The 57,671-nt window shown below is 74.2% G+C and carries 29 protein-coding genes (2 of these 29 only partly in view); 22 read left to right on the forward strand and 7 right to left on the reverse strand.

The window, feature by feature from the left end; all coding sequences use genetic code 11:
• The 8 genes in view from AW270_RS24575 to AW270_RS24610 are tightly spaced (at most 12 nt apart) and all read left to right on the forward strand, a layout consistent with a single transcriptional unit that may run on beyond the window.
• Positions 1 to 266 carry the final stretch of a hypothetical protein gene (locus tag AW270_RS24575; RefSeq protein ID WP_061297828.1) on the forward strand. 574 nt of this gene lie to the left of the window's left edge, so only the last 266 of its 840 coding nucleotides appear in the window; the start codon falls outside the window, past its left edge; the stop codon is at positions 264 to 266.
• Between the two features lie 11 nt (positions 267 to 277).
• The gene (locus tag AW270_RS24580) at positions 278 to 1,063 is read left to right on the forward strand and encodes an alpha/beta fold hydrolase (protein ID WP_061297830.1); all 786 of its coding nucleotides are present in this window, start codon (positions 278 to 280) and stop codon (positions 1,061 to 1,063) included.
• Positions 1,060 to 1,533 carry a holo-ACP synthase gene (locus AW270_RS24585; protein WP_061297834.1) on the forward strand — a complete coding sequence of 158 codons (474 nt, stop codon included), beginning with the start codon at positions 1,060 to 1,062 and terminating at the stop codon, positions 1,531 to 1,533. Before AW270_RS24580 ends, AW270_RS24585 begins: the two co-directional genes overlap by 4 nt.
• The gene (locus AW270_RS24590) at positions 1,530 to 2,528 is read left to right on the forward strand and encodes a right-handed parallel beta-helix repeat-containing protein (protein WP_245674842.1); all 999 of its coding nucleotides are present in this window, start codon (positions 1,530 to 1,532) and stop codon (positions 2,526 to 2,528) included. Before AW270_RS24585 ends, AW270_RS24590 begins: the two co-directional genes overlap by 4 nt.
• Positions 2,525 to 3,463 (forward strand): ABC transporter ATP-binding protein, encoded by a 939-nt coding sequence (locus AW270_RS24595; RefSeq protein WP_061297957.1) that lies wholly within the window; start codon positions 2,525 to 2,527, stop codon positions 3,461 to 3,463. Before AW270_RS24590 ends, AW270_RS24595 begins: the two co-directional genes overlap by 4 nt.
• Before the next feature lies 1 nt (position 3,464).
• Positions 3,465 to 4,643 carry an ABC transporter permease gene (locus tag AW270_RS24600; RefSeq protein ID WP_061297838.1) on the forward strand — a complete coding sequence of 393 codons (1,179 nt, stop codon included), beginning with the start codon at positions 3,465 to 3,467 and terminating at the stop codon, positions 4,641 to 4,643.
• Entirely contained in the window at positions 4,640 to 5,803 is a 1,164-nt protein-coding gene (locus AW270_RS24605; protein ID WP_082801806.1) for an ABC transporter permease, read from the forward strand. The genes AW270_RS24600 and AW270_RS24605 overlap by 4 nt, the downstream gene beginning before the upstream one ends.
• Before the next feature lie 12 nt (positions 5,804 to 5,815).
• Positions 5,816 to 6,763 (forward strand): hypothetical protein, encoded by a 948-nt coding sequence (locus AW270_RS24610; protein ID WP_061297840.1) that lies wholly within the window; start codon positions 5,816 to 5,818, stop codon positions 6,761 to 6,763.
• A gap of 50 nt (positions 6,764 to 6,813) precedes the next feature.
• On the opposite strand, the gene AW270_RS24615 is transcribed toward AW270_RS24610, so the two are convergent.
• Genes AW270_RS24615 through AW270_RS24625 form a run of 3 tightly spaced genes read right to left on the reverse strand, consistent with a single transcriptional unit; the run spans position 6,814 to position 10,471 of the window.
• On the reverse strand, positions 6,814 to 7,968 hold the full coding sequence (locus tag AW270_RS24615) for a cysteine desulfurase family protein (RefSeq protein ID WP_061297842.1): 1,155 nt from the start codon (positions 7,966 to 7,968) through the stop codon (positions 6,814 to 6,816).
• Positions 7,969 to 7,976: 8 nt separating this feature from the next.
• Positions 7,977 to 8,867, reverse strand: coding sequence for an LPD16 domain-containing protein (locus AW270_RS24620; RefSeq protein WP_061297844.1), 891 nt, complete (start codon positions 8,865 to 8,867; stop codon positions 7,977 to 7,979).
• Positions 8,864 to 10,471, reverse strand: coding sequence for a condensation domain-containing protein (locus AW270_RS24625; RefSeq protein WP_061297846.1), 1,608 nt, complete (start codon positions 10,469 to 10,471; stop codon positions 8,864 to 8,866). The genes AW270_RS24620 and AW270_RS24625 overlap by 4 nt, the downstream gene beginning before the upstream one ends.
• 190 nt (positions 10,472 to 10,661) lie before the next feature.
• Here AW270_RS24625 and AW270_RS24630 point away from each other — a divergent pair, with 190 nt between their 5' ends.
• From AW270_RS24630 to AW270_RS24640, 3 genes are read left to right on the forward strand one after another with little or no spacing between them, the layout of a single operon-like run.
• Entirely contained in the window at positions 10,662 to 10,919 is a 258-nt protein-coding gene (locus AW270_RS24630; RefSeq protein ID WP_061297848.1) for a phosphopantetheine-binding protein, read from the forward strand.
• Between the two features lie 3 nt (positions 10,920 to 10,922).
• The gene (locus AW270_RS24635; protein ID WP_061297851.1) at positions 10,923 to 12,410 is read left to right on the forward strand and encodes an acyl-CoA ligase (AMP-forming), exosortase A system-associated; all 1,488 of its coding nucleotides are present in this window, start codon (positions 10,923 to 10,925) and stop codon (positions 12,408 to 12,410) included.
• Entirely contained in the window at positions 12,407 to 13,609 is a 1,203-nt protein-coding gene (locus AW270_RS24640; RefSeq protein ID WP_061297853.1) for a pyridoxal-dependent decarboxylase, exosortase A system-associated, read from the forward strand. Before AW270_RS24635 ends, AW270_RS24640 begins: the two co-directional genes overlap by 4 nt.
• 31 nt (positions 13,610 to 13,640) lie before the next feature.
• Here the strand turns inward: AW270_RS24640 and AW270_RS24645 are convergent, their stop codons facing one another.
• Together AW270_RS24645 and AW270_RS24650 are read right to left on the reverse strand one after the other, a co-directional pair.
• Positions 13,641 to 15,011: a condensation domain-containing protein gene (locus AW270_RS24645; RefSeq protein ID WP_061297855.1), complete on the reverse strand. Its 1,371-nt coding sequence runs from the start codon at positions 15,009 to 15,011 to the stop codon at positions 13,641 to 13,643.
• A 9-nt stretch (positions 15,012 to 15,020) separates the two neighbouring features.
• Positions 15,021 to 15,578 (reverse strand): hypothetical protein, encoded by a 558-nt coding sequence (locus tag AW270_RS24650; RefSeq protein ID WP_061297856.1) that lies wholly within the window; start codon positions 15,576 to 15,578, stop codon positions 15,021 to 15,023.
• 282 nt (positions 15,579 to 15,860) lie between these two features.
• On the opposite strand from AW270_RS24650, the gene AW270_RS24655 reads away from it, so the two are divergent.
• From AW270_RS24655 to AW270_RS24705, 11 genes are read left to right on the forward strand one after another with little or no spacing between them, the layout of a single operon-like run.
• A complete protein-coding gene (locus tag AW270_RS24655; RefSeq protein ID WP_063819321.1) occupies positions 15,861 to 24,227 on the forward strand; it encodes a type I polyketide synthase in 8,367 nt (2,788 codons plus the stop codon).
• Positions 24,217 to 29,640: a type I polyketide synthase gene (locus AW270_RS24660; protein ID WP_061297858.1), complete on the forward strand. Its 5,424-nt coding sequence runs from the start codon at positions 24,217 to 24,219 to the stop codon at positions 29,638 to 29,640. The genes AW270_RS24655 and AW270_RS24660 overlap by 11 nt, the downstream gene beginning before the upstream one ends.
• A gap of 3 nt (positions 29,641 to 29,643) precedes the next feature.
• Positions 29,644 to 35,046: a type I polyketide synthase gene (locus AW270_RS24665; protein WP_061297859.1), complete on the forward strand. Its 5,403-nt coding sequence runs from the start codon at positions 29,644 to 29,646 to the stop codon at positions 35,044 to 35,046.
• A 43-nt stretch (positions 35,047 to 35,089) separates the two neighbouring features.
• Positions 35,090 to 39,793 carry a type I polyketide synthase gene (locus tag AW270_RS24670; protein ID WP_061297861.1) on the forward strand — a complete coding sequence of 1,568 codons (4,704 nt, stop codon included), beginning with the start codon at positions 35,090 to 35,092 and terminating at the stop codon, positions 39,791 to 39,793.
• 11 nt (positions 39,794 to 39,804) lie between these two features.
• Complete coding sequence (locus AW270_RS24675; RefSeq protein WP_061297863.1) at positions 39,805 to 48,978, forward strand: type I polyketide synthase; 9,174 nt, start codon at positions 39,805 to 39,807, stop codon at positions 48,976 to 48,978.
• A gap of 41 nt (positions 48,979 to 49,019) precedes the next feature.
• Positions 49,020 to 49,865, forward strand: coding sequence for a 3-hydroxyacyl-CoA dehydrogenase family protein (locus tag AW270_RS24680; RefSeq protein WP_061297961.1), 846 nt, complete (start codon positions 49,020 to 49,022; stop codon positions 49,863 to 49,865).
• 10 nt (positions 49,866 to 49,875) lie between these two features.
• Entirely contained in the window at positions 49,876 to 50,124 is a 249-nt protein-coding gene (locus AW270_RS24685; RefSeq protein WP_061297865.1) for an acyl carrier protein, read from the forward strand.
• Position 50,125: 1 nt separating this feature from the next.
• Positions 50,126 to 51,274, forward strand: coding sequence for an acyl-CoA dehydrogenase family protein (locus AW270_RS24690; RefSeq protein WP_061297868.1), 1,149 nt, complete (start codon positions 50,126 to 50,128; stop codon positions 51,272 to 51,274).
• Positions 51,274 to 52,353: an HAD-IIIC family phosphatase gene (locus AW270_RS24695; RefSeq protein WP_061297870.1), complete on the forward strand. Its 1,080-nt coding sequence runs from the start codon at positions 51,274 to 51,276 to the stop codon at positions 52,351 to 52,353. The genes AW270_RS24690 and AW270_RS24695 overlap by 1 nt, the downstream gene beginning before the upstream one ends.
• Positions 52,343 to 53,122, forward strand: a complete 780-nt coding sequence (locus tag AW270_RS24700) for a thioesterase II family protein (protein ID WP_061297872.1) — start codon at positions 52,343 to 52,345, stop codon at positions 53,120 to 53,122. The genes AW270_RS24695 and AW270_RS24700 overlap by 11 nt, the downstream gene beginning before the upstream one ends.
• A 44-nt stretch (positions 53,123 to 53,166) precedes the next feature.
• A complete protein-coding gene (locus AW270_RS24705; protein WP_169807372.1) occupies positions 53,167 to 53,724 on the forward strand; it encodes a 4'-phosphopantetheinyl transferase family protein in 558 nt (185 codons plus the stop codon).
• A 6-nt stretch (positions 53,725 to 53,730) separates the two neighbouring features.
• Here AW270_RS24705 and AW270_RS24710 read toward each other — a convergent pair whose 3' ends face one another.
• Both AW270_RS24710 and AW270_RS24715 read right to left on the reverse strand, forming a co-directional pair.
• Positions 53,731 to 54,891, reverse strand: coding sequence for an acyl-CoA dehydrogenase family protein (locus AW270_RS24710; RefSeq protein WP_061297876.1), 1,161 nt, complete (start codon positions 54,889 to 54,891; stop codon positions 53,731 to 53,733).
• A protein-coding gene (locus AW270_RS24715) for an SDR family NAD(P)-dependent oxidoreductase (protein ID WP_061297877.1) crosses the window boundary here: on the reverse strand, positions 54,888 to 57,671 show its 3' portion. Its footprint extends 1,014 nt past the window's final position; only the last 2,784 of its 3,798 coding nucleotides appear in the window; its start codon lies beyond the right edge, outside the window; its stop codon occupies positions 54,888 to 54,890. Before AW270_RS24715 ends, AW270_RS24710 begins: the two co-directional genes overlap by 4 nt.

Consider the following 57,671-nt stretch of genomic DNA (forward strand, 5'->3'; position numbering starts at 1 on the left):
CCACGTTCGACGTCGGCGACCGCAAGTACACCCTCGCCGCCTTCGACCGGCCGGAGTCGGTGCGCGCCGTGCACGCCCGGCCGCACCAGCGGGCGGTGCGCAGGTTCTTCAAGGCCGGGCTCAGCGCCCGCGCCCTCACCAGCGTCCTGATCCCCGAGGTCATCCGCGAGTACGCCCGCTGCGCCGGCTGCGGCGTCGTGGTCAGGCTCGGCGACGGCGCGGCCTGCGGCTGCGGGTGGACCCCCGTGGACGTCCCCCTACTGTGACGGGAGCAACGATGACCGACTTCACCTTCGAGCACGCGCCGGGGGACGGCGACCGGCCGACCGTGGTGTTCATGTCCGCGCTGTTCGCCGGGGGCTGGATCTGGGAGCACCCCTACCGGCGCCTGGCGGCGGCGGGGGTGCCGGTGCTCCGCACCCACGAGGCGATCTGCGCCCTCGACCGGCGGGTGGCCGGGTCGATCGAACGGCTCGGCGACGCTCTCCTGTCGGCCTGCGACGAGGCCGGCGCGCAGGACGTGGTCGTGTGCGCCAACTCGCTCGGCGGGCTGGTCGCGATCGACCTCGCCGGGCGGCACCCCGACAGGGTGCGCGGCATCGTGGTCAGCGGCGCGCCCGGTCTCACCCCCGACCCCGACGTCGGCCTCAGCTTCGACCGGCGGGCCAGCGTGCGGCCGGTCGGCGCGGAGTTCGGCGACCGGATGATGGCCGCGCTCTTCCACGGCGAGGAGCGGTTCTTCACCCAGGAGCAGATGGACGGCGTCGGCGCGATGCTGCTGCGGCCCGAGTCGATGGTCAGCATGGCCCGCAGCATCAAGGCCACCCGCCGCTACCAGGTCAGGCCCGCGCTGGACGAGGTGCGCTGCCCGTCCGCGTACGTGTGGGGCCGGCACGACCGGATGACCCCCGTCGGCCCCTGGCTGGAGCTGCTCGCCGAGTACCCCGAAGCCGAGGTCGTCGTCGTCGCCGACAGCGGCCACATCCCGATGATCGAGCGGGCCGGCGAGTACACCGCGATCCTGGAGTCGTTCCTCGACCGGCACGGCCGGGTGCCCGCATGACCGCCCGCACGACCACGCCCGCCGTCCTGATCGGGGTGGACATCGTCTCGGCCGACCGGCTGACCCGGGCCGCCGCGCGCGGCGGCGCGACCTTCGCCCGCCAGCTCACCACCCCCGCCGAACGCGACCGGGGGCCGGGCACGGCGGCGTTCCCGGTCAAGGAGAGCTTCATCAAGGCCGTCGGGGGTCGCCCGCCCGGCTTCAGCTGGCACGACTTCGAGGCCGCCTCCGAGCCGCCGCCGCCGTGGGCCGGGGAGCTGCTCGACGAGGCGGCCGCCGACCTCACCGCCGCCACCGGCCTGGCCCTGACCGAAGGCGCGGCGTACATCCTGCGCGGCGCCTGCCGGGAGGCGGCCCGGCTCCGCCTGGGCGGCCCGGTGGCGGGCGCGGCCCGCTGGGGGAGCGGCGCGGGGCTGCTCGTCTCCGTCGCCGTCGTCCACGTCGACAGGAAGGACGCCCGATGTCCATGACCAGAACCGTCCGGCCCGGCGGGTCGGTCCAGGCAGCCCTGGACGAGGCGGGCCCCGGCGCGACGATCCTGCTCGACGCGGGGGAGCACCCCGGCAACGTCTGGATCAGGCACGACGGGGTCACCCTGCGCGGAGAGGGGGCCGTGCTGGTCCCCGGACCGGGGCCGCGCTCCGACGTCCCGAAGCTGCACGACGCGAGCGAGGACGTGGTCTCCGGCGTCGTGGCCCACGGCGTCCGCGACCTCACGGTCGAGGGGCTGACCGTGCGCGGCTTCTCCGGCGCGGGGGTCTACGCCCACTCCGTCACCGGCCTCGCCGTCAGGGACGTGACCGCCGTGGACAACGCCGTCTGGGGTGTCTACGTGCGGGAGAGCTCTGGGTGTGAAGTGCTCCGGTGCCGGGCCTCGGGCAGCCAGTACGGCGGTGTCGCGGTGAGCTTCTGCGGGAGCGGCGAGGCGCTCGTCGAGGGCAACGAGACCTTCGCCAACGCGTTCGGCGTGTTCGTCGACAACTCCAGCGGGGTCCGGGTGCTGCGCAACGTCAGCCACGGCAACGCGATCGGGCTGATGCTGCTCAACCAGACCTACGAGGGCGAGCCGGACGGCGGGGTGCGCGACTGCCTGGTCGCCGGCAACGTCGTCCACGGCAACGACCTGGCCTCCGGCGGCGACGACCCCGGCGCGCTGGGCGCGGCGGGCCCGCCGATCTCGGGGGTGGGGATCGCGCTGATCGGCACCGAGCGGGTCTGCGTGGTCGACAACGACGTCCGCGACAACCACCCCAGCGGCGCGTCGGTGATGGGCGCGGCGTTCGTGATGGGCTCGTCCAAGGGCTGGGGCGGCGACGACGCGGTCGCCAACCACGTCCTGTGGAACAGGGTCACCGGCAACACGCCGCTGGACTACCAGCTCGGCGTCGACCTCGGGCTCCAGACCTTCGCCGGCAACGTGGCCGCCAAGGGCGAGCCCGCCGAAGCCCTGGGGTGGCGGCCATGAATGACACGCTGACCTGCGAGAACCTCAGCAAGAGCTACGGCGGCGTGGCCGCGGTGCGCGACGTCGGGTTCACCGTCGCACCGGGGGAGGCCTATGGGCTGCTCGGCCCGAACGGCGCGGGCAAGACCACCACGATCTCCATGCTGGTCGGCCTGCTCAAGCCCGACACGGGCACGGTCGTGGTCGGCGGCGCCGACCTCGCGGCCGACCCGATGGCGGCCAAGGCGAAGATCGGCTACGTCCCGCAGGAGATCGCCCTCTACCCCGATCTGACCGGCCGGGAGAACCTACGCTTCTTCTGCCGCCTGTTCGGCCTCCCGCGCCGGGAGGTGCGCGGGCGGGTGGAGGAGGTGCTCGACCTGGTCGGCCTCGCCGACCGCGCCGACGCCAAGCTCGACACCTACTCCGGCGGCATGAAGCGGCGCATCAACATCGGCGCGGCCCTGCTGCACCGCCCCGAACTGCTGATCCTGGACGAGCCCACGGTCGGCGTCGACCCGCAGAGCCGCAAGTCCATCCTGGACGGCCTCGAACGCCTGGTCGCCGACGGCATGGCCCTGCTCTACACCTCCCACTACATGGAGGAGGTCGAGCGCGTCTGCGACCGGATCGCCATCGTCGACCACGGCTCGATCGTCGCCGAGGGCACCCGCCACGAGCTGGTCGAACTGGTCGGCGGGGCCGACCGGATCGAGCTCACCCTGGACGGCGACGTCGACACCGCCGTCGACAAGCTGCGCGGCCTGGGCGGCGTCACCGAGGCGGTCCGCACTGCGGCCGGGTCGGTCCGGCTGATCGCCGAAGGCGGCCGGTACCTGCTGCCCTCGGTCATCTCCACCGTCGACGGCATCGCCGCCGTCACCGCCGTCGAGGTCGTCGAACCCGACCTCGAGGCCACCTTCCTGCACCTCACCGGCAGCACGCTCAGGGACTGACATGTTGCGACCGCTTCTCACGGTGAGCGCCCTGGAGCTCCGGACCCGGGTGCGGGACCGGACCGCCCTGATCATCGCGATCATCGTGCCGGTGGCCATGGCCACCCTGTTCGGGGTGGCGCTCGGCGGCGACGACCCGCCGCTGCGGGCCACCGTCGGCATGGTCGACCTGGACGGCGGCGAGTTCCCCGCCGGGGTCCGCCGCGAGGTCATGGCGTCCACGGAGCTGGACGGCGTGCTGACCCTGCGCGACCTGCCCAGCCGTGAGCAGGCCCAGAGCGCCCTCGACGCGGGCGACATCGGGGCCGCGATCGTCTTCCCCGCCGGGTTCAGCGCGAGCGTCGGCGCGGGCGAGGGCGGCCGGGTCGGTGTGCTGACCTCGGCCGACACACCGCTGGCGGGGGTGGTCGCCAATGCCGTGGTCGACCGGATCTCCAGCCTGGTGCGGGCCCGCACGCTCGCGGTCCGCGCCTCCCTGGACGCGGGCGTCCCCGCCGCCGAGGTCAAGGAGTTCGTGGAGCGCAACGGCGCGGCCGGCCCGGCCCTGACCCTGGAGAACGACCCGATGGCCGGCGGCAGGGTCGACCTGTCGGTCTACTACGGCGCCGGCATGGCCGCGCTGTTCGCCTTCTTCGTGGTCGGCGCGTCCTTCCGCGGCCTGCTGATCGAACGCAAGCAGGGCACCCTGGACCGGATGCGGGCCGGGCCGATCCACGGCTGGGTCCCGATCGCCGGCAAGGCCGTCGTCGGGTTCGCCCTCGCCATGGTCAGCGTCTGCGTCACCTGGGTCTCCTCGGTGCTGATCTTCGGCTCGACCTGGGGCGACCCGGTGGCCGTGTTCGCCCTCCTGCTCGCCCACGTGCTGGCCGCGACCGCGATCACCATGCTGGTCGCCAGCCGGGCCAGGACCGACGCCCAGGCCGACGGAGTGATCATGGTGATCTCCTTCGTGGCCGCGTTCTTCGGCGGCAGCCTGGTCCCGCTCTACACGCTGCCGGACGTGCTCCAGAAGATCGCCCTGTTCACCCCGAACGCCTGGACGACCACCGGGCTCACCGGCCTGGCCGGATCGGGCGCGGGCCTGGCCTCGGTGGCCGTGCCGATCGGCGTGCTGTGCGCGATCGCCGTGGCCGCCTTCGGGCTCGCCGCGGCGGGCTTCAGGAAGGGACTGCTCGGATGAGACCGCACCTGACACCGCACCTGAGACCGCACCCTGTACTCGCGCTGGTCGCCGCCAACCTGCGCCGCCACTCCCGCGACCGGGTGGGCCTGTTCTTCATCGTGGTGATGCCCTTCGTCAGCATCATCTTCGTCGGCATGGCGTTCGGCGGCGGCGCCGCCTCGCGGCTGCCGGTCGGCGTGGTGGCCCAGGACTCCGATCCCGTGGCCGCCGCCGTCCTGGCGGAACTGCGCGCGCACCCCGACCTGGAGGTCACCGCCGTCGGCGGCGAGGAGGAGCTGCGGGCCGGCGTCCGGGGCGGCGCGCTGGCCGCCGGAGTCGTCATCCCGCCGGGGTCGGCCAGATTCGAGCTGGTCATGACGGAGTCCAGCGGCAGCGGCATGGCCGCCCGCAGCGCGGTCGACGCCTCCGTCGGCCGGGTCGCCGGCGTCATCGAGGCCACCCGCGCCGCCACCGCGGCCGGCGCGACCCCGGCCCAGGCCGCCGAACTGGTGCGCAGGGCGCAGGCCGCCTCGGCTGACGTCGAGGTGGTCGGCTCGGATATGGCGTCCGGCACCCCCCGGGGGTTCGCCTACACCGCCCCGGCCAACCTGCTGCTGTTCACGTTCATCAACTCCATGGCCGTCGCCGCCGCGCTCGTCGAGAGCCGCCGCATCGGCATGCTGCCCCGGGCCTTCACCGCCCCGGTGCGGCGCGGGGCCGTGCTGTTCGGCGAGGCGCTCAGCCGCTTCATCGTGGCCGCCGCCCAGGCGGTGCTGATCATGGTGGTGAGCTCGCTGCTGTTCGGCGTCTCCTGGGGCGAGCCGCTCGGCGTCGCCGCCGTCGTGGGCGTCTTCGCCCTGGTCGCCACCGGCGCCGCGATCCTCATGGGCAGCCTGGTCCGCTCGTCGGCGCAGCCGTCCGCGATCGGGCCGCCGCTCGGCATCGTGCTCGGCATGCTCGGCGGCTGCCTGTGGCCCGCCGAGGCCGCCGGCGAGACGCTCGCCGCCATCGGCCATCTCTTCCCGCACGCCTGGGGGATGGACGCACTCCTGACTCTTTCCCGGCCGGGGACCGGGCTCGGCGACGTGCTGCTGGAGGTCGCCGTTCTGGGCCTCATGGCCGCCGTGCTGCTGAGCCTGTCCCTTGTCCTGTTCAGCCGACGAACGAGAACCCTCTGAGGAGGCAGCACAATGATGAATTCGACCACCAAATGGCCCGCCGACATCGCGGGTGTCTACCGATACGCGACCAAAAAGGGTGCCATCGACGCTCTCGACGTGGCGGCCGGCGAGCTCGGCATCGGCATGCGCGAGATGAGCGAGGCGGTGAACCAGCTCGTCGAGAGCCGCCTGTTACGCGCCGTGGACGGCGCGGCCCACCGGTTCATCCCGGTGGACCCGCAGGTCGCGGCCAACGCGCTGGTCGCCTCGGTCGAGCGGGAGATCTACCAGCGGCGGGAGCTGATCGACCAGATCCGCGACTTCGTCGGTCCCGCGCCGTCGCCGATCGAGTACCTTGCCGGGTCGCTGGAGGTGCGCGGCTTCCTCAAGATGGCCGGGGACGCCTGCCGCACCGAGGTGCTGGTCCTGCAGTCCGGCGAGGACGACGCCGAGGAGCTGGCGCGGGCGTACCTGCCGCTGCTCTCGCGCGGCGTCACCGTCCGGATCGTCTGCCAGCACCGCAACCGGGCCGACCTGGCCACCCGGATGAAGCTGAAGCAGCTCATCGACGCGGGCGCGGCCATCGGCACGGTCAGCCACGTCCCGCGCTCCGCGGTCGTCTTCGACCGCACGCTGGTCGTGCTGTTCGGCCTGTCGGACGGCGAGACCAACGTGGCGCGGGTCCACAACGACGGCATCAACGGGTTCCTGCTCGACCTGTTCGACCACCTGTGGGACACCGCGACGCCGCTGGAGGGGGCCGAGTCCGGCTACGCGAACGTCGCCGACGACCTGCGGCAGGCCATCGCGGGCCTGATGGCGAAGGGCTACACCGACGAGGTGGTGGCCCGCAAGCTCGGCATGTCGGTGCGGAGCTGCCGCCGGCACATCGCCACCCTGATGCGTGACCTGGAGGCCACCAGCAGGTTCCAGGCGGGGGTGCAGGCGGCGCGCACGTTCCTGGCCAGCGGCGCGTGAGGGGGGTCCGCCGCACCGGCGGCGGACCCGTGTTCTCAGCACGTCCGTTCTCAGCGCATCGCCGCCACGACTCCGGCCAGGCTCAGGGCCCGGTCGCAGACCAGGTTCAGTCCTCTGACCAGTTCCTCGACGGTCATGCGCGGGCTCAGGCACATCCTGACGGAGCTGTTGGCGTCCTCGGCGCTCACCCCGATCGCGGTGAGCACGGGTGAGGGTTCCTGGGAGTCGGAGTTGCACGCCGACCCGGTGGACAGCGCCACCGACGGCAGGCTCGCGACCAGGCTCTCGCCGCGCACCCCCGGCAGCACCACGTTCAGCACGTGCGGGACGCCGGCCTCGGGGCAGCCGTTGAGGCGCAGGCCGGGGATGCGGCGGGTGAGCAGTTCCAGCGCGGTCGCGCGCAGCAGGGCGACCTTCCGGCCGTCCTCCTCCATCCGGGCCGCGGCCAGCTCGCAGGCCTTGCCGAGGCCGACCGTCAGGTGGGTGGGGATGGTGCCGCTGCGCAGGTCGTACTGGCCGCCGCCGTAGGTGATGGGGCGGATCCGGCGGCGGATCTCCGGGCGGACGTACAGGACGCCGATGCCCTTCGGGCCGCCGATCTTGTGGGCGGACATGGCCAGGGTGTCGACGGCAGCGCCGGCCACGTCGATCGGGATCCGGCCCGCGGCCGGGGCGGCGTCGGCGTGCAGCAGGGCGCCGCCCTCATGGCAGAGCGCGGCCATCTCCCGGACCGGCTGGACGGTGCCGATCTCGCTGTTCACCCAGGCCACCGTGGCGATCCGGGTGTCGAAGTCGAGCTGGCCGGCGAACCGGGTCAGGTCAACCACGCCGTCGGCCCGGACCGCCATGGTGCGGATGTCGACGCCGCGCCCGCGCAGCGCGCGGGCGACCGACAGCGACGACTTGTGGTCGGTGGGGCAGAACACCGCGTTGACCGGGGCGCGCTCGTCGTGGCCGAACGCGCCGAGCAGCGCGATGTTGTTGCTCTCGGTCGCGCCGGAGGTGAACACGACGCCGGCCGGGTCGCCGCCGATGAGCCGCGCGACCGAGCCGGTGGCCCCGTCCACCGCCCTGCGGGCACGCTTGCCCAGCAGGTGAGGGGAGGACGGGTTGCCGAACTCTTCCCGCAGATACGGCAGCATCGCGTCGAGCACTTCTTCGTCCACCCGCGTGGTGGCGCAGTTGTCCAGGTATATGACGTCCATGTCCGTCCTCAACTCCGGAAGGTGCTGACCGTCACCAGCTTTGAGTAGATCTCGTCGGCGGACATCTCGCCGCTGCCGCCGGGGTCGGCGATCACGACGGTCATGCCGGTGAGCCCGTAGAGGCTGAGCGCGATCTCGACCCCGGTCCGCACCGGCGACAGGCACTCGCCCGGGGCGAAGATCACGATGGTCCGGTATCCGGCCCGGTGGACCTCCGAGATCATCTCGGTGATCTCGCCCGCGCAGCCGGTGACGCCGCAGCTGATGAGGGTGCGGTAGTTGCCCGACTCGTCGAGGAAGGAGACCTCGGTGTCCTTCGCGCCGGACTCCAGCACCCGCTTCTCGAGCTTGCCCTGCTTGACGAACTTGTCGGCGGCCTTCTGGAAGCGGTATTTGAGCCACGTCTCCGGGAACGCCAGCGGGTGTTTCCGGCTGGGCAGCACGCTCCCCGCGTCGAGCCCGGCCTCGCGCAGGATCCGCTCGTAGCCGCCGGGCAGGCCGGTGAAGCCTTCGAGGAACTCGGCGCGGAGCTCACTGGCCGGACGGCCGCCGGTGGGGACGTACTGCCAGTCGTTGATCAGCAGCAGCAGCCGGGCGTCCTTGACGATCCCGGCGTACGACGTGATCAGGTCGACCGAGAGCTGCCAGGTGTACTGGGGGAAGATCCCGACCCGGCCGGCGATCCGGTCGCGCATCGGGGCGGAGGACTGCTCCTCCAGGACGCCGGGGACGAGCCGGCCGGTGCCCTCCTCCTCGAACAGCATGAAGTGGCCGCCCATGACGACGAGTTCGTCCAGGTTCGTGCCGGCGAGCTCGCGGTCGATGGCGGTGCGGAGCTCCTGCTCCGAGGCCACGAGCTGGTCGGACTTGCTGATGGTCTCCGCGAACAGCTCAGTCATGATCGAACTCCGGGTTGTAGTAATTCTGGAGACGGAGCGAGGTCCGGCACGGGGGCGAGCAGGCCCGCCAGGGCGCTCAGCGGCGTGACGCCGGTGAGCTGGTGGAGGGTGATCCCCGCCCACCCGAGGTCCCGGAGCAGGGCGAGCACCCGCGGGATCCGCAGGACCCTGCCCCCCGTGTCGGCGTAGTTCTGGGAAAGGTCGACGCCGGCGATTCCGTTCGCCCGGCCCACGGCGGCCGCGAGCGCCTCCGCCGCCCCCGGCTCGGGGACCTCGCGCGGGTCGTGCCGCCGGGTGGGCGGCGGCGCCGGGGCGAAGCCGGCCAGCGCGGCGATGTCGCTGATCCGCAGGCCCTCCCGCGTCGCGTCGTAGGTGAGGATCGTGGTCTCCACGGCGCGCAGGAAACGCTCGACGGCGTCGGTGTCCATGACCGAGGAGGCGGCGTTCAGCGCGACCACGACGGAGTCCTGCCACTGGTCGACCCGGACGTAGGTGTCGGTGCCGTGGGCGTCGGCCGCCGGCTGCCAGGTGACCCTGCTGCGCCGCGCGCGGGACTCCAGGGTGGGCTGCTTGATGAAGTTGAACTCCGAGGCCAGCCGGGTGCCCTTCCTGGCCAGCAGCTCGACCACCGCGTCGTAGGGGACGTGGGCGTGCTCCCGCGCCTGCTCGAACCGATCGGCGACGCGGGTGAGCAGCTCCGCGAAGGGCGGGTCGTCCCGCACGTCGACCCGCATGAGCAGCGGGGAGAACATGCAGGTCCACACGTTCGCGTACGGGCCGCTCTCGCGGTTGCCGGTGAACGTCAGATGGTCGAAGGACGGGCCGCCGGTGTAGGCGGCCATCAGCGCCGTGTACGCCGCCAGGTGCACCTGCGACGGCCACACCCGGTGGCGGGCGGCGATCCGCTGCGAGGCGCCCAGCAGCGCCGGCGAGACCAGCGAGGCCCGCAGCGTCTCCACGGGCCGGCCGGGCTGAGCGGGCCGGCGGCGGTCGCCGAACCCGTCGGCCGGCATGGCCTCGATGTCCTTCTCCCAGTAGGCCAGCGCCGGCGCCGGGTCCAGGGACGCCTCGTGCCGGACGTGGTCGGAGGGGCGCTGGCGGACCGGTTCGATCGCGCTGGGCCGCCGGGCCGCCACGCCCGCGCAGGCCGCCCACATCTCGCGCTTGAGCTCGGTGACCGTCCACATGTCCACCGCGAGATGGTTGAGCACCACGACCGCCTTCCGGGGCACCCCCTCGTCGGTGATGATGACGACCCGGATCGGCCACTCCTCGGCGATGTCGAACTCGGCCGTGCCGAGCCCGTCCACGACCTCGGCGGGCATGGCCGTGCCGTCCCTCTCGGCGGACAGCACGATGAGGGGGCACGGGCCGGGCGGGCGGACGACCCGGTAGGGGTCGCCGTCGTGGTCGAAGTGGTAGGTGGTGCGCAGCGTCTCGTGCCTGCGGACGGTCTGATTGAGAATAGCCCTGCAGTTCTGGACCGTGACGCCCGCTGGAATCTCTAGATTCAGAATGATATGTGTATTGTGACGAGCGTTCGGCGGCAGTTCGTGGTAACGGAGCCAGATGTAATGCTGGCCCCAGCCGAGATTCATGTTCATCGGCGACCCGGCCTCCTGCGGTTGAACGGTTCAGCCTACTCAGGCTAAATGAGAAGACGTCCCCCGTCCTGGGCCGCCGCTGGCATCTTCTCTGAGGCAAAAAGCTGCCAGAGCCCTTCGTTGACAGTCGTCGCGGAATTCAACGACCCTGAACGAGGTAATTCAGCGCAGGGATTGTGAGGAGACCGTGATGGAAATACCTCACGAGTTCCAGACCATTCTTCGCCGGCATCTGCCCTATGCGGGGCCCGGTGATCTGGCCCCCGGCGACGAGCTCACCGCGCTCGGGCTGGATTCGATGGGGGTGGTGCAGTTGCTGGTCGATCTGGAGGACAGCTACGACCAGGAGCTGCCCGACGACATCCTCGACGAGGAGACGTTCGCGACGGTGGGGTCGCTGTGGGCGCGCCTGTCGGCGCTGCTGGACTCCGCGACGGCCGGGCTCTGAGCCGTGCCGACGCGCGTGGACGACCTGCTGCGGCCCGGCGCCGACGATCATGCGGCGGTCACCTACAAGGACGTGACGCTCACCTATCGCGAGCTGCGGAGCCGGGTCGCGCGGGCGGCCGAGAGGCTGCGCGGCCTGGAGCCAGGCGCCCGGGTCGCCGTATACGCGGAGAAGCGGCTCGAAACAGTCGTGGCCATTTTCGCGGTGGCGGCGGCCGGAGGGGTCTTCGTCCCGATCAATCCGCTCTTCAAGGCGCGGCAGGTCGAGTACGTGATCGAGGACTGCGGCGCGGCGCTCCTGCTCACGACAGCCGAACGGGCCCGCACGCTGAACGCCGCGGTGCCCACGTCGCTGATCGAGGAGCTGGGCGTCGAGGATCAGGGCTTCGAGGATCAGGGCTTCGAGAATCAGAGCGGAGCGACCGCTCCCGCCGGGCCGATCGCGGCCATCCTCTACACGTCCGGCAGCACCGGACGGCCGAAGGGCGTCGTGCTGAGCCACGGCAACCTGCTCGCGGGCGCGCGGAGCGTCGCCGGTTACCTCGGCCACACCGCCGACGACGTGGTCCTCGCGGCGCTGCCGCTGAGCTTCGACGCCGGGCTGAGCCAGCTCACCACCGCGTTCCTGGCCGGAGCGCATGTGGTGCTGGTCAACTACCTGCTGCCCCGCGACGTCGTCCGGCTCTGCGCCCGGCACGGGGTGACGGCGCTGACCTGCGTGCCGCCGCTGTGGACCCAGCTCGCCACCCAGCGATGGCCGGAAGAGGCGACCCGGGGCCTGCGCTATTTCGCGAACACCGGCGGCCGCCTGCCCGCGACCACCCTGGCCTGGCTGCGCGAGACGTTCCCCCAGGCCACCCCCTTCCTGATGTACGGCCTGACCGAGGCCTTCCGCTCCACCTACCTGGACCCCGCCGAGATCGACCGCAGGCCCGGATCGATCGGCAAGGCGATCCCCGAGGCGGAGGTCCTGGTCGTCCGGGCGGACGGTTCGGTCTGTGACCCCGGCGAGGAGGGGGAGATCGTGCACCGGGGACCGCTGGTGTCCCTCGGCTACTGGAACGACCCCGCCCGCACCGCCGCGCGGTTCCGGTCCTTCCCGCCCGGCGCCGAGGAGATCGCCGTCTGGTCGGGCGACGTCGCCTACCGGGACCAGGACGGCTTCATCTACTTCGTCGGACGCACCGACGACATGATCAAGACCTCCGGATACCGGCTGAGCCCGACCGAGGTGGAGGAGGCGGCCTACGCCACCGGCCTGGTCACCGAGGCGGTCGCGGTCGGCGTGCCGGACGAGGACCTGGGCGAGCAGGTGGCGCTGCACGCCGTGCTCACCGCCGCCACCACGACCCCCGACGAGCTGCGCCGGGCGATGGAACGCGACCTGCCCCGGTACATGGTGCCGCGCCGGTTCATCCTCGCCGACGCGCTGCCCCGCTCGGGGAACGGCAAGTTCGACCGGGCCGAACTGCGCCGTCAGGCGGTCCGGTGACCTGGGAGGGGAACCGCGACGGGTGGCTGACCGTCGGCGGGATCCCTCTCGGCAGGCTCGCCGCCCGTGTCGGGAGCACGCCGTTCTTCGCCTACGACCGCGACCGCGTCACCCGCAGGGTCGCCTCCCTCCGCGCCGCCCTGCCCGCCGGGGTCCAGCTGAGCTACGCGGTCAAGGCCAACCCGATGCCCGCCCTGCTCCAGCATCTCGCCGGGCTGGTCGACGGCTTCGACGTGGCCTCGGCGGGGGAGCTGCGGCACGCGCTCGACACGCCCGTGCCCGCCGATCGGATCAGCTTCGCCGGGCCGGGCAAGACCGCCGGGGAACTGACGCAGGCGGTCGCGGCCGGTGTGACGGTGGAACTGGAGTCGGAGACGGAACTGGCCAGGGTGCGCGCGATCGGCGCCGGCCTCGGCATCCCCGCCCGGATCGCGATCCGCGTCAATCCCGACTTCACGGTGAAGGGCTCCGGGATGCGCCTGGGCGGCGGGCCGCAGCAGTTCGGGGTCGACGCCGAACGGGTGCCCGGCATGCTCGCCGGGCTGGGCGACGACGTCGACTTCCAGGGCTTCCACGTCTTCGCGGGCTCGCAGAACCTGCGCGCCGACCACATCTGCGAGGCGCAGCGGCGCACCGTGGACCTGGTCCTCGGGCTCGCCGAGGTGTCGCCGCCCATCCGCTACCTCAACCTCGGCGGCGGGTTCGGCATCCCGTACTCGCGCCGCGACCAGCCCCTCGACCTGGAGCCGATCGGCGGCAACCTGGCGCGGCTGCTGCGCGAGCGGATCACCCCGCGGCTGCCGGACGCCCGCGTCGTCGTCGAACTGGGGCGCTACCTGGTCGGCGAGGCCGGCGTGTACGTCACCCGGGTCGTCGACCGGAAGGAATCGCGGGGGACGACCTTCGTGGTCGTGGACGGCGGGATGCACCACTACCTGGCGGCCTCGGGCAACCTCGGGCAGGTCATCCGGCGCAACTACCCGATGGCCGTGGCCGACGGCATGGGCCGGCCCGCCGACGGGCCGGTCACCGTGGTCGGCCGCCTGTGCACCCCGCTCGACCTGCTCGGCGACCGGGTGGAACTCCCCAGAGCCGAGATCGGCGACCTGGTCGTGGTGTTCCAGGCCGGCGCATACGGCCTCACGGCGAGCCCCACGGCCTTCCTCGGCCACCCGGCGCCGGCCGAGATCCTCGTGTGAGAAAGGGGTGCCGGGCCGGGCCCGGCACCGCTCACTCCGGCAGCGGCACGGTCGCGGGGAACAGCGACGGCGCGACGGTCTGGTGGCCGACGTCCCACAGGTCCTTGAGGCTGGTCTCCGGGGCCGTCGCGGCGACCTGGACGCCGAGCGCGATCGTGCGCAGCAGACCGGCCATGCTCTCGGCCGGGATGATCGCCGGGTCGGCGAGCATGAAGACGCTGGTCCGGCCGTTGGCCACGGTCACCCTGACCCGGAACGGCTGGCCGTACTGCTGCGCCAGCGGCGTCCACGACAGCTCGGCCGGGGTGTCGGCGGTGGCGTCGGACGGCCGGCGGTCGAGCTGCACGTAGTTGAACCAGCAGCGGAACAGCTGGTTCACCCAGCAGTCGTGCGCCAGGTCGTCGCCGCGCCGCTCGGCGACCTCCGCGGCCAGGGCGGCGATCCGGTCGAAGTCGTAGGCGGAGTAGCGGTAGGCCCTCGCCCCGGCCCAGTGGAGACGCTTGACGTGCTCGCCCAGCGGCGCCCCGGGGTCGACCGTCGCGACGACCGGGACGAGCTGGTTCATCGTGCCGATCACATGGTGGTGTTCCGGCGAGAACCGGTTGGAGGCCATCAGGCTCATCGTCACCGTGTCGGTGTCGAGGTGCCGGGCCAGCCCGGCGGTGACCAGCGCCATCACCAGCGCGGGCGCGGTGACGCCGAGCCTCTGGGCGGCCAGCGCGGCCAGCCCGCCGAGGCGGTGCGAGTGGAGGGTGGCCTCGATGCGGTCGCGCTTCTCCTTGGCCGGCAGCGTCGGCAGCGGGTCGGCCAGGACGTCGCCGAGGGTGCGCCGCCAGTACCGTTCGGAGGCCTCCTGCCGGTCCCGCCACCGCTCGGTGCGCTGCTCGCGGGCCAGTTCCCTCGGGGTCGGGCCGAGTTCGGCGACCGCCCCCGGGTCGGCGATCAGGGCGCTGAACTGGTCGGTCAGGTGGTTGATCGACCAGATGTCCATGATCAGGTGGGAGAAGGACAGCGCCAGGAACACCGCCGACCCGTTGGTGGTGATCATGCGCCCGCGCCAGAGCAGGCCGCCCTCCATCGCGAACGGCTCCGCGCAGAGTTCGTCCTTGGTGTCCTCGGGGTCCTCCCAGTCGCGGACCACCCGGTCGATCCGCTCGATCGGCAGGTCGGCCGACTCGTGGACGCGCTGCACCGGCTGCCCGTCGACGACGTGGTAGGTGGTGCGCAGCGGCTCGTGCCGGTCCATCAGCACGCGCAGCGCGTTCTCGACCCGGGCCATCGGCAGTCCCCGCAGGTCGCAGACGATGGGGAGGTTCGCGTCCTGCATCCAGTCGTCGGGATAGCGCTCGATCTCGCGCCAGCTGAAGAGCTGGCCGTGGCTGAGGGGGGCGTCGTCGGGCATCGGTGTCTCCTAGCGGTTCGTGACGTGCTGCCGTCCGTGCCAGAGCACGGCGATGGCGACGGCGACGGCGATCTCGGCCATGGTCCCCAGCGTGACCAGGCTGGCCACGTCGGGATGGATCAACGGCAGCCCCCGCAGATCCTGCATCAGGCCGAAGGCGGCCAGGCCGGCGTAGGATCCCGCGACGGTCCACGTGAGCCGCACCCTGACCGGCGCGGACCGCACCCAGCCGGTGCGGCGGGCCAGCGGCCGCAGCACCGCGGCGGACAGCACGACGACCGGCAGCGCGTGCGCCGCCAGGAACGGCGTGATCTCTCCGCCGACGGCGAGCCCGGCCGCGCCTCCGGCCAGGGTGAGCGCGGAACCCCACCGCAGCGCCGACACCGGTTCGGGCTCGGTCCGCCGCGCCACCACCAGGAGCACGCAGGCCACCAGACCCGCCGCCCAGACGGCGGACGCGAGCGGATCGACCCCCCGGAGCAGGAGCAGCACGCCGCCGGCGACCACGCAGACCCCGGCCGAGGCGGCCCAGAGCAGCGCCGGGTCGAATGGCGCCTCTTCTGCCAAAAGAGTTCTCCCTGGAGATGAATTCTGTGCGGTGCGTCAATTCGATTTCGGCCGCTATTGACGGGTCTTACCAGCATCAGAGCTCGCGCGCGGTCATGTCAAGGCGCTCGCGCGGGGCGGTGATGGCAGCTAGCTACTGGCAACAAGGTGCCAGCACGCGATCGTGGCCCGCTGCGGGGAGCCGCCCGTAGGGTCGCAGTAACTTCCAGTGGTGACCATTTGAATAACGCTGGTGTCCATCGTTTTTCCCGTATGGATATTACGGCCAGAGGTGGCGCATTCATGGTTCAGGACTCGATTCAGTCGGACGCCCGGCGCGATTCGTCGGTCGAGCCGATCGCTGTGGTGGGCCTTTCCTGCCGGCTTCCCCGGGCGGACACCCCCGAGCGTTTCTGGCGCCTTCTCCGGGACGGCGTGGACGCGGTGACCGAGGTCCCCGACGGCCGGTGGCCGGACGCCGCCGCGCCCGGCCGGGGCGGGTTCGTCGGCGACGTGGACGGTTTCGACGCCGCCTTCTTCGGGATCTCCCCGAACGAGGCCGCCGCCATGGACCCGCAGCAGCGGCTCGTCCTGGAGCTCGCCTGGGAGGCGCTGGAGAACGCCGGGGTCGCCCCCACCTCCCTGCGGGACGCGGCGGCCGGGGTGTTCGTCGGCGCGATCTCCAACGACCACGCCGCCCTGCTCGGCGAACCCGGCCGGCACACCTACATCGGCGCCAACCGGGCCATGATCGCCAACCGCGTCTCGTACTTCCTGGGGCTGCGCGGCCCGAGCCTCACGCTGGACACCGGGCAGTCGTCGTCGCTGGTGGCGGTGGAGCTGGCGTGCGAGAGCCTGCGCCGGGGCGAGACCGGCCTGGCCCTGGCCGGGGGCGTCAACCTGAACCTGCTCGCGCGGACGACCGCCGCCATCGGCAGCTTCGGCGCGCTGTCCCCCGACGGGCGCTGCCACACCTTCGACAGCCGCGCCAACGGTTACGTCCGCGGCGAGGGCGGCGCGCTCGTCGTCCTCAAGCCGCTCGCGGCGGCGCTCGCCGACGGCGACCCGGTGCACTGCGTGATCCTCGGCGGGGCCGTCAACAACGACGGCGGCGGCGACGGCCTGACCGTGCCGAGCGCCCGCGCCCAGCAGGAGGTCATCACGCTGGCCCGCCGCGCCGCCGGGGTCGCCCCAGCCGAGGTCCAGTACGTCGAGCTGCACGGCACCGGCACGAAGGTGGGCGACCCGATCGAGGCCGCCGCCCTCGGCGCCGCCCACGCCGGATCGCGCCCCTCGGGGGATCCGCTGCTGGTCGGGTCGGTCAAGACGAACATCGGCCACCTCGAAGGCGCGGCCGGCGTCGCCGGTCTGGTCAAGACCGTTCTCAGTCTCAAGCACCGCGAGCTGCCGCCCAGCCTCCACTTCGAGAGCCCGAACCCGGACATCCCCCTCGCCGACCTGGCCCTCCAGGTCGTCACGTCCGCCCGCCCGTGGCCCGCGCCCGGCGGCCGGCTGGTCGCCGGGGTCAGCTCGTTCGGCATGGGCGGCACCAACTGCCATCTGGTCCTCGCGGAGGCCCCGGCTCCTGCCGAGGCCCCGAGCGCCGACCCCACGGACAACGGACTGCCCTGGGTGATCTCCGCCCGGTCGGCCGAGGCGCTCCGGGCCCAGGCCGGACGCCTGCGCGACCGGATCGACGGCGAACCGGCTCTCGGCGACGCCGACGTGGCGCTCTCGCTGATCAACACCCGGGCACACCTGGAGCACCGGGCGGTCGTCCTCGGCGAGAACCGCGGTGAGGCGCTCGACGCGTTCGCCGGCGGGCGGCCCGGCGAGTCGGTCGTGAGCGGGACGGTCGTCTCCGGCCTGCGGGCGTTCGTCTTCCCCGGCCAGGGGTCGCAGTGGGCGGGCATGGCCGCGGAGCTCCTCGACGGGTCGCCGGAGTTCGCCGCGCTCGTCGCCTCCTGTGACGCCGCGCTCGCGCCGTTCGTCGACTACTCCGTCCTCGGCGTCCTGCGCGGCGCCCCCGACGCGCCCGGCCTGGACCGGGTCGACGTCGTGCAGCCGGCGCTGTGGGCGGTCATGGTGTCGCTCGCGGGACTGTGGCGGGCGAGGGGCGTCGAACCCGATCTGGTGCTCGGGCACTCGCAGGGCGAGATCGCCGCGGCCACCGTCGCGGGGGCGCTGAGCCTGGCCGACGGGGCGCGCGTCGTGGCGCTGCGCAGCCGGGCCATCGCCGGGATCGCCGGTCGCGGCGCGATGATGTCGGTCGCCGCGCCGCTCGACGTCGTCGAGGCCGCCGTCGCCCCGCTCGCGCCGCAGGTGGGCGTGGCCGCGTTCAACGGCCCGCGTTCGGCGGTCGTGTCCGGGCCGCGCGCGGTCCTGGCCGAACTGGGGGAGCGGCTCGCCGCCGACGGGCACCGGGTCAAGCTGCTGCCGGTCGACTACGCGTCCCATTCGCCCGAGGTCGAGAGCGTCCGCGACGAGGTCGTCGCCGCGCTGGCGCCGATCCGGCCGGTGCGCTCCGCGATCCGGTTCGTCTCCACCCTCACCGGCGAGCCGATGGACACCTCCGGGCTCGACGCCGGGTACTGGTACCGCAATCTGCGGCAGCCGGTCCGGTTCGCGCAGGCCACCCGGTCGGCGCTCGACCTCGGGGCCGCCCTGTTCGTCGAGTGCAGCCCCCATCCGGTGCTCGGCGCGAGCGTCGCCGAGACGGCCGAGGCCGCCGAGCTGGACGTCGCGGTCGTCGGGTCGCTGCGGCGCGGCGAGGGCGGGCCCGGCCGGTTCACCCGGTCGCTGGCCGAGGCGTACACGTGGGGGGCGCCCGTCGACTGGGCGGCCCCGCGCGACGCGCGCGCACGGCGGGTCGACCTGCCGACCTACCCGTTCCAGCGCCGCCGGTTCGGCCTGGCCGCGACGGTGTCCCGTCCCACATCGGTGGAGGTCACCCCGGAGACCGTCGACGTGCCTGCCGGGCTCTCGCGGCGGGAGATCCGCGACCTGGTCCTCAGCACCGCCGCCGGTGTCCTCGGGCACCAGGACGGCACGGCCGTGGAGCCGCACCGGACGTTCAAGGACCTCGGTTTCGAGTCGGCGGCGGCGGAGGACCTGCGGGCCAGGCTGCGCGCCGCGCTCGGGACCCGGCTGCCCGCCGGGCTCCTGTTCGACCACCCGACACCCGACCGGCTGGCCGACCATCTGCACACGCTGACCAGCGGCGCCACCGTCGCCGCCGCCCCGGTCGAGCGGGCCGGGCCCGACGGCGACCCGATCGTCGTGGTCGCGATGGGCTGCCGCTACCCCGGCGGCGTGTCGACGCCCGAGGAGCTGTGGCGGCTCGTGCGCGCCGGGGCCGACGCCGTCGGCGAGTTCCCCGAGGACCGGGGCTGGGACCTCGACGTGCTGTCGGGCGCCAGCGACACCCGCCACGGCGGCTTCCTCACCGGCGCGGACCTGTTCGACGCCGGGTTCTTCGGGATCAGCCCGCGTGAGGCGGTCGCCATGGACCCGCAGCAGCGGCTGCTGATGGAGGTCTCCTGGGAGACCGTCGAACGGGGCGGCCTCGACCCGGCCACGCTGGAGGGCACCCCCACCGGCGTCTTCGTCGGCGCGATGTCCTCCGACTACGGGCCGCGCCTGCACCAGCCGACCGGCGTCGCCGACGGCCACCTGCTGACCGGCACCGCCCTCAGCGTCGCCTCCGGCCGGATCGCCTACGCGCTGGGCCTGCGCGGCCCGGCGATCACGGTCGACACGGCGTGCTCGTCGTCGCTGGTCGCGATCGTGCTGGCCATGCAGGCGCTGCGGCGGGGCGAGTGCTCGCTGGCGCTGGCCGGGGGCGCGACCGTGATGTCCAACCCCGGGCTGTTCGTCGAGTTCAGCCGGCAGGGCGGCCTGGCCGCCGACGGCCGCTGCAAGGCCTTCTCCGACCGGGCCGACGGCACCGGCTGGGGCGAGGGCGTGGGCATGCTCCTGCTCGAACGGCGGTCCGACGCGCTCCGGCACGGCCACCCGATCCTGGCCGTCCTGCGGGGCGGCGCGATCAACCAGGACGGCGCGAGCAACGGCCTCACCGCGCCGAGCGGCCAGGCCCAGCGGGACGTCATCCGCCAGGCGCTCGCCGACGCCCGCCTGTCGCCCGCCGACGTGGACGTGGTCGAGGCGCACGGCACCGGAACCCGGCTCGGCGACCCCATCGAAGCCGAGTCGATCATCGCCGCCTACGGCGCGGACCGCGTTCCGGACCGGCCGCTCTGGCTCGGCTCCCTGAAGTCCAACGTCGGGCACACCCAGGCCGCGGCCGGGGTCGGCGGCCTGATCAAGATGGTCAAGTCGCTGGAGCACCGCACGCTCCCGCGCACCCTCCACGCCGACGAGCCCACCGCCCAGGTCGACTGGTCGGCGGGCCAGGTCCGCCTGCTCACCGAACAGGTCGACCTGCCGGGCGACCGCCCGCTCCGCGCGGCCGTCTCCAGCTTCGGCATCAGCGGCACCAACGCCCACGTCATCCTGGAACGCGCGCCGGAGCAGGTCACGCCCAGTTCCCCGGATTCCCCGCTGGTCTGGGTGCTGTCGGCGAAGACCGACAGCGCGCTCCGGGACCACGCGGCGCGCCTGCGCGCGTTCGCCGAGGACGCCGCCGACGGCGATCTGGCGGCGGCCGGGCCGCTGCTGGCCCGGCGGACGACCTTCGCCCACCGCGCCGTCGTGGTGGCGCGGGACCGGGCCGACCTGCTCGAAGGACTGGCGGCCCTCGCCGACGGCGCCCCGCACGCGGCCGTGGTGACGGGCGTGGCATCGGGCTCGGCGCGGCCGGTGTTCGTGTTCCCCGGGCAGGGGTCGCAGTGGGCCGGGATGGCCGTCGAGCTGCTGGCGTCCAGCGCCGTGTTCCGCGAGCACCTGGCCCGCTGTGACGACGCGCTGAAGCCGTACGTCGGCTGGTCGGTGGCCGACGTCCTGAGAGAGGCCGAGGGCGCGCCGAGACTGGAGGGCTCCGACGTCATCCAGCCCGTGCTGTTCGCGGTGATGGCCTCGCTGGCCGGGCTGTGGCGGTCGGCCGGGGTGGATCCCACGGCCGTGGTCGGGCACTCGCAGGGCGAGATCACCGCCGCGTACGTCGCGGGCGCGCTGTCGCTGGAGGACGCGGCGAAGGTCGTGGCGCTGCGCAGCAGGGCGCTGATGAGGCTGGGCGGCACCGGCGGGATGCTCGCCGTGTCGCTGCCGGCCGACCGGATCGACCTGGCGCGCTGGGACGGCCGGCTGTGGCCCGCCGTGTACAGCGGCCCGGCCAGCACGGTCGTCGCCGGTGACCTGGACGCGCTGGCGGAGTACGCGGCCGAGTGCGGCGACGCCGTGCGGACCCGGCCGGTGGCGATCGACTACGCCGCGCACACCCCGCACATCGAGGCGCTGCGCGAGGAACTGCTCGCCACGCTCGGCGACGTCACGCCGCGCCCGACCGAGGTCGCGTTCTGCTCGGCCCGCGACGGCGCGTTCCTCGACGCCGCCGAGCTCACCGCCGACTACTGGTTCACCAGCCTCCGCACCCCGGTCCGGTTCCAGCAGGCCGTCGAGGCGTTCGAGGGCGTCCCGGTCTTCATCGAGGCCAGCCCGCATCCGACGCTGACGGGCCACGTCCAGGACACCCTGGCGGCGGCCGACCGGCCGGGCGGGGCCACCGGCACGCTCCGGCGTGACCAGGGCGGGCTCGCGCGGTTCCTGACGGCGGTCGCCCACGCGTACACGCTGGGCGCCGAGATCGACTGGGCCGCCGCGCTCCCCGGCGGGCCGGGCCACCACGTCGACCTGCCCACCTATCCGTTCGAGCGCAGCCGCCACTGGCTCGGCGGCGACGCCCCGGCGGGGATGGGCGCTTCCGGGCACCCCCTGCTCGGCGCGGTCGTGGCGCTGGCCGGCGACGACGGGCTGCTGCTCAGCGGGCGGCTGACGCGCGGTGGCGCGCCCTGGCTGGGCGACCACGCCGTCGACGGCGAGGCGATCCTGCCCGGCACGGCGTTCCTGGAGTTCGCGCTGGCCGCCGCGGCCGCCGCGGACTGCGAGGAGGTCGAGGAGCTGACGATCGAGGCGCCCCTGCCGCTGCGCGGCGCGTGGTCGGCCGAGATCCAGGTCGCGGTCGCCCGCCCCGACGAGCGCGGGCGGCGCGGGTTCACGATCCACGCCCGCCCGGCCGGAGACGCCGAGAACCCGTGGACCCGGCACGCGTCCGGCTCCCTCGCCGCGTCGTCCCCGGAGACGGCCGCGCCGTCCACGTGGTCGCCCGGCACGCCCGTGGACGTCGCCGACGCCTACCAGCGGCTGGCCGAGCACGGCTACCAGTACGGCCCCGCCTTCCAGGGCCTGCGCGCCGCCTGGCGCTCCGGCTCCGACACCTACGTGGAGGTCGCGCTGCCCGAGCCGCTGCGCGGGGAGGGGTTCACCCTCCACCCGGCGCTGCTGGACGCGGCTCTCCACCTCCTGGTGCTGGAGGCGGCCGACGAGGCGCGCGACCCCGGCACGCTGCTGCTGCCCTTCGCCTGGACCGGGGTACGGGTGTCGGCCCGGGGCGCGGACTCGCTCCGGGCGCACCTGTCGGGCGACTCCCTGACGATCTACGACGGGACCGGCTTCAAGATCGCCGAGGTGGACGCGCTGCACCTGCGCAGGGTGCCCCGGGGCGCGACGCGGCCCGCCGCCGAGACCTACGGCGTCGACTGGACCGAGGTGGAGACCCCGGCCGCCGACCTGGGCGACCAGCGCTGGGCCGTCGTCGGGCTCGACGCGTTCGCCGACGAGATCGGCGCGGCGCTGGACGAGGCCGGGGTGATCGCGCCACGGAGCTACGACCTGGTGTCCGTCGCGGAGATGTCGGTCAGCGGCGTCCCCGCCACCGTGCTGGCGCCGATCGGGGCCGACGACGACGACCTCCCCTACAGCGCGCACGACGGCATGAACCAGGCGCTCAACCTCATCCAGGCCTGGGTGGGCGACGACCGGTTCTCCAAGTCGAGGCTGGTGTTCGTCACCCGGGGGGCGCGCAGTTCCCCGGCGGGCGGCGCGCTCTGGGGGCTGGTGCGCTCCGCGCAGTCCGAGCATCCGGGACGGTTCGTCCTGTTCGACGTGGAAGAGGGGTTCACCGCCTGGGGCACGGCCGCGGCCGCCGTCGCGGCGGGCGAGACCCAGCTCGTGACGGAGGACGGCGCGGTCCTGGTTCCCCGGCTGGCCCGCCGGCAGATCTCGGGACAGGTCTCGGGGCAGGTCTCGGGGCAGGTCGAGGGGCGGGGAGAGGGGCTGGGCGCGGGCACCGTGCTCGTCACCGGCGGCACCGGCGGGCTGGGCCCGCTGGTCGCCCGGCGGCTGGTCGAGCGGCACGGCGTACAGGATCTGCTGCTTGTCTCCCGGCGCGGACCCGACGCGCCCGGCGCGGCCGGGCTGCGCGCCGAGCTGGAGGACATGGGCGCGCGCGTCACCGTCGCGGCCTGCGACGTGTCCGACCGGTCCCGGCTGGCGGCGCTCCTCGCCGGTCGCCAGGTCACCGCCGTCGTCCACGCCGCCGCCGTCCTGGACGACGTCACCGTCGAGGGCATGTCGGCCGCGAGCCTGGAGAACGTGTTCGCGCCGAAGGCCGACGCCGCCTGGCACCTGCACGAACTGCTCCCCGAGGCGACCGCCTTCCTGATGTTCTCCTCGGTGGCGGGCGTGCTCGGCAACGCCGGCCAGGGCAACTACGCCGCCGCGAACGCCTTCCTGGACGCGCTGTCCGCGCACCGTCACGCCCTGAACCTGCCGGCGGTCTCGGTCGCCTGGGGCCTGTGGGACACCGAAGCGGGGATGTCCGGCACGCTGTCCGAGGCCGACACGGCCCGGCTGGCCCGCGCCGGCATCGCCCCGATGAGCGCGGAGCAGGGCCTGGAGCTCCTCGACGCGGCGCTGACCGCCCAGGATCCCCTCCTGGTGGCCGCGACCTGGGACCGCGCCGGGCTCCGCGCGAGGGCGGCGGCCGGTGAACTGCCCCCGCCGCTGCGCGGCCTGGTCCGCGCCCCGAAGGCGGCGAAGGGGCGCAAGGGCGCCGAGCAGGCGGCCGGACGAGGAGGCCTGGCCGAGAGCCTGGCCCACCTCACCCCCGACGACGCCCGCGCCCGCCTGACCGACGTCGTCCGCGCGCATGTCGCGGCCGTCCTGGCGCACGGCGGCCCGAGCAGCGTCGCCGTCGACCGCACCTTCAGCGAGATCGGCTTCGACTCCCTCACCGCGGTCGAGCTGCGCAACCGGCTCACCACCGACACCGGGCTGCGGCTCTCGCCGACGCTGATCTTCGACCATCCCACCGTCGAGGCCCTCACCGACCACCTGTTCCAGACTCTCGCGCCCGCCGCGCCCTCCGCCGAAGACACGCTGCGCGCCGCGCTCGAACAGGTCGCGTCCATGGTCGCCGCCGCCAACGGCGACGGGGACTCCCTCCGCGACAAGCTCGTCGCGATCCTGCAGAGCGGCCTGGAAACCTTCGGGGCCGCCACGACCACCAGGCTCCGGGCGCGGCCGAGCGGCAACGCGGACGCGGCGGAGCGCCTCAGCTCCGCCTCGGACGAGGAGATCTTCGCGCTGCTCGACAACCGGGCCAAGGCGTCACCCCTGAGGTCCTCACCGGAAAGGTCCGAATATGGCGACTGAGGACAAGCTGCGCGAATATCTCAAGCGCGCGACCGTCGAGCTGGCGGAGACCCGGCAACGGCTCAGCGACAGCGACGACCGCCGGCACGAACCCATCGCGATCGTCGGCATGGCCTGCCGCTACCCGGGCGGGGTCACCAGCCCGGAGGAGCTGTGGGACCTGGTCGCCGCGGGCGGCGACGCCATCGGCGAGATGCCCGCCGACCGAGGCTGGGACGTCGACGGCCTCTACGACCCCGACCCGGAGGCGATGGGCAAGTCGTACTCCCGGCACGGCGGTTTCCTCTACGACGCGGGCGACTTCGACAACGCGTTCTTCGGGATGAGCCCGCGCACCGCGCTGGCCACCGACCCGCAGCACCGGCTCGTGCTGGAGATCTCCTGGGAGGCGTTCGAGCGGGCCGGCATCGACCCGGCCACGCTGCGCGGCAGCCTGACCGGGGTCTACGTCGGCAACATGTACAGCGACTACTCCTCGCGGTTCACCGACGGCGCGGTCCCCGAGGGGGTCGAGGGCACGCTGCTGGTGTCGAGCGCGCCGAGCGTGCTGCCGGGGCGGGTGTCCTACACCTTCGGGCTGGAGGGCCCGTCCATCTCGGTGGACACGGCCTGCTCCTCCTCGCTGGTCGCCATCCACCTGGCGGTGCAGGCGCTGCGGCGCGGCGAGTGCGCGATGGCCCTCGCGGGGGGCGTCACCGTGATGGCCACCCCCGACTCCTTCGTCGAGTTCTCCCGCCAGCGCGCGCTCGCCCCCGACGGGCGGTGCAAGTCGTTCTCCGCCGACGCGGACGGCGTGGCCTGGGGCGAGGGCGCCGGCATCCTGCTGCTGGAGCGGCTGTCGGACGCGCGCCGGGCCGGCCGCCGCGTGCTGGCCGTCATCCGCGGCTCGGCCGTCAACCAGGACGGCGCGAGCAACGGGCTCACCGCCCCGAACGGCCCCGCCCAGGAGAAGGTCGTCGAGCAGGCGCTGGCCGACTCCCGGCTGGCCACCCGCGACATCGACGCCGTCGAGGCGCACGGCACCGGCACCCGGCTCGGCGACCCGATCGAGGCGGGCGCGCTGCTCGCCACGTACGGGCAGAACCGCCCGAAGGACGGCCCGCTCTGGCTGGGCTCGGTGAAGTCGAACATCGGCCACTCCCAGGCCGCCGCCGGGGTGGCCGGCATGATCAAGATGGTGCTGGCGATGCGGCACGGCGTGCTGCCCCGCACCCTGCACGTGGCCGACGCCCAGAGCATCCAGCCCGACCAGGCGGCCCAGGCCGGTCAGGCCGACGGGATCCGGCTGCTGACCAGCGCGCGCCGCTGGTTCCGCGAGGGCCGCCCGCGCCGGGCCGGCGTCTCCTCGTTCGGCATCGGCGGCACGAACGCCCACGTCATCCTCGAAGAGGCCCCCGAGCAGCCGGAACCCCCGGTCCGGGCCCCCGCCGTCGCCGGCGCCCCGCACGCGTGGCCGCTCAGCGCCCGCACCGCCACGTCGCTGCGCGAACAGGCCGCCCGGCTGCACGACCTGGTCAGCGCCGACCCGGCGATCGACCCCGCCGACGTCGCGCACGCCCTCGCGACCCGGCGGGCCGGTTTCGAGCACCGCGCCGTCGTCGTCGGCCACGACAGGGAGGCCCTGCTGGCCCGCCTCGGCGGGCACCTGCGGAACGAGTGGATCACCGGCACCGCGCCGGACCGCCCCCGGCTGGCGTTCCTGTTCACCGGGCAGGGCGGCCAGCGGGCCGGCATGGGCCGCGAACTGGCCGCCGCCTCACCGGTCTTCGCCGCCGCGCTCGACGAGGCCTGCGCCGCCCTGGACCGCTACCTGGACCGGCCGCTCCGCCAGGTCATGTGGGCCGAACCCGGCACGCCGGACGCGGCCCTGCTGAACAAGACCCGCTACACCCAGCCCGCGCTGTTCGCCTACGAGGTGGCCGCGTACCGGCTGCTCGAATCGCTCGGCGTCACGCCCGACGTCGTGGCCGGTCACTCCGTCGGTGAGTTCGCCGCCGCGCACGTGTCCGGCGTCTGGTCGCTCGCCGACGCGGCCCGGCTGATCGCCGCCAGGGGGCGGCTCATGCAGGCGCTGGACGTGCCCGGCGCGATGGTCGCCATCGAGGCGGGCGTCGAGGAGGTGCGGCCCGGCCTCACCGGGCAGGTCGGCCTCGCGGCCGTCAACGGGCCCGCCTCCGTCGTCGTGTCCGGCCCCGAGGAGGCCACGCTCGCGGTGGGGGCGCGCTGGCGCGAACTCGGCCGCCGCACGCGCAGGCTGCCGGTCAGCCACGCCTTCCACTCGGCGCTGATGGAGCCCGTGCTCGCCGCGTTCGAGGCCGAGCTGCGCACCGTCCTGTTCACCGAACCGCGGGTCCCGGCCGCCACCAACCTGGGCGGCGACGCCACCTGGACGCAGCCGTCGTACTGGCTGGACCAGATCCGGCAGGCGGTCCTGTTCCAGCCGATGATCGCCGAGCTGGAGGCGGACGGCGTCCGCGCGTTCCTGGAGGTCGGGCCCGAGGCGGTGCTGGCCGGGATGGCGCACGACTGCGTCACCGCCCCCGGCGCGGTGATCGCCTCACTGCACCGGCGGCAGCGTCCCGAGACCGACGCGCTCGTCGACTGCCTGGCGCGGGTGGCCGTCGCCGGGGTCCCGGTCGACTGGGCGGCGCTGTCGGGCGGCGGCGCGCACGTGGAGCTGCCCACCTACGCCTTCGACCGCGAGCGGTTCTGGCTCAGCTCGCTCCTGCGCACCGGCGACGTGACCTCGGCCGGGCTGCGCGACGCGGGCCACCCCCTGCTGGCCGCGGCCGTCGACCTCGCCGACGACGGCACCACGGTCCTCACCGGCCGGCTCGCCGTCTCGTCCGCGCCCTGGCTGGGCGAGCACGTGATGCTCGGCTCGGCCGTGCTGCCCGGCGCGGCGCTGGTGGACCTGGTGCTGGACGTGGGCGGCCGGATCGGCTGCGACCGGATCGAAGAGATCATGTTCGAGGCCCCGCTGGTGCTGCCCTCGCGCGGCGCGGTCGACGTGCAGGTCGTCCTCCAGCACGCCGAGGGCCCCCGCCCGATCCGGGTCTACTCCCGACCCGCCGGGGAGCCGGACGCCGTCTGGACCCGGCACGTCTCCGGCCTCGTCGGCGCGGCGTCCGCCCCGGTGACGGCCGCCGCCTGGGCCGGCGCCTGGCCGCCCGCCGACGCCGTCCCCCTCCCGGTCGACGGCGGCTACGAGCGGCTGGCCGACCTCGGCTACGAGTACGGCCCCGCCTTCCAGGCCGTGCGCGCCCTCTGGCGGCAGGGCGAGGACCTGCTCGCCGAGGTCGCCCTCGACGACGACCAGGACGTCGCCGGTTACGGCGTCCACCCCGCGCTCCTGGACGCGATGTTCCACCCGATCCTGCTTGCCGACACCGCCGCCGCCGGGGAGCTCCGCCTCCCGTTCGAGTTCCGCGGGGTGCGGCTGCTCGCCGCCGGGGCCCGCCGCCTGCGGGTCCGGCTCTCCTCCGTCGACGCCGACGGATGCGCCGTCCAGGCGGCCGACGCCCTGGGGCAGCCGGTGTTCTCGATGGACTCGCTCCGGGCCCGGACGGTCCCGGCGTCCGCGCTGGCCGCCTCGACCGGCCCGGTGCCGCACGGCGTGGACTGGGTGGAGGTGAGCGTGCCCGCCGGGAACGGTTCCGGGTTCGCGTTCCTGGACCCGGAGCACCTGCCGTCGCTGGAGCCCGTCCCCGAGTTCGTGGTGACCACCCCGGCCCTCCCGGCCGACGGCGGCGGGAACGTCCCCGCGGCCCTGCGCGACCTGGCCGGTCAGGCGCTCGGCCTGATCCAGGCCTGGGTGTCGGACGACCGCTTCGCCGGTTCCCGCCTGGTGTTCCGCACCCGCGCCGACGACCTGGCCGGGGCCGCCGTGACGGGCCTGGTGCGGTCGGCGCAGTCCGAGCACCCCGGCAGGTTCGTCCTGCTGGAGGCCGGGCCTGACTTCACCGACTGGAGTTCGGTCGCCGCCGCCGTGGAGGCGGGCGAGTCGCAGCTGACCGCCCGTGACGGCGCGCTGCTGGCTCCCCGGCTGGCCCGCCGGACCGCCGGACCGGCGGGCGGGCTCGGCGAGGGCACGGTGCTGGTCACCGGCGGCACCGGCGGCCTGGGCAGCCTGGTCGCCCGGCGGCTGGTGGAGCGGCACGGCGTCCGGGATCTGCTGCTGGTCTCCCGGCGCGGCCTGGACGCGCCCGGCGCGGGGCTGCTCGTCTCCCACCTGGGCAGTTACGGCGCCCGGGTGACGGTCGCCGCGTGCGACGTGTCCGACCCGGACGCGCTGGCCGCCGCGCTCGCGCTCGTCCCGCCCGACCGGCCGCTCACCGCGGTCGTCCACACGGCCGGGGTGCTCGACGACGCCACCGTCGAAGGACTCACCCCGGCCCGCCTCGACACCGTGTTCGCGCCCAAGGCCGACGCCGCCTGGCACCTGCACGAACTCACCCGCGACCTGCCGCTGTCGGCCTTCGTGCTGTTCTCCTCGCTGGCCGGCGTGCTCGGCAACCCGGGGCAGGGCAACTACGCCGCCGCGAACGCGTTCCTGGACGCCCTCGCCGCGCACCGCCGCGAGGCGGGACTGCCCGGGGTGTCGATCGCCTGGGGGCTCTGGGAGACCGAATCGGGCATGTCCGGCACGCTGACCGAGGCCGACACGGCCCGGCTGGCCCGCGCCGGCATCGCCCCCCTCACCGCCGAGCAGGGCCTCGACCTCCTGGACGCGGCGCTCGGCAGCGAGGAACCGCTCGTCGTGGCGGCCCGGTGGGACACCGCCGGGCTGCGCGCCAGGGCCGAGGCGGGCGACCTGCCCCCGATCGCGCACGGCCTGGTCCGTCTCCCGCGCCGGGTCGCGGCCGGAGGACCGGCGGCCGGACCGGGCACGCCGGGCGGGCTCGGGGAACGGCTGGCCGGAATGTCGGAGCCCGACGCGCTGCGCCTGCTCACCGACACCGTCCGCGCCCACGTCGCGGCCGTCCTGGCGCACGGGAATCCCGCCGGCGTCGGCCTCGACCGGGCCTTCAGCGAACTCGGCTTCGACTCGCTCACCGCGGTCGAACTCCGCAACCGGCTCAACGCCGAGACCGGCCTGCTCCTCCCGGCCACGCTGGTCTTCGACCACCCGACCGTGAACGCGCTGACCGACTACCTGTTCAAGAGCCTCGCACCGGCCACCCACTCGCCCGTGGAGATGCTGCGCGGCGCGCTGGAACACGTCGAGTCGATGATCACGGCAGCCGCCGGTGACGCCATCAGGAGCAAGGTCGTCGCGCTCCTGCAGAACGGCCTCAACCGTTTCACCGCCGCCGACGCCGCGCGCGAGACCGGCGGCGACGACGACGTGGCCGGCCGGATCGACGCGGCCTCCGACGAGGAGATCTTCGCGCTTATCGACAACGAGGGGTGACCGGTGACTACAGAGGAAAGACTTCGCGACTACCTCAAGCGCGCGATCATCGAGCTGGAGGACACCCGCGAGCACCTCGCGGAACTGGAGGAACGCCGGCACGAGCCCATCGCGGTCGTCGGCATGGCCTGCCGCTACCCCGGCGGGGTGACCAGCCCCGAGGAACTGTGGGAGCTGGTGGCCGGCGGCGTGGACGCGATCGGCGAGTTCCCCACCGATCGAGGCTGGGCCGGCGACCTGTACGACCCCGACCCGGAGGCGGTGGGCAAGTCGTACACCCGCCACGGCGGTTTCGTGTACGACGCGGGCGACTTCGACGCCGCGTTCTTCGGGATGAGCCCGCGGACCGCGCTGGCCACCGACCCGCAGCACCGGCTCGTGCTGGAGTCGTCGTGGGAGGCGATCGAGCGGGCCGGCATCGACCCGGCCACCCTGCGCGGCAGCCTCACCGGCGTCTACGTCGGCAACATGTACGAGCACTACTCCGGCCGCTTCATCGGCACCGTCCCGGGCGCGGTCGAGGGGACGCTGTTCACCTCCAGCGCCTCCAGCGTGCTGTCGGGACGGGTGTCGTACACCTTCGGGCTGGAGGGCCCGTCGATCTCGGTGGACACCGCCTGCTCGTCCTCGCTGGTGGCGATCCACCTGGCGGTGCAGGCGCTGCGGCGCGGCGAGTGCGAGCTCGCGCTCGCCGGGGGAGCCACCGTGATGGCCTCGGCGGAGCCGTTCATCGAGTTCTCCCGTCAGCGGGCCATCTCCGCCGACGGCCGCTGCAAGTCCTTCAGCTCGACCGCCGACGGCGCGGCCTGGGCCGAGGGGGTCGGCATCCTGCTGCTGGAGCGCCTGTCGGACGCGCGGCGCAACAAGCGGAAGATCCTCGCGGTGGTGCGCGGCTCGGCCGTCAACCAGGACGGCGCGAGCAACGGCATGACCGCGCCCAACGGCCCCGCCCAGGAGCGGGTCGTGCGGCAGGCGCTGGCCGACGCGCGGCTCGACACCCGCGACGTCGACGCCGTCGAGGCGCACGGCACCGGCACCCGGCTCGGCGACCCGATCGAGGCCCAGGCCCTGCTCGCCACCTACGGACGCAAGCGGGGCGCCGACCGGCCGCTCTGGCTCGGCTCGGTGAAGTCGAACATCGGGCACACCCAGGCCGCCGCCGGGGTGGCCGGCGTGATCAAGATGATCAAGGCGATGGAGCACCGGACCCTGCCGGTGACCCTGCACGTGGCGGAGCCGACCCCGCATGTGGACTGGTCGTCGGGAGGGGTGCGGCTGCTCACCGAGCCGGTCCCGCTGCCCGCCGACCGGCTGGTGCGGACGGCCGTGTCGAGCTTCGGGATCAGCGGCACCAACGCGCACCTCATCCTGGAGGAGGCGCCCGCCGCCGAAGCCGAGACCGAGACCGGGACAGGGACAGGGACAGGGACAGGGACCGAGGCTCCGGCCGCCGGTCCGCTCGTCTGGGTCCTCAACGCCAAGTCCGCCGCCTCCCTGCGCGGCCAGGCCTCCCGGCTGAGCGGGTTCGCCGGAGGCGCCCCCGAGGCCGACCTGTTCGCGGCCGGCCGGCTCCTGGCCCGCCGCTCCGGCTTCGCCCACCGCGCCGTCGTCGTCGCCGATGGCCGAGCCGAACTGGTCGCCGCGCTGACCGCCCTCGCCGAGGGCGCCCGGCACCCCGCCGCCGTGGCCGGTGTCGCCCCCGCCGACACGCGGCCGGTCTTCGTCTTCCCCGGTCAGGGCTCCCAGTGGGCCGGCATGGCGGTCGACCTGCTCGACTCCAACGAGGCGTTCCGCGCCCAGATGCAGCGCTGCGAGAAGGCCCTGCGCGTGCACACGGGCTGGTCGGTCACCGGTGTGCTCCGCGCCGACGAGGGCGCGCCGCCCCTGGAGGGCACCGACGTCATCCAGCCGGTCCTGTTCGCGGTGATGGTCTCGCTGGCCGCGCTGTGGCGCTCGCTCGGCGTCGAACCCGCGGCCGTGGTCGGCCACTCCCAGGGCGAGATCGCCGCCGCCTGCGTGTCGGGGGCGCTCTCCCTGGAGGACGCCGCGAAGATCGTCGCGCTGCGCAGCCGGGCCCTGCTCCAGCTGAGCGGCACCGGCGGCATGCTCGCCGTGTCGCTCCCCGCCGGGCGGCTGCGCGACCTGCTGGAGCCGTGGCGGGACCAGATCTGGATCGCGGTGCACAGCAGCCCCGCCGGCTGCGTCGTCGCCGGAGACGCAGACGCGCTGGACGCGTTCACCGCCGCCCACGGCGGCACCGTCCAGATCCGCCGGATCGTGGTCGACTACGCCTCCCACACCCCGCACGTCGAAGCGCTCCGCGAGGAGTTGCTGGCCACCCTCGACGGGGTCGCCCCCCGCGCGACCGACATCGCGTTCAGCTCCGCGCACCGGGGCGAGTTCATCGACACGGCCGAGCTGACCACCGCCTACTGGTACGAGAGCCTGCGCAACCCGGTCCTGATCGAGTCGGCCGTCACCGCCTTCGCGGGCGAGGGCACCCCGCTGTTCATCGAGGCGAGCCCGCACCCTGTCCTCGGCCACGACCTGCGGGAGATCTGCGAGTCGGCCGGGATCACGGCGGGCGTCGCGGCGACCCTGCGCCGGGGAGCGGGCGACTGGCGCCGCTTCCTGACCGCGCTGGCCGGGGCGTACGTCCTCGGCGCGGAGGTCGACTGGAGCGCCGCCGTCACCCCCGGGCCCGACCGCAACGTGGACCTGCCGACCTACGCCTTCGAGCGCCGCCGCTACTGGCTGGGCGCGGCGGGACCGGCCGGGATCGCGCCCGCCGGGATCGACGCCTCCGGCCACCCGCTGCTCACCGCCGTCGTGCCGACGGCCGACGACGGGTTCCTGCTCACCGGGGAGCTCAGCGCGGCCACCGCGCCGTGGCTGGCCGACCACGCCGTGGAGGGCGGCGTGCTGCTGCCGGGCGCGGCCTTCGTCGAACTGGCCCTCGAAGGCGGCGCGCTCACCGGCTGCGACCACCTGGAGGAACTGGTCATCGAGACGCCGCTGTTCCTCTCCGAGGGGGACTCCGTACCCGTCCAGGTGATCGTCGGCCCGCCCGACGCCGACGGCCGCCGCTCCGCCGGGGTCTTCTCCCGCACCGGCGTGACCTGGACGCGGCACGTGACCGCGCTCCTCGTCACCGGCTCGACGGCCGCGGCCGACCTGCCCTGGGCGACCTCCTGGCCGCCCGCCGACGCCGAGCCGTTCCCGCTCGACGGCGGCTACGAGCGGCTGGCCGACCTCGGCTACGAGTACGGCCCGGCCTTCCAGGGCGTCCGCGCCATGTGGACCCGGGGCGCCGAACTGTTCGCCGAGATCGCCACTGACCTGGACGTGACCGGCTTCGGCATCCACCCCGCCGTGCTCGACGCGGCCTTCCAGCCGATGGTGCTGGCCGCCGGGCCGGGCGGCGGGACGCGCCTGCCGTTCACCTTCCGGGGCGTCAGCCTGCGCGCGGCGGGGGCGACCCTGCTGCGAGTCCGGCTGGTCCCGTCGGGGGACGACGCGACCGTCGAAGCGGCGGACGCGTCCGGCCGCCCGGTGTTCTCCATCGGCAACCTGCGGGTGCGGAGCGCCCCGGCGCGCACGACCGCCGCGCGGGGGCCCGTCACGTACGGGACGGACTGGGTGAGGCTCGCCCCGCCGGCCGGGGACGAGACCGCGTTCGTCTTCCTCGGCGCCGGTCCGCTCCCCGCCGACGTGCCCGGTCTCGTCGTCGCCACCGTCGCCGCCGACCCGTCGAGCGAGCTGCCGGCCGCGCTGCGCGAGGAGTCGGGCCGGGCGCTGGACCTGGTCCGGATGTGGGCGGGCGACGAGCGGTTCGCCGCCTCCCGCCTGGTGTTCGTGGTCCGGCCGGGGGACCTGGCCGGCGCGGCGGTGCGCGGGCTGGTCCGCACCGCGATGTCGGAGCACCCCGGCCGGTTCGTGCTCCTGGAGGCCGAAGAGGGCTTCGCCGACTGGCCCGCCGTGGCGGGCGCGGTCGCGGCGGGGGAGACGCAGCTCGTGGCGGCCGACGGCGCGCTGCTGGCCCCCCGGCTGGCCCGCCGGACCGCCGGACCCGCGACCGGGTTCGGCGACGGAACGGTGCTGGTCACCGGCGGCACCGGCGGCCTGGGCAGCCTGGTCGCCCGGCGGCTGGTGGAGCGGCACGGCGTCCGGGATCTGCTGCTGGTCTCCCGGCGCGGCCTCGACGCGCCCGGCGCGGGCGAGCTGGCCGACGGCCTGGGCGCGCTCGGCGCACGGGTCACGGTCGTCGCGGGCGACGCCGCCGACCGGGACACGCTGGCCGCCGCGCTCGCGCTCGTCCCGCCCGACCGGCCGCTGACCGGCGTCGTGCACACCGCGGGCGTCCTGGACGACGCGACCGTCGAGGAGATGAACCGCGACCGCCTCGACACCGTTTTCGCGCCCAAGGCCGACGCCGCCTGGCACCTGCACGAACTCACCCGCGACCTCTCGCTGTCGGCCTTCGTGCTGTTCAGCTCGCTGGCCGGGACGCTCGGCAACGCCGGGCAGGCCAACTACGCCGCCGCGAACGTGTTCCTGGACGCCCTCGCCGCGCACCGCCGCGAGGCCGGGCTGCCGGGCCTGTCGATCGCCTGGGGACTGTGGGACACCGACACCGGCATGACCGGCGGGCTCACCCACGGGGACGTGGCCAGGATGGCCCGCTCCGGCGTCGCGCCGCTCACCCCCGAAGCCGGCCTGGACCTGTTCGACGCCGCCCTCGGCAGCGCCGAACCGGTGGTCGTCGCCACCAGCTGGGACACCGGCGGGCTGCAGGCCCGCGCCGAACGGGGCGATCTGCCGCCGATGCTGCTCGGCCTGGTCCGCGCCCCGCGCCGGCAGGCCGCGTCCGGCGCCGCCTCGCCCGCCCCGGTGGGCGGCGACCTGCGGGGACGGCTGGCCGGAGTGCCCGAGACCGAGGCCAGGCGGCTGCTCACCGACCTCGTCCGCGCCCACGTCGCCGCCGTGCTCGCGCACGGCAGCGCCGACGGGATCGACGTGGACCGGGCGTTCAGCGAGCTCGGCTTCGACTCCCTGACGGCCGTCGAACTCCGCAACCGGCTCAACACGGAGACCGGCCTGCGGCTGCCCGCGACGCTCGTCTTCGACCACCCGACCGTCACCGCGCTGACCGGCTACCTGTCCCGGCACCTCGCCCCCGCCGCGCCCTCGCCCGAGGAGACGCTGCGCGGCGCGCTGGAGCGGGTCGAGGCCGAGCTCGGCTCCCTCAACGGTGAGGCGGACGCGGTCAGGAACAAGCTCGTCGCCATCCTCCAGACCGGCCTGACCAGGCTCGCGCCCGGCCCGGCCGTCGCGACCGAGGTGGTGGCGAAGATCGGCTCGGCGTCCGACGAGGAGATCTTCGCGCTGATCGACAACGAACTCTGACCACCGTCCCGACCACCCCCTCGCTACTGGAAAGGCTCGACAGATGGGGAACGAGGAAAAACTCCGCGCCTACCTCAAGCGTGTGACCGTCGAACTGACCCAGACGCGCCGCCTGCTCGCCGCCGCCGAGGACCGGACCCACGAACCGGTCGCGATCATCGGCATGGCCTGCCGCTTCCCCGGCGGGAGCGAGACGGTCGAGGGGTACTGGGACATGCTGTCGCAGGGCCGCGACGGCGTCTCCGAGGTCCCGGCCTCGCGCTGGGACATCGACGACTACTACGACCCCGACCCGCGCACCCCGGCCGCCATGTACACCCGGCACGGCGCGTTCCTGCCGGAGATCGCCACCTGGGACGCCGAGTTCTTCGGCCTGTCCCCGCGTGAGGCGCTCCGCGTCGACCCGGTCCACCGGCTCCTGCTGGAGCTGACCTGGGAGGGACTGGAGAACGCGGGCGTCTCCCCGGGCCGGGTGGCGGGCAGCCGCACCGCCGTGATGATCGGCCTGATGGACACCCTCCAGTACGGCCGTCTCCAGCTCGAACGCCAGGGCCTGGACGCGCTGGCGGACCCCTACCTGGCCGCCGGGGCGTCGGCCAGCGTCGCCGCCGGGCGGATCGCCTACCAGTTCAACCTGTCGGGCCCGACGCTCACGGTCGACACCGCCTGCTCCTCGTCGCTGATCGCGGTGCACCTGGCCGCCGAGAGCCTGCGGCGCGGCGACTGCGACCTGGCCGTCGCCGCCGGAGCCTCGCTCACCATCCACCCCACCAATTTCATCCAGGCCTGCGCCGGCGGGATGCTCTGCCCGGACGGCAGGTGCAAGACGTTCGACGAGGGCGCCGACGGCTACGTGATGGGGGAGGGCGCCGGCCTGGTCGTGCTCGAACCGCTCTCCAAGGCGATCGCGAACGGCCGCCGCATCCGGGCCGTGCTGCGCGGCTCCGCCGTCAACCAGGACGGCCGCAGCAACGGCCTCACCGCCCCCAGCCGCAGCGCCCAGGTCGCGGTGATCACCAGCGCGCTGGCCGCCGCAGGCGTCTCGCCCGACGACATCGACCACGTCGAGGCGCACGGCTCCGGCACCCACCTCGGCGACGCGATCGAGCTCGGCGCGCTGCACGACGTCTTCGGCGGCCGGTCCGCCGAACGCCCCCTGCGGGTCGGCGCGGTCAAGACCAACATCGGCCACACCCAGGCCGCCGCCGGGGTCGCCGGGCTGATCAAATCGGTGCTGATCCTGGAGAACCGGCTCATCCCGCGGACCCTCAACCTGACCGCGCCGTCCCCGGCCGTCCCCGCCGACGGCTCGATCAGGCCGGCCGCCGAGGCGGTGCCGCTGCCCGGCGAGGGCACCCCGCGCCTGGTCGGGGTCAGCTCGTTCGGCCTGTCCGGCACCAACGCCCACCTGGTGCTCGAATCAGCGCCCACACCCGAGCCGGCGGCGGCGGTCGGGGGGCCGCACGCGCTGCCCCTCTCGGCCGCCGGCGACGCGGCGTTCCGCGAGCACGCCGCCCGCCTCGCCTCCTGGCTGGAGGACCACCCCGCCGCCGACCTGGCCGACGTCGCGCACACCCTCCGGGTCGGCCGCGCCGAGCACGACCACCGCCGCGTCCTGGTCTGCGACGACGTCGCCGAGGCCGTGCGCGGGCTCCGGGGCGCGGCCTCGTCCGGGGCCGCCGCCCGCGTCAAGGGGCGGCCGCGCGTCGCCTTCCTCCTCCCCGGCGTCGGCGACCAGTACGCCGGCCTCGGCCGGGAGCTCTACCAGTCCGAGCCCGTCTACGCCGAAGCGGTCGACCGCTGCGTCGAACTCCTCGGGGACGTCGACCTGCGCCCGCTGTTCGAGCCGGCCGAACCGGCCGCCTCTTCCGGAGACCTGGCCGTCCTGCTCGGCCGTGCGCAGGCCCCGTCGGAGACCGACGACCGGCTGGCGCACGCCGAGGTCGCCCACCCGTTCCTGTTCACCGTCGAGTACGCGCTGGCCCAGTTGCTCGCGCACCGGGGCGTCCGCCCGGACGCGCTGCTCGGCTACAGCCTCGGCGAGTACGTCGCAGCCACCCTGGCGGGGGTCTTCACCCTGGAGGACGCGCTCCGCGTCGTCACCGAACGCGCCCGCCTCATCAGCGCCATCCCGGCCGGGAGGATGGTCGCGGTCGCGGCCGGCGAGGACCAGGTCCGCCCCTACCTCGCCGGGACCGGGGCCGGGATCGCCGCGCTCAACGGCCCGTCGATGACCGTCCTCAGCGGCGCGCCCGACGAGATCGACGCCGTCACCGAACGGCTGCTCGCCGCGGGCGTCGCCTGCCGCCCGCTCCGCTCCGCGCACGCCTTCCACTCCTCGCTGCTCGAACCCGCGCGGGAGAAGCTGGCCGCGCTGATCGAGTCGGTGCCGCGGCAGGCCCCGGCCACCACGATCCTGGGCAACCTCACCGGTCTGCCGATGACCGCCGAACAGGCCACCAGCAGCGCCTACTGGGCCGACCAGCTCGTCAGCACGGTCAGGTTCGCGGACGCGGTGCGGCACTGCGTCGAGCAGGACATCGACGTGTTCGTCGAACTCGGCGCGGGGCAGACGCTCGGCGGCCTGGTCCGGCAGAACCTCGCAGGCGGTTCCCGGGCCGCCGTCCTCGGCACCCTGCCGGCCTCCTGGACCGGTGGCGCACCGCGCGACGCCCGGGTCGAACTCCTGGACACCTGCTCCCGCCTGTGGGAACTCGGCGCGGGCGTGACCTGGGAGCGCGTCCAGCCGGGACCCGGCCGGGTCGTCAGCCTGCCGGCGTACCCGTTCCAGCGGACCCGCTACTGGCCCGAGATCGTCGCGGGCAGCAGCTCGCCGGTGCCGTCCACCCGGCCGGCCGGACCCGCGGACCTCTGCTTCGCCCCCTCCTGGCAGCGGGACCCGGCGCGCCGGGCCGTCCCCGCCGGCCTGCGGCTGGACGGGTCGCTGATCGTGTTCGCCGACCCCGGCGGCGTCGGCGCGGCGCTCGCCGACCGCGCCGCCGCGTCCGGCGCGCGGGTCGTCGAGGTGGTCGCCGGGACCGAGCTGCGCCGCGAGGGCCGCCGCCTGGTCATCGACCCCCGCGACCCCGGCCACTACGCCGAGGTGTTCGCCCTCGCCGATGGCGACGGCCCGCTCCGGGTGGCCCACCTGTGGAGCCTCCTCGCCGACGACCCGCACACCGCCGTCGAACACGGCTTCGACAGCCTGCTGCTCGCCGCCCAGGCCCTCGGCGACCGGGAAGTGCGGCTGCTGACCGTCACCCGGGGAGCCACCGAGATCCTCGGCGCGGACGCGACGGCCCCGTACCGGGCCGTGACCCACGGCCTGGGACGCGCGATCCGGCACGAGTACGCGGGCCTGGACTGGACCGGCGTCGACCTCGACCCCGGCGCGCCGGACATCGACGCCGAGGCCGGTCAGATCGGCTGGGAACTGCTGCTGGACGCCGGCCGCGACGAGGCCGCGCACGACCGGGTCTCCGGCTGGCGGCGCGACCGGCGCTGGCTGCGCGGCTGGGCCGAGGTGCCCGCGATCGCCGACCCGCCGAAGCCGTGGCGGGAGGACGGCGTCTACCTGATCACCGGCGGCGCCCGCGGCCTGGGGATGGCACTGGCCCGGCACCTGGTCCGGGCCGGGGTGCGCAGGCTGGCGCTGGTCGGCCGGACCGCGCTCACCCGCGATCCCGGCGTCGACCCCGAGTCCAGGGCCGGGCGCAGCCTGCGGGACGTCGCGGACCTGGAGGCCGCCGGGGCCGAGGTGCTGCTGCTCACCGCCGACGTCGGAGTCCCCGCCGAGCTGCGGGCCGCGCTGGAGGGCTGCCGCGACCACTTCGGCACGCTCACCGGCGTCGTCCACGCCGCCGGGCTCCCCGCCGGCGGGATGGCGCAGCGCAGGGCGCTCGCGGACGCGGGGGCGGTGCTCGCCCCCAAGGTCCTCGCGATGGGCCCGCTGGCCGAACTGGTCGGCCCGGAGACCCCCGCCGACCGGCGGCCCGAACTGCTCGTCCTGTACTCCTCCGCCGTCACCGCGTTCGGCGGCATCGGCGAGAGCGACTACTGCGCCGCCAACACCGTCCTGGACGCCTACGGCGAGGCGCTCGCCGCCTCGGCCCCCTCCACCCGGGTCGTGTCGATCGCCTGGGGCCCGTGGCAGCACGACGACTGGCAGGCCGAGAGCCTCAAGTCCGCCACCGGCCTGGCCGAGCGCGTGCGCGCCTACCGCGAGCGGTACGGCTTCGCCGACGAGGGCGGCTGCGCCCTGCTCGACCGGATCGTGGCCGGTGGGCACGGCAGCGTCCTGGCGGTCCGGCAGCCGCTCGGCGAGGTGCTCCGCGACTGGTCGGCGATGGTCGACATCGACGCGCTGGTCGGGGCGACCACGGCCGTCTCGCTCAGCGAGCGCTTCCCGCGCCCCGAGCTCCGCACCGACTACGCCGCCCCCCGGACCGAGGCGGAGACCGCCATCGCCGAGGTGTGGGGCGCCTACCTCGGCATCGACCGGGTCGGCGTGCACGACCCGTTCTTCGACCTCGGCGGCAACTCCCTGGTCGGGATGGCCATGGTGCTCGCCATCGAGAAGGAACTCGGCGTGCCGATCGCGCCCGCCGTGCTGTTCGAACACCCGACCGTGGCGGAGTTCGCCGCCGCGGTGGCCGGAGACGCCGCGGAAGGCGCCCGCCAGGCTCTGGACACCAGCTCGGCGCGGGGGTCGCGGCGTCGCCGCGCCCGCTCGGGGACGCGGAAGTGAGGACGCCCGACATGAGAGCTGAAGACGTTTTCGACGACGAGGGCACCGACATCGCCATTGTGGGCATGTCCGGCCGGTTCCCCGGCGCCTCCGGCGTGGCCGACCTGTGGACCGCCATCCGGGCCGGCCGGTCAGGGGTGACCCGCTTCACCGACGAGGAGCTCCGGGCCGCCGGCGTGCCCGAGGACCTGCTCGCCGACCCCGGTTACGTGAAGGCCGGGGCGGTGATCGACGGGGTGGAGCTGTTCGACGCGGGCTTCTTCGGGTTCAGCCCGAAGGAGGCGCAGATCCTCGACCCGCAGCACCGGCTCTTCCTGGAGCACAGCTGGGAGGCGCTGGAGGACGCGGGCTGCGACCCCACCCGCTTCGACGGCGCGATCGGCGTCTTCGGCGGCTCCGCCTGGAGCTCCTACCTGCAGAACAACCTGGTGCCCAGCGAGGTCAGCGCCGTCATGGGCGAGCTCGCGGTGGGGCTGGCCAACGACAAGGACTCCCTCACCACCCGGGTCTCCCACACCCTCGGCCTGTCCGGTCCCAGCTACTCCGTGCAGAGCTACTGCTCCACGTCGCTCGTCGCGGTCTGCGCCGCCGCCAGCAGCCTGGCCGCCTTCGAGAGCGACCTCGCGCTGGCCGGCGGCGTGGCGGTCGGCGTCCCACAGCGGGTCGGCTACCTCTACCAGCAGGGCGGCATCGCCCCGCCCGACGGCGAGTGCCGCGCCTTCGACGCGGACGGTCTCGGCGCGCCGCTCGGCAGCGGGGTCGGCGTGGTCGCGCTCCGCCGCCTGGAGGACGCGCTCGCCGACGGCGACCAGATCTACGCGGTCATCCGGGGCTGGGCGGTCAACAACGACGCCGGTCGCAAGGTCGGCTTCACCGCGCCCGGCGTGCAGGGCCAGGCCGCCGTGATGGCCGAGGCGCTCGCCGCCGCCGGTCTGACACCGGCCGACATCGACTACGTCGAGGCGCACGGCACCGGCACCGCGCTCGGCGACGCCGCCGAACTGGCCGCGCTCCAGCAGGTGTTCCAGGGCCGGAACCTGCTGGTCGGCTCGGTCAAGCCCAACGTCGGCCACCTCGACAGGGCCGCCGGCGTGACCAACCTGATCAAGGCGGCGCTCGCGCTCCGGCACGGCGAGATCCCGCCGACCCGCAACCTGTCCACGCCGAACCCCCAGCTCAGCGCGGGCGATGCCCGGCTCGACGTGGTCACCGCCCTGCGCGCGTGGCCGCCCGCGACCGGCCGGGTCCGCCGGGCCGGGGTCAGCGCCTTCGGCATCGGCGGCACCAACGCGCACGTCGTGCTGGAGGAGGCCCCGCCGGTCTCCCGGCCGCGGGACACCGCCCGGCCGCAGCTGCTGATCTGGTCGGCCCGCTCTGCGAAGGCCGCCGACGAGCTGACCGCCGGCCTCGCCGACCACCTCGCCGACACCCCTGACCTGCGGCTCGGCGACGTCGCCCACACCCTGCGGGCCGGCCGCCGCGTCTTCGAGCACCGCCGGTTCCTGGTCGCCGCCACGGCCGAGGAGGCCGTCGCCGGGATGCGGGACGCCGGTGTGCTGGGACGCGCGGAGAGCCGCGCCGACCGCCCGGTCGCCTTCCTCATCCCGGGCACCGGCGAGCAGTACCCGGGCCTGGCCGAGGACCTGTACACCACCGAACCCGCCTTCCGGGCCGCCCTGGACGAGTGCCGCGCGATCCTGCGCACCCGTATGAACGGCGCCGACCCGCTGGAGGAGATGCTCCGCCCCCGCGACACCCGTTCGGGCGGCGGCCTGAGCGCCCTGCTCGGCCGCGAGAGCGCCACCTCCGATGCCCTGCCGACCACGCTGCCGACCGCGCTGCTGCACCCCGCGCTCTTCTCCGTCGAGTACGCCCTGGCCACGACCCTCATCGGCTGGGGCGTCACCCCGTCCGTGCTGGCCGGGTACAGCCTCGGCGAGTACGTCGCCGCCTGCCTTGCGGGGGTGCTCTCGCTGCCGGACGCGCTGGCGCTGGTCGCCCACCGGGCCAGGCTGATCGACACGCTGCCCGAGGGCGCGATGAGCGCGGTCCCGCTCGGCGCGGCCGACCTGACCGCCAGGATCGCGCGGGGCGGTGTCGCCGGGATCGACGTGGCCGCCGAGAACGGCCCCGACCTGACCGTGGTCGCGGGCGAGCCCGCCGCCATGGAGGCGGTCCGGGCGCTGCTGGCCGCCGACGGGATCCCGTGCCGCCCGCTGGCCACCGGGCACGCCTTCCACTCCCGGATGATGGAGCCGGTCCGCGCCGAGCTGACGGACTGGATCGCCGCCAACGTCGAGCTGTCGGGGCCGCGCGTCCCGTACGTGTCGAACGTCACCGGCGAGCTGATCACCGAGGCGCAGGCCACCGACCCCGGCTACTGGGCCGAGCACATGTGCGCGCCGGTCAGGTTCGACGCCGTGCTGGGCACGCTGCTGGCGCAGGGCGACCACGCCCTGCTGGAGTTGGGCCCCGGTCAGTCGCTGGGCGCGATGGTCCGGGCGCACCGCGACTGCCCGCGCGAGCGCTGGCCGCTGGTCGTCGGAACCCTCCCGGCCGCCGCCGACCCGCGCCCGGCCGGGACGGTGCTCGCCGAGGCCCTCGGGCGGCTCTGGCTGGCCGGCGCCCCGATCGACTGGCCCGGCTACCAGCAGGACCGGCCCGCCGCCAAGGTCGGCCTGCCCACCTACCCCTTCCAGCGGGAGCGCTACTGGATCGACGCCCCGGCCGGACGCCCCGCCGAGGCGCCGCGCCTGGCGGCCGACCCCGAGCCCGACCGTGAGCACGTCCAGCTCCTGGAGTCCCGCTGGGCCGCCGAGGCGCTGCCGGCGGAGACGGACACCGTCGGCCGTCACGTCCTGTTCGCCGACGGCGCCGGCGTCGCCGAGGCGCTGGCCCAGGCGCTCCGCGCCGACGGCGGCGAGGTCGTGACGGTGCGGGCGGGAGCCTCGTTCGCCGAGGTCCCCGGCGGCTTCACCATTGACTTCGCCTCGGCCGCCGACCACGTCGCGCTCGCCCGGCGGCTGGCCGAGGGCGGCCCCTCCGTCGTGGCGGACCTGCGCCTCCTCGACCCCGGCCCCGACGGCCCCGAGGGCCCGGACGGCCGGGCCGTCGTGCCGCTGGCCCGGCTGCTCGACGCCTTCGGCGACGACGGCGGCGACCGGACCCGGGTCGTCGTCGCCACCCTGGGCGGGCAGTCGGTCGCGCCGGGGGAGCACGCCGACCCCGCCCAGGCCGCGGCGGCGACGCTGCCGATCATCGGCAACCAGGAGTACCTGGCCCTCGACTGCCGGGGCGTGGACCTGGACCCGCGCGCGAGCGCCGCCGGTCACGCCGACGTCCTGGCCGCCGAGCTGCGGCGCACGTCGGCCGACGTCCTCGTCGCCTACCGGAACGGCCGCCGCCACGTGCGGGAGTTCGTCCCCGCCTCCGCGTCCAAGGTCCACACGGGCGTGCGCCCCGGCGGCACCTACCTGATCACCGGCGGGCTAGGCGACGTCGGTCTGCTCGTCGGGGAGCACCTGATCCGGGCCGGCGCGGGCCGGCTGGTCCTGACCAGCCGGAGCGGCCCGCGCGGCGACGGCCCCGACCGCCTGCGCGCGCTCGGCGCGGAGGTGCTCACCCCCCGCGTGGACGTCACCGACGCCGCCGCGATGCGCGCGATGCTCGCCGAAGTGGGCCGGATCGACGGGGTGGTGCACGCCGCCGCCGAGACCGGGCCCGACACCTTCCTCCCGCTCCGCGACGTCACCGAGGCCGCCGTCGCACGCCACTTCGGCGCGAAGGTCACCGGAGCCCGGGTCCTGGCCGAGGTGCTGGCGGGGGACGAACCGGACTTCTGTCTGCTGTTCTCGTCCACCTCCTCGATCCTGGGCGGCATCGCGTTCGGCAGCTACTCGGCCGCCAACGCCGCGCTCACCGCCCTGGCCCGGCGGCCGGGATGGCTGGCCGCGAGCTGGGACACCTGGTCGGTCACGCTGGAGCGCCTCGAAGGCGGCATGGGCGCGACCATGGCGGCCCACTCGATGTCCGCCGCCGAGTCCCTGGCCGCGCTCGACCAGGTGATCGCGATCGGCAGGCCCGCCGTCGTGGTGGCCGCGGGCGGCCTGGCCGACCGGCTGCCGAAGGTCGCCGCCGACGTCGCCGCCGGACCGGCGCACGCCGCCGAGCGGTTCCCCCGCCCCGAGCTGCCGCAGCCCTACAGCCCGCCGCTGACCGGCACCGAGCGCGCGCTGGCCGAGCTGTGGTCGGAGGTGCTGGGCGTCGAGCCCGTCGGCACCCGCGACAACTTCTTCGACCTCGGCGGCAACTCGCTGGTCGCGCTCCAGATGCTGGCGCTGGTCAAGAAGCGGTTCGGGGTCGCCGTCCCGACGGTGCTGCTCTTCGAGGCCCCGACCGTCCACCGGCTGGCGGCCATCCTCGACGAACGCGGCGCGACGGCCTCCCCGGCCAAGCCCGCCCCCAAGCCCGTCGTCAAGCCCGCCCCCGTCGCGGCGACCCGCGACGACGACGACCGGCGGATCGCCATCGTCGGCATGGCCGGCCGGTTCCCCGGCGCGGGCGACGTGGACGCCTTCTGGCACAACCTCCGCGACGGCGTCGAGTCGATCAGCTTCTTCAGCCCGGACGAGCTGCGGGCCGCGGGCGTCGACGAGGCCCTCATCCACGACCCCGCCTACGTCCCCGCCCGCCCGGTCCTGGACGACATCGCCGGCTTCGACGCCCAGTTCTTCGGCATCAGCCCCCGCATGGCCGCCCTCACCGACCCGCAGCAGCGCCTGTTCCTCGAAGTCTGCTGGGAGGCCCTGGAGCACGCCGGCTACGGCGCCCCCGGCCACCGCGGCCGGGTCGGCGTCTACGGCGGCGCGAACATCAGCACCTACCTGCTCCACATGGGCGAACGCCTGATGCGCGAGGACGAGGACGTCAGCCACTACGAGATCATCATGGGCAACGACAAGGACGCCCTCACCACCACCGTCTCCTACCTCTTCGACCTGCACGGCCCGAGCGTCGCCGTCCAGACGTTCTGCTCCACCTCCCTGGTCGCCACCCACCTGGCGGTGCAGAGCCTGCGCGCCGGGGACTGCGAGATGGCCCTGGCCGGAGGGGTCTCGATCCGCGTCCCCGACAAGGTCGGCCACGTCTTCGGCCCCGGCGGCATGGAGTCGCCCGACGGCCACGTCCGCACCTTCGACGCGCAGGCCCGGGGCAGCATGTTCGGCGACGGGGCCGCCGTGGTCCTGCTCAAGCGCCTGTCGGACGCGGTCAGGGACGGCGACCACATCTGGGCGGTGATCCGCGGCTCGGCGATGAACAACGACGGCGCGCTCAAGGTCGGCTACACCGCGCCCAGCGTCGTCGGCCAGGCCAGGGTGATCGCCGACGCGATGGCCGACGCCGGGGTCACCGGTGAGGACATCAGCTACGTCGAGGCGCACGGCACCGCCACCGAGCTCGGCGACCCGATCGAGGTGGCCGCGCTGACCCGCGCGTTCGGCCCGACGGGGGAGACGGGCTACTGCCCGATCGGCTCGGTCAAGACCAACGTCGGCCACCTGGACCGCGCGGCCGGCGCGAGCGGCCTGATCAAGACCTCCTACGCCCTGACCAACCAGGTCATCCCGGCGAGCCTGCACTACACGGCCCCCAACCCGGAGATCGACTTCGACAACAGCCCCTTCTACGTGAACGCCGAGCTCTCCCCGTGGCGGACCCGCGACGGCCGGCCGAGGATCGCCGGGCTCAACTCGCTCGGGATGGGCGGCACCAACGTGCACATGGTCATCGAGGAGGCCCCGGCGCGGACCGCGAGCGTCGAGGACGCGAAGGGCCGCCGCCACCAGATCCTCCCGGTGTCGGCCCGCAACGCCGTCGCCGCCGAGGAGGCCGCCCGGCGGCTCGGCGAGCACCTGGCGGCCGCCTCCGGCACCCGGCTGGCGGACGCCGCGTACACGCTCCAGGTGGGCCGCAAGACGTTCGAGCACCGCAAGGTCGTCGTCGCCACCGCCACGGCCGACGCCGCGCGGATCCTCACCGGCGAAGCGGCCCAGGACGGCCTGCTCTCCCGGGTCGACACCGTGCAGGGCCGCCAGACGGCGTTCCTGTTCGCGGGCGTCGGCGAGCAGTACCCCGGCATGGTCACCGAGATCTACGAGCGCGAACCCGCGTTCCGCGCGGCCCTGGACGAGTGCCTGGAGCTGCTGCGCGGGCCGCTCGACGGCGTCGACCTGCCCGGCCTGGTCGCCGGCGGGCGGGGAGCGGCCGACGACCTGGCCGTTTTGCTCGGCCGGGCCGAGGCCGGGTCGGGGGACGGCCGGGCCGGCACGCTGCGCCGCACCGAGATCGCCCAGCCGGCCCTCTTCGCCGTCGAGTACGCCCTGGCCCGCACCCTCATGGCCTGGGGCGTCCAGCCCCGGCTGATGCTCGGCTACAGCCTCGGCGAGTACGTCGCGGCCTGCCTGGCGGGGGTACTCTCGCTGCCGGACGCGATCGCCCTGGTCGCGCACCGGGCGGCGCTGATCGGAGCGTTGCCCGCCGGGTCGATGGTGGCCGTCTCGATGCCCGCCGAGGACCTGCGCCGCAAGTTCCGGCTGGAGCGGCGCGGCCTGGACCTCGCCGCCGTCAACGGCCCGCAGGTCTCGGTCGTGGCCGGGCCGGCGGAGGAGACCGAGCGGCTCGTCACCGAGCTGCGCCGGGCCGAGATCCCGTGCCGGGCGCTGGAGACCACGCACGCGTTCCACTCCCGGATGCTCCAGCCGGTCGCCGGCGAGCTGACCGACTGGGTGAAGGCCAACATCCGGCTGAACCCGCCGGAGCTCCCCTACATCTCCAACCTGACGGGCGAGCTCGCCGACGCCGACCTGGTCTGCGACCCGGGATACTGGGCCGAGCACATGTGCGGGACGGTGCGGTTCGGCAAGGGCGTCGAGACGCTGCTGGCCGACCCCGAGCTGGCCGTGGTCGAGATCGGGCCCGGCCAGTCGCTCGGCGCGCTGGTCCGCGGGGCGGGCTGCCCGCCGAAGCGCTGGCCGCTGATCCTGCACGCGCTGCCCGGCGCGAGCGACCGGCGGCCGGACGACGAGGCGCTGGCCGGATGCCTGGCCCGCCTCTGGCTGGTCGGCGCGGACCTGGACTGGAACGCCTACCACGGGCGGCTGCCCGAGACCGGGAACCAGACCGGGAACGCGGGCCTGCCGGGCCGCATCCCGCTGCCGACCTACCCGTTCCAGCGGCGCCGCTACTGGACCGAGGGGACACCGGTCGCGGCCGGCCCGAAGGCCGACCGGCCGGCGAAACCGGCGGGCCTGGACGGCGGCAGCATCTTCGACGCGATCACGAGTCTGCCCAAGCTGCCCGAGGAACAGTGGCTCCACCTGCCGGTCTGGCGGCAGACGGCGGCCCCCGCGCCCAGCGCGGACCGGCCCCGCTCGTGGCTCGTCTTCACCCGCGAGGGGGCGGCCGACGAGGTGACCGCCGAACTCGCCGCGACCGGCGCGACCGTCATCCCGGTCCGCCCGGGCGAGGGTTACGCCGCCACCGGTGACGGCCGCACGGTCCGCCCGGGAAGCGTGGCCGACGCGCTCGCGCTCCTGCGCGACCTGCGCGCCGCCGGTCACGGGCTCGACCGGGTCCTGCACCTGTGGACCCTGGAGCCCGGCGGCGGCACCGTCGAACACGGCCTGCACACCCTGGTCGCCCTGGCGAGGGCGGCGGGGGAGTCCGGCGTCGACGGATGGTCGCTCGACATCGCGGTCTCCGGCACCCAGGAGGTCCTCCCCGGCGAGGTCCGCGACCCCGACGGGTCGACGCTGATCGGCCCGGCGCTGGTGATCCCCCTGGAGTACCCGAGGGTCACCACCCGCTTCATCGACGTCGACACCCCGTCCGGCCTGGTCGCCGAGCTGGCCCGCCCGCAGACCGATCGGATCGTGGCGCTCCGCCGGGGCCGCCGCTTCCTTCCCGGCTACGAGACCATGGCCACCCCGGACGCCACGCCGCTGCGCGACGGCGGCGTCTACCTGATCACCGGTGGCCTCGGCGGCATCGCGCTCGGCCTGGCCGAACGGATGGCCCGCGACGTCAAGGCGAAGCTCGTCCTGCTCGCCCGTTCCGGCCTGTCGGGCCGGGCCGAGGCCGCCCGGCGCGTCCAGGCCGTCCGCGACCTCGGCGGCGAGGTCGAGATCGTGGTCGGGGACGTGTCCGACCCGGCAGCGGTGAAGCGGGCGGTCGACACGGCGGTCGAGCGGTTCGGCGCGCTCCACGGCGTCCTGCACGCCGCCGGGCTCCCGGCCATGGGCCTGATGCAGTTCAAGCGGCCCAGCGAGCTGGACGCCGTGCTCGCCCCCAAGATCGCCGGAACCCGGGCGCTGGCCGAGGCGCTCCGCATCGGCGAGCCCGGCGAGGTCGAGCTGGACTTCCTGGCGCTGTTCTCCTCGATCACCTCCGCCACCGGCGGCGGCCCCGGCCAGGTCGACTACTGCGCCGCCAACGCCTACCTCGACGGCTACGCGCTCCGGCTGGCCGCGACCGGCCGCAAGGTCGTCTCGATCGACTGGGGCGAGTGGACCTGGAACGCCTGGGAGGCCGGCCTGGCCGGTTACGACGAGGGCCTCCAGACCTTCTTCAAGGAGAACCGGGCCAGGGTCGGCATCGGCTTCGACGAGGGGTACCGCTCGCTGCTGCGCGCCCTGGCCAGCGGCGAGCCCCGGGTGGTCGTCTCCACCCAGGACTTCGAGACCGTCGTCACCGGCAGCGCGCTGTTCAACCTGGAGGCGGTGACCGCGCCCGCCACGGCCGGTGGCGGCGGCGACCGGCACCCCCGGCCCGAGCTGGTCACGCCCTACCAGGAGCCGTCGGGGCCGAAGGAGGAGGCCATCGCGGCCATCTGGGGCGACGCGCTCCGCCTCGACCGGATCGGCGTGCTCGACAACTTCTTCGAACTGGGCGGCAACTCGCTGCTCGGCGTCAGCATCGTGGCCGCTCTGCGCCGCGAGTTCGCCCTCGCCGAGCTCCCGCCGCACATCTTGTACGAGGCGCCGACCGTGGCCGCGCTCGCCACGACCGTCGAGGCCCTCACCTCGGGACCCGCGCCGGGGACGGCGGGCGAGAACGGCGGCAGCCACGTCCGCGCCCAGCTCCGCCGGTCGGGCCTGGAGTCGTCGGCCTCCCGCCGGCGCCGATGAGCGCCATCAGTCAGCAGGACAACCAGAGAAACGGAGAGGTCATGACACTTATCGGTGTGGTGGGCGCCGGCGTGATGGGCGTCGGCGTGGCCCAGAACCTGGCACAGACCGGCCACGACGTGGTCCTGGTCGACAAGGACGAGGAGATCCTCGCCGCGGCCCGCGCCACCATCTGGCGCAACGCCAGGATGAGCCGCCTGATGGGCGGCCCGGCCCTGGACCCCGACGACGTGCTGTCCCGGATCACCACCGCGGTGGGCGCGGAGGCGGTCGCCAAGGCCGACGTCGTCATCGAGAACGTGACGGAGAACTGGGACGTCAAGCGGGCGGTCTACGAGACGATGGACGCGGTCTGCGGGCCGGACACCGTCTTCGTGGTCAACACCTCCGCGATCCCGATCACCAAGGTCGCCGCCGTCACCGGCCGCCCCGACAAGGTCGTCGGGGTCCACTTCATGAACCCGGTCCCGGCCAAGCCGGCGTGCGAGCTGATCCCCGGCTTCCACACCACCGCCGAGACCGTCGAGCGGGTCCGCGACCTGCTGTCGGCGATGGGCAAGAAGGCCATCGACGTCAAGGACGCCTGCGGGTTCGTCTCCAACCGGGTCCTGATGCTCACCGTGAACGAGGCCGCGTTCCTCGTGCACGAGGGCGTCGCCACCGCCGAGTCGGTCGACGAGGTGTTCCGGAGCTGCTTCGGCCACCCGATGGGCCCGCTGGAGACGGCCGACCTCATCGGGGTCGACACCATCCTCTACAGCGTCGAGGTGCTCTACGAGCACTACGCCGACAGCAAGTACCGCCCCTGCCCGCTGCTCAAGCAGATGACCGACGCGGGCCTGCACGGCCGCAAGTCGGGCCGCGGTTTCTACACCTACGCCAACTAAGGAGTCAGACATGTCCGGCAACGCCAAGGAACAGATCCTCGACTTCGTCCGCGCCCGATACCCGCAGGCGGAGATCGACGAGACCCAGGACATCTTCGCCCTGGGCTTCGTGAACTCGCTGTTCGCCATGGAACTGGTGATGTTCATCGAGAAGACGTTCGAGGTCACCATCCCCAACGACGAACTGAAGATCGACAATTTCAGGTCCGCCAACACCATGGCGGAGCTGGTGGACCGGCTTTCGCCCGCGCGGGTCTGACATGACGACCCTGGCTGAGACCGCGCCGGGCGCCCTTCAGGTCACCGACAGGAAGTCCGCCCGCGCGTTCGTCGACACCCACATCGTCCCGTACGCCGACGCGTACGACCGGCAGGGCCGGGTCCCCGAGGAGCTGCTGGAGCGGATGACCGCCGCCGGGCTCTGGGCCCCCTTCCTCCCCCGGGAGACCGGGGGAGGGGGGATGGACCTGGTCACCCTCGGCGAGGTCCACGAGGAGGTGGGCCGGGGCTGCTCCTCGGTGCGCAGCCTGCTCACCGTCCACACGATGGTGTCGTGGGCGGTGCAGCGGTGGGGCAGCCCGGCGCAGCGCGAACAGTGGGTGCCGGCGCTCGGCCGGGGAGACGTGCTCGCCGCGTTCTGCCTGTCCGAGCCCGGCGCCGGCAGCGACGCCTCCGGGATCGCCACCAACGTCGTGGAGAAGAACGGCGGCTGGGTCCTCAACGGCGTCAAGAAGTGGATCACCAACGGCCAGCGGGCCGACCTCTTCCTGGTCTTCGCCCGCACGGCCACCAGCATCGGCGCGTTCCTGGTCCCCAGGGACAGCCCCGGCGTCGAGGTGACGCCGATCGAGGACATGCTCGGCACCCGGGCGTCGATGATCGCGGAGATCTCCTTCCGCGACGTCGCGCTCGGCCCGGACGCGCTGCTCGGCCCGAGCGGCTTCACCGCCGGCATGGTGCTGACCGGCACCCTGGACCTCGGCCGCTACAGCGTGGCGACCGGCTCGGTCGGCATCATCCAGGCCGCGCTGGAGGCCTGCGCCGCCTACGCCTCCCGCCGCACCGTCGGCGGGTCGCTCCTCAAGGACCTGCCGCTGATCCAGGCGAAGCTCTCCGACATGGTCACCGACGCGCGGGCGGCCCGGCTGCTCGTCGCCGAGGCCGGCCGGCTCAAGGACGCCGGCGAGGCGTCCACGATCATGGCGACCTGGGTGGCGAAGTACTTCGCCTCCACCGCCGCCGCCCGGCACGCGTCCGAGGCGGTCCAGATCCACGGCGCGAACGGCTGCGGCCACGACTACCCGGTGGCACGGCTGTACCGGGACGCCAAGGTCATGGAGATCATCGAGGGCAGCAACGAGATCCAGCGCATCACCATCGCCAGCCAGGCAGAACGGGAGATCATCTGATGACCGTGGTCGACGAAACGCCTCTTGTCGTCCCGGAGAAGCCCGTCCAGGGACGGATCAAGTGCGTGGTCTGGGACCTGGACAACACGCTCTGGGACGGCGTGCTGCTGGAGGACGGCGAGGTCACCCTGCGGCCCGCGGTGGCGGCGCACATCCACCGGCTCGACCAGATGGGCGTGCTGCACTCGATCGCCAGCAAGAACGACCATGACGCCGCCTGGGAGAAGCTGCGCGAGTTCGGCCTCGACGAGATGTTCCTGCACCCGCAGATCAACTGGAACGCCAAGTCAGAGTCCGTCGCGCGCATCGCCAAGGCGCTCAACCTCGGGCTCGACGCGTTCGCCTTCGTCGACGACCAGGAGTTCGAACGCGGCGAGGTCGGCCACGGCCTGCCCGCCGTCACCCTGGTCGACGTCGTCGACCTGGAGGAGGCGCTGGCCCGGCCGGAGTTCATCCCCCGCTTCGTCACCGACGAGTCGGCCCAGCGCCGCCCCATGTACCAGGCGCAGGCCGCGCGGGACGACCTGGAGTCGGGCTTCGTCGGCACCAACGAGGAGTTCCTGGCCGGGCTGGAGATGCGGTTCACCATCGCCCCCGCCGTGCGGGACGACCTCCAGCGGGCCGAGGAGCTGACCGTCCGCACCAACCAGCTCAACTCGACCGGCCGCACCTACTCCTACGAGGAGCTCGACGAGCTGCGCGAGTCCCCCGACCACCTGCTGCTGGTCGCCTCCCTGACCGACCGGTTCGGCAGCTACGGCAAGATCGGCCTGGCCCTGGTGGAGAAGGGCGAGAAGGTGTGGCGGCTCAACATGATGCTGATGTCCTGCCGGGTGATGTCCCGCGGCGTCGGCATGGTGCTGCTCAACCACATCATGCGGCTGGCCCAGGCGGCCGGGGTGAGCGTGCGCGCCGACTTCGTGGAGACCGGCCGCAACCGGATGATGCAGATCACCTACGCCTTCGCCGGGTTCCGCGAGGTCGGCAGGGACGGCGTCCACGTGGTGCTGGAGGCCGACCTGAGCACCGTCCAGCCGCCACCGCCCTACGTCCACTTGGAGATCGTCGATGAGCTTTGACGACGCGGCGTCCCGGTGGATGCCGTTCGCGGGCCAGACCGGCGCCGGCCCCGGCGCGCTCGCGCTCTACTGCCTGCCGCACGCCGGTGGCGCCGCCTCCACCTTCCGGAGCTGGCAGCGCGTCCTGCCGGGGGTGGCGGTCCAGCCCATCCAGCTCCCGGGCCGGGACAGCAGGCTGAGAGAGCCCGCCTACGACCGGATGGGCCCGCTGGTCTCCGACCTCGCCGAGATCGTCCAGGCGGACGTCTCGCTCGGCTCGATCGACCGCAGGTACGCCCTGTACGGCCACAGCCTCGGCGCGCTCGTCGCGTTCGAGCTGGCCCGTGAGATCCGCCGCCGCGGTGGCCCGCCGCCGGTGCACCTGTTCGTCTCCGGTTCGGTCGCCCCGCAGCTCGCCTACGAGGACGGCAAGCCGGTCGGGCAGATGTCCCGGCCCGAGGTCGTCTCGATGCTGCGCGACCTGGGCGGCACGCCGGAGTGGCTGCTGGCCGACCCCGGCGTGCTGGACATGATCCTCCCGGCCGTGGTCGCCGACTTCACGATCAAGGAGACCTACGAGTACCGCGCGGAGAAGCCGCTGGACATCCCCATCACGGCCATGCCCAGCACCGACGACGCGCGGATCAAGGCCGAGACCGTGACGCCGTGGGGGGAGCAGACCACCAGGGAGTACGAGCTCCAGCCGTTCGTCGGCGGCCACTTCGCGGTGTTCGAGCAGGCCGCGCTGGTCCACAAGCTGATCTCCAAAGCCCTGCTCAAATGGATGTGACGGACTCCTTCGTGTGGCGGGTCCACCTCGATCAGCCGGATGGCGTGAGGTGGGCCCCGCTGCTTTCCGGGCCCGAGCGGGCGCGCGCGGCGGCGCTGGCGACCCCGGTCGAGCGCCGCCGCTTCACCGTCGCGCACGGCGTCCTGCGGGCTCTCCTCGGCGGGCTCACCGGCCTGCCGCCGGAGGGTCTCGTATTCGGCGCGGAGCCCGGCGGCCGGCCCTACCTGGACGGCCGCCCGGTCGACTTCAACCTGTCCCACTCCGAGGAGTGGGCGCTGATCGGGGTGGCCCCGCCGGGCCTGCGGGTGGGCGTCGACGTCGAGCGCGTCCGCGACGACCTCGACCACCTGGCCATGGCCCGGCACCTGTACCGGCCCGCCGAGGTCGAGCGCCTGACCCGGGCCGCCTCTCCCCGGGAGGAGTACTTCCGGCTCTGGTGCGCGAAAGAGGCGTACATCAAGGCGACCGGGGCGGGCCTGGCCGGTCTGCGGGACGCGCTGGTGACGCACGAAGGGAACGCGACGGTGGGTTCGTCGCGTTCCCTTCGCTGGCTCGATGTGGCGCCCGGCTACGCGGGCGCCGTCGTCACCACCACTGTTTGACCACTGTCACGACCGTTGGGACACCGGCACCACGTACCGGTTGAACACCAGGTCGCGCAGCACGTCGTCACCGCCCTCCACGATCGACACGTACCGCACGTCCCGCAGCAGCTTGCCGATCACCGAGTCGTGCGTGTACCCCACGCCGCCGAACATCTCCGACGCGGCCGAGGCGATCTGCCAGCCCGTCTGGCCGCAGAACATCTTCGTGGTCAGCGCCGTCTTCAGCGTGCCCACCCGGAGGAACTCCGCGGCCGCGTCCGGCCGGGCCGCGATCTCGTCGTAGCGGCGGGCCGCGGCCAGGCACTGGTTCGCCATCACGTCGATCTGCATCTCGAACTGGCCCAGCTTGGCCGCGAACACCGCGTTCCCGGCCAGGACGGCGCCCTTGACCTGCTTGGTCCTGCCGTACTCCAGGCACACGTCCCGGATCCGGCGGGCGACGCCGAGCGCCGTGGTGGCGATGAGGATGCGGCTGGCGTTCAGCCCCACCTCCAGCAGCCGCAGCCCGTTGCCGCGCAGCACGTTGGCGGCCGGCACCCGGCAGTCGGTCAGCGTCACCTGGTAGGTCGCCGAGGAGCGCAGCCCCAGCACGTCCCAGCGCTTGTCGATCCGGATGCCCGGCGTGTCCCGGGGGACCAGCACCGCCAGGTAGCCGGCCGGGTCGTGCTCGGCGCGGGCGACCACGACCAGGAACTCGGCGAAGTCGGCGTTCGTGGAGAACGCCTTCTCCCCGTTCAGCACGACGTCGTCGCCGTCGCGGCGGGCCGTCGTGGTGATCCTGGCCAGCTCGCTGCCGGCGGCGTGCTCGCTGCCGAGCGTCGCGCAGAACCCGCTCCCGGCCACCAGTTTGCCCAGGTAGTGGTCCCGCAGGTCGGGGGAGCCGTACAGGGAGACCATGCTGGTGGTCAGGACCGGGATGAACAGGGTGAACGCGGCGCCGGCGTCGGCGTAGGCGAGTTCGGCGACGATCCGCACGCCGTCCTCCAGGCTGAGGCCGGGGCCGCCGTGCTCCTTCGGCACCCACCAGTTCGCCAGACCGGTGTCGGCGAACCGCTCGTACAGCGGGAGCGGCGCCTCGGCCAGCGAGTCGAGGTAGGCGTCCTTGCCGATGAGTTCCCTGCGCGCGAACGCCTGGACCGCCCGCACGTGCTCCGGCTGCCTCATTCGGTCTCCCGTTCGTCGAGCAGCTCGGCCAGGAGGCGCACCGTCGGGCACTCCAGCAGTCCCGTCACCGGGACCGACGCGTTCAGGGTCTTGCGGATCCTGGTGGTCAGCTCGATCGCGAGGAGCGAGTGGCCGCCCAGCTCGAAGAAGTTGTCGGTGGCGCCGATCGGCTCGATGCCCAGCACCCGCGACCAGATGTCGGCGAGCGCCTTCTCGGTGCCCTCCCTCGGTTCCACGTAGGGGTTGTTGAGGTCGGGTCTCGGGTGGCGTTCCTGGTCGTCGGGGGTGTCGTCGGCGCCGTGGATGTCGCCGGTGACCCACTGCGCCAGCCGGCCCTCCAGCGGACCGGTCGAGATGACCAGGTGGCCGACCCGGTCGATGGCCGCCAGGGCCCGCTCGAGGACGTCGACGCCTTCGGCCGGGGCCATCGCGAAGCCGACGACGGCCTCGCTGTGGCCTTCCAGACGGGTGGCGTCGATGCTCCAGGTGTCCCAGTCGACGGTCACCCAGCGCGCGCCGCCCGCCACCCGGGACTGCCGGATGTAGGCGTCCAGCGCCGCGTTGGCCGCCGCGTACGGCGCGAGCGTCATGCCGCCCAGCACCGCCGCGATGGACGACAGCGTGATCCGCCGGTCGGCTGCGTGCCCGCCGAGCACCTTCTCCAGCACGTGGAAGCCCTTGACCTTGGTGGCCAAGTGGGCGTCGCACTGGGCGCGGTCCATCAGGTGGGCGAAGTTGAAGTACGCCCCGTCCTGCACGCCCGCGCCGTGCACGACCACGTCGATCCCGCCGAACCGCTCGACCGCGGCCTCGACCACGGCCGCCATCCGCTCCTCGTCCGCCACGTCGGCGGACAGGCAGAGCACGGTCGCGCCCCGGCGCTCCAGGTCCAGGATGTTGTGGATGTGCCGGGCGGTGCGCTCCCCGCCGGGGGGCGTCTGCGCCAGGAACGCCTCCCACTCCTCGCGGGGCGGCAGCGGCGACCGGGCGGTGAGGACCAGGTTGCAGCCGTACGCGGCGGCCAGGTGCCGGGAGAGCACGAGGCCGACGTCGCCGAGGCCGCCGGTGATCAGCACGGTCTCGCCGTTCCTGATCGGGCGGGTCTCGTCGGTCAGCTCCTCGGTCGGGAACGGGTCGTAGGCCCGCACCCAGGTCTCGCCGGCGCGGACCGCGACCGGGCCCTCGTGCGGGGCCAGGATCGCGGCCAGGATCTGGACGGCGTCGCCGACTGGGTGGCCGGCGGCGTCGACGTCGATGGTGCGGGCCCGGATCCGGGGGTTCTCCTGGGCCAGGCTGGGGGCCAGCGCCGCCAGCGTGGAGTGCTCCGGGTGGCGCAGGTCCGAGCCGAGCACGCCGACCGCCCCCGAGGTGAGCAGGGCGAGCTCGGCGCGCGGCGCGGAACCGCTGTTGTCGACCAGTTCCCTGGCCAGCGCCAGCACGGAGTAGAAGCCGCGGCGCTGCTCGGCGTCGAAGTGGGCGGACGGGTCGTGACCCGGTCCGGGCTCGGCCGCGGCCAGGCTGAAGCCGTGGACGATCGCGCGGGGCGCGACCAGCAGCGAGTACATCAGCTCGGCCATGTCGTCGGGCTTGTCCAGCCGGACGGTGAAGTTCCCGGCGTCGTCCTGGTCGAAGCTCTCGCCGCTGCGGACCGCCGTGACCTCGGCGCCCGCCGCGTCCAGCCGGTCGATCAGCGCCTCGCCCCGGGCGTCGTCGGCGAAGACCAGCCAGGGACCGGCCGCCCGCAGCCGCTCGTCCAGGTCGGCGACCGCGAACGGCCGCTGCCGCCAGGTGGGCAGGTACGTCCACTTCGACCGGTCGAAGGTCTTGTCGTTGCTCACCGGGGCGGCCTGCGCGTTCGGGGTGGCCTTCACCCAGTAGCGGCGCTTCTGCCACGGGTAGGTGGGCAGCTCGACCCTGCGGCCCGCGCCCCGGTGCAGCGCGGTCCAGTCGATCGCGCTGCCGGCCTGCCACAGCCGGGCCAGCGTGGCCAGCAGCCACTCGGCCGCGGGCACTCCGTCGGCGGGGGCGACGGCGATCTCCTCCGACGTCTGGCCGTTGTCCTCGCGTGACACCTGCACGCCGAGCCGCCGCAGCCCGTCGGCCAGCGCGCCGACCGCGTCGTGCCGGTCGGTGCCGTCCTCGATGCCGATCACGGCGTCGACCGCCGCGAGCAGCTCCGGCCACCAGGATTCCGGCACGCCCTCCGGCGTGACCAGGCGCACCTTGGGGTTGCGGCGCTGGGTCTTGGCGTTGATCCAGCGGGAGGGGTCGGTCAGCGCCACGACCGCGTCGTCGCGGTCGGTGACCACGACCGCGCGCCGCAGCGCGAACCCGCCGCGCGACATCTGCAACGTGAACGCGACGTCCGCGATGTCCTCGCCGGAGTCGGCGGCCAGGTGACCGGCCAGGCGCTCGCCGAGTTCGTTCAGCGCGTTCTCGTCGCCCGCCGAGAACGTCAGCAGGTGCGGGCCCGGCCGGTGGGGGAGGACCGGGCGCGGCGGCGCCTGCTCCAGCACCACGTGCGCGTTGGTCCCGCCGAGGCCGAACGAGCTGACCCCGGCCCGGCGCGGGTGCGGGCCCTCCGGCCACGGCCGGTGCTCGGTCAGCACGGTGAAGCGGTCCTGCGCGGTGGCCAGCGCCGGGTTCGGCTGGGCGTAGTCCGGCACGCCCTGGAGCAGCTCGTGCTTGAGGCTCAGCGCGGCCCGCATCAGCCCGGTCACGCCGGAGGCCCGGTCGAGGTGGCCCAGGCTCGGCTTCAGCGAACCGAGCACGGCCGGGGT

The organism is Herbidospora cretacea, assembly GCF_001570605.1.
GTDB classification, from domain to species: Bacteria; Actinomycetota; Actinomycetes; order Streptosporangiales; family Streptosporangiaceae; genus Herbidospora; species Herbidospora cretacea.

Excerpts from the sequence above, each read along its gene's own strand:
- AW270_RS24620 (WP_061297844.1), bottom strand. The coding sequence starts at position 8,867 with ATGACTGAGCTGTTCGCGGAGACCATCAGCAAGTCCGACCAGCTCGTG.
- AW270_RS24695 (WP_061297870.1), top strand. The coding sequence starts at position 51,274 with ATGACCGTGGTCGACGAAACGCCTCTTGTCGTCCCGGAGAAGCCCGTC.
- AW270_RS24690 (WP_061297868.1), top strand. The coding sequence starts at position 50,126 with ATGACGACCCTGGCTGAGACCGCGCCGGGCGCCCTTCAGGTCACCGAC.
- AW270_RS24660 (WP_061297858.1), top strand. The coding sequence starts at position 24,217 with ATGGCGACTGAGGACAAGCTGCGCGAATATCTCAAGCGCGCGACCGTC.
- AW270_RS24630 (WP_061297848.1), top strand. The coding sequence starts at position 10,662 with ATGGAAATACCTCACGAGTTCCAGACCATTCTTCGCCGGCATCTGCCC.
- AW270_RS24645 (WP_061297855.1), bottom strand. The coding sequence starts at position 15,011 with ATGCCCGACGACGCCCCCCTCAGCCACGGCCAGCTCTTCAGCTGGCGC.
- AW270_RS24615 (WP_061297842.1), bottom strand. The coding sequence starts at position 7,968 with ATGGACGTCATATACCTGGACAACTGCGCCACCACGCGGGTGGACGAA.
- AW270_RS24655 (WP_063819321.1), top strand. The coding sequence starts at position 15,861 with ATGGTTCAGGACTCGATTCAGTCGGACGCCCGGCGCGATTCGTCGGTC.
- AW270_RS24670 (WP_061297861.1), top strand. The coding sequence starts at position 35,090 with ATGGGGAACGAGGAAAAACTCCGCGCCTACCTCAAGCGTGTGACCGTC.
- AW270_RS24610 (WP_061297840.1), top strand. The coding sequence starts at position 5,816 with ATGATGAATTCGACCACCAAATGGCCCGCCGACATCGCGGGTGTCTAC.
- AW270_RS24685 (WP_061297865.1), top strand. The coding sequence starts at position 49,876 with ATGTCCGGCAACGCCAAGGAACAGATCCTCGACTTCGTCCGCGCCCGA.
- AW270_RS24605 (WP_082801806.1), top strand. The coding sequence starts at position 4,640 with ATGAGACCGCACCTGACACCGCACCTGAGACCGCACCCTGTACTCGCG.
- AW270_RS24600 (WP_061297838.1), top strand. The coding sequence starts at position 3,465 with ATGTTGCGACCGCTTCTCACGGTGAGCGCCCTGGAGCTCCGGACCCGG.
- AW270_RS24700 (WP_061297872.1), top strand. The coding sequence starts at position 52,343 with ATGAGCTTTGACGACGCGGCGTCCCGGTGGATGCCGTTCGCGGGCCAG.
- AW270_RS24625 (WP_061297846.1), bottom strand. The coding sequence starts at position 10,471 with ATGAACATGAATCTCGGCTGGGGCCAGCATTACATCTGGCTCCGTTAC.
- AW270_RS24675 (WP_061297863.1), top strand. The coding sequence starts at position 39,805 with ATGAGAGCTGAAGACGTTTTCGACGACGAGGGCACCGACATCGCCATT.
- AW270_RS24585 (WP_061297834.1), top strand. The coding sequence starts at position 1,060 with ATGACCGCCCGCACGACCACGCCCGCCGTCCTGATCGGGGTGGACATC.
- AW270_RS24710 (WP_061297876.1), bottom strand. The coding sequence starts at position 54,891 with ATGAGGCAGCCGGAGCACGTGCGGGCGGTCCAGGCGTTCGCGCGCAGG.
- AW270_RS24590 (WP_245674842.1), top strand. The coding sequence starts at position 1,530 with ATGACCAGAACCGTCCGGCCCGGCGGGTCGGTCCAGGCAGCCCTGGAC.
- AW270_RS24580 (WP_061297830.1), top strand. The coding sequence starts at position 278 with ATGACCGACTTCACCTTCGAGCACGCGCCGGGGGACGGCGACCGGCCG.
- AW270_RS24680 (WP_061297961.1), top strand. The coding sequence starts at position 49,020 with ATGACACTTATCGGTGTGGTGGGCGCCGGCGTGATGGGCGTCGGCGTG.
- AW270_RS24595 (WP_061297957.1), top strand. The coding sequence starts at position 2,525 with ATGAATGACACGCTGACCTGCGAGAACCTCAGCAAGAGCTACGGCGGC.